Origin of the sequence: Ruegeria sp. 6PALISEP08 (assembly GCF_001238295.1) — a bacterium.
In the GTDB taxonomy this organism is placed as follows: domain Bacteria; phylum Pseudomonadota; class Alphaproteobacteria; order Rhodobacterales; family Rhodobacteraceae; genus Ruegeria.
The window spans coordinates 56,349-113,765 of sequence record NZ_LGXZ01000008.1; the positions used below are offsets into that span (position 1 = coordinate 56,349).

The following is a 57,417-nucleotide window of genomic DNA, read 5'->3' on the forward strand; positions in this document are numbered from 1 at the left end:
CACGCTACCATCGGGCAAAACAACAACGCAGGTGCCTCCCGTGAACAGTGAAACCAAACGCCCGCTTACCCTTCGCGATGTGTCCGAGGCTTCTGGAGTATCCGAAATGACGGTAAGCCGGGTTTTGCGGAATCGGGGGGATGTGTCAGACGCCACCCGCACCCGCGTTCTGGCCGCCGCCAAAGAGCTTGGCTATGTCCCCAACAAGATCGCCGGCGCGCTGGCGTCCAGCCGGGTCAATCTGGTCGCTGTGATCATCCCGTCGCTTTCAAACATGGTGTTCCCCGAGGTGATGACCGGCATCAATCAGGTGCTTGAAGATACTGAGCTGCAGCCTGTGGTTGGCGTCACCGATTACCTGCCTGAGAAAGAGGAAAAGGTGCTTTACGAGATGCTCTCGTGGCGGCCGTCAGGCGTGATCATTGCAGGGCTGGAACATACCGAAGCCGCGCGCGCCATGCTGGATTCGGCAGGCATTCCAGTGGTTGAGATCATGGACACCGACGGCAAACCTGTGGATGCGATGGTAGGTATCTCGCACCGCCGCGCCGGGCGCGAAATGGCGCAGGCGATCCTGAAGGCCGGGTATCAGCATATCGGCTTCATGGGCACCAAAATGCCGCTGGATCACCGCGCACGCAAAAGGTTCGAGGGTTTCACCGAAGTACTGGGCAAACACGGGATTGAGATCGAAGACCGCGAGTTCTATTCCGGTGGGTCGGCCTTGGCGAAGGGTCGCGAAATGACACAGGCCATGCTGGAGCGTTCTCCTGATCTGGATTTCCTGTATTATTCCAATGACATGATCGGTGCGGGTGGCTTGTTGTACCTTCTGGAGCAGGGTATCGACATTCCGGGTCAAATCGGCTTGGCCGGGTTCAACAATGTCGAACTGTTGCAGGGCCTGCCACGCAAACTTGCAACGATGGATGCCTGCCGTCTCGACATTGGTCGTCAGGCAGCCCAGATCATTGCCGAGCGCCTGAAAGATCCCGATTCTGAGATTGAAACGCGCGTGACGCTGACCCCCAAGATCAGCTTTGGCGACACCCTGAAACGGCGATGACGGCAACCCTAAAACGGCTCGACAACCAAACAGCGCGGGCCTTTTTCATGGACCGCCATGCGCTGGCGGAACAGCCTTCGGGTGAGGCCAAAGGCAGTGCGCTGCTGGATCTGATTCAGCGGTTGGGGTTTGTGCAACTCGACAGCATCAACACGGTCGCCCGTGCGCATGACCTGATCCTGTTTTCGCGCAAGCCCAGCTATCGCAGCGAAAACCTCAAAAGGCTCTATGAAAGGGAAAAAGAACTGTTCGAGCATTGGACGCATGATGCGGCCGTGATCCCGATGGAGTTCTACCCGCACTGGCATCTGCGCTTTCAGCGCGATGCGGATCTGCTGAAAGCGCGGTGGAAGAACTGGCGACGGGACGGGTTCGAGCAGCAGTTTGAAACGGTGTTACAGCACATCCGCGACAACGGCCCGGTGTCCTCCTCGGATGTGGGCAAGGATGAAAAGAAGGGCTCGGGCGGATGGTGGGATTGGCACCCCTCAAAAACCGCCCTGGAGTTTTTGTGGCGTTCCGGGGCTCTTACTGTTGTCGGCCGTGACGGATTCCAGAAACGCTACGATCTGACCGAGCGGGTCATTGAAACCCAGCTTTGTCCGGGAAACTTGCAGTGCGACGCAGAGGCGACCGCGGATTGGCTGTGCAACGCGGCCCTAGACCGGCTTGGATTTGCAACCTCGGGTGAGTTGGCTGCGTTCTGGGACACGGTCAGCGCCGGTGAAGCCAAAGACTGGTGCGCGACGGCATTGGATAGGGGCGACATCGAAGAGATTGAGATCACCTGTGCGGATGGACGCATCCGAAAGGTCTTTGCCCGCCCAGACTTGGTGGACAAGAAAGCCAACCTGTCCCAGCCGCCGGGGCGTATCCGCGTGCTCAGCCCGTTTGACCCCATGTTGCGCGACCGCAACCGGGCTGAGCGGTTGTTTGGCTTTCACTATCGCATTGAGGTCTTCGTGCCGGAGGCCAAGCGCAGCTATGGCTACTATGTGTTTCCGCTGCTCGAAGGTGATCGTTTGATTGGCCGGATCGACATGAAAGCGCATCGTGATCGCGACGTGTTACGAGTCAAAGCCCTGTGGCCCGAACACAGAGTGCGCTGGTCCGACGCCCGCACCCGACGCCTGAACGCCGAGTTGGACCGGGTGCGTCGACTGGCAGGCGTGACACATGTCGAGTTTGCCAAAGATTGGCTGAAAGATCCTAAATAGGGTCAATACTGCATCCGTGAGCGTCAGTTGAATTGGTGTGAGTCCGTCAATCTCACCGCTCAGAACATCCCCCGCCACAACCGGCCCAACACCCGCGGAGGTTCCGGTCAGGATCAGATCGCAGGGGCGTAAATGACAAAAGCCGGACAGATGACAGATGACTTCGTCAATCTTCCAGATCAACTCCTCAAGCGTCGCGTCCTGCCGTATCTCATCAGTGACGCGCAGACGGATATGCTTGCCCTCGTCCGGGGACCAATCTTCTGCCCGGGTGAGCGGAGCAAATACAGCACCGTTTTCGACATCCTTGCCCAGATTCCAGGGCCTCTGCTTGTTCCGCTCTCGGATCTGCAAGTCGCGCCGGGTCATATCAAGAGCACAGCCATACGCATAGACCGCGTCCCAAGCCTGCTCAGGGTTGGCGCGGAACACCGGTTTTCCAATCGCCAGTGCCAATTCCATTTCATGATGATAGTTCTCGGTCCCGGCAGGGTACGGAACCGTTGCCCCGGACAGAACCGCATTTGCGGCGGACTTGGTGAAATAGAACGATGCTTCGCGGTCTACCTCATTCCCCATCTCGGCCGCATGGGCCGCGTAGTTTCGGCCAACGCAAAAAATGCGACCAACGGGATACTCTGCCGGGATACCGACAACAGGAATAGTGATGGGGTCTGGAAGGGAAAACAGACTGTTTTACATAGTGCTCTCTGACTATTTTACTGGTTCATCTTACGACCGCTGGCCCGATCAGCAATACCGGAAAACACGCCAGATTTCGCCAAAGCTTTGGCGGCGTTTCAGCGCGAACCCGCCCAATTCCGATGTGCAGTGCAATGTCCGTTTCAAAGCAAATTCACTTCCGCCTTTATGGCTTCGTCAGAGGAAGAACAAACGCGACTTGGCTCAGGCATAAGTTGAGCTATGTCATTAGATACGTGATGTTGCAGCCGACAACACGGCCTCAGTGAAGCCAAATGCAGACACTTGGTCAATGAACCCGCCGAGGTGACTTCAGGGCCCCACTTGCAAACGATCCATCGGTCGGCACTTGGCAACATCTATTTCGGAGAGCAAAGGCATGAGCCCGCCCCCCGGGAAATATGCCTTGTTTAGAGTCTGTTTTGACTCGGCACACACTCCGAAGCGCAGGTCGGACCGTCAGGCTACACGTGACGCAACCGGCCTCGGGCCAGGCACATGATCCAGTACGAGTCTGGCCGCCCCGTCGGAGAATCCCCCTAAACTCTCCGGCGGGGTCCCTGAAGTGCGAATTCACTAAAACCGTGGATCAGGCTTCGAGATCTTTCAGGTCATTGAGAAGATCCAGCAAAAGCTCGTGCTTTTCCGGACCAAGCTGGGACCGAATGCGTTCTGCCTGGGCGATACTTGCAGACAGATTGGCTCGAATGATCTGGGTACCGCTTGCGGTGACCTCGACAATCTGACGACGACGATCTGCCGGGTGGCACCGCCGCGAGATCAAACCGCGTTGTTCCAGTTTCTGCAATATGCGCGTCAGGCTGGGCAGCAACAGGCAGGCACGATCAGAGATATGTGTCGGCTCTTGTGGACCTTCCTCGTTCAGTACCCGCAAAACGCGCCATTGTTGTTCGGTGACACCGGCGTCAGCCAGCATTGCACGAATGGGTCCCATAACCTTTTCCCGCGCCCGCAACAGCGCAATGGGCAAAGATCGCGACGTCAGAGGAAGATCGTCGGTCATAGGAAAATTATCACTGAAATTCAGGTTTTTCGCAAGCGAGCCTCTCTTCCGATCAAAGTTCCCGAACACTTTTACCCGCAGGCTTTGCCGCAACATCAATAAAACCAATTAGAAAGCTGCGCCTTCAGGCTGGACAATTCACCACCATCAAAGAAGATGCAGAGGAGGCCAGGCATGAGGTCTTTGCACACAATATCTTACGCAACAAAGGGAGATCAGATGGCTGCCCCGGAAAACCCCTTCAAGACGGCTCTAAAAACGGGAAAAACACAGATTGGGTGCTGGATGAGCTTTGCAGAACCCATAACGGCCGAAATCATGGGCACAGCCGGTTTCGATTGGCTGGTGATAGATGTGGAACATGCCCCCAATGACATCCGCTCAATCCGGGATCAGCTTGTGGCCTTGGCAGCCAGCCCGTCGCATCCGGTGGTTCGGCTTCCGGTTGGCGAGACCTGGCTGATCAAGATGGTATTGGATGCAGGCGCTCAGACCGTGCTGGTTCCGATTGTGGAAAGCGCGGAACAGGCGCGGGAACTGGTCCGCGCCTGTCGCTATCCTCCGACCGGCGCGCGCGGCGTGGGCGCGATGGCGTCAAGGGCCACGATGTATGGATCGGTCGAGGAGTACATCCAAACGGCGGATCAGGAAATCTGCCTGTTGCTGCAAGTTGAAACCCGCGCCGGATTGGCTGCCCTGGATGATATATTGCAGGTCGAGGGCGTGGATGGTGTGTTCATCGGCCCCGCCGATCTGTCGACCGACATGGGCTATCAGGGCAACAGCGCCGCCCCCGAGATGCGCGAGGTGATCGCTGACGCGCTGGCGCGGATCAAGGCATCCGATAAAGCGGCTGGCATCCTCGCTGTCAATGATGAAGCCCGACAGGCTTATCTGGACATGGGTGCGCAATTCCTGGCCGTTGGAATCGACGTTATGCTGTTGGCGCAATCGGCGCGATCACTGGTTGCGCGGTGGAAGGCGTCATGACCCGTCAGCTGCGCATGGCAGCCGCGGCCTGCGCGTAGCCTCCCGAAGCCCCGTCAACAAAATGCACATGGTCATCCCGTGTGGCAGAGGGCACGATGCAGGTCATCATTGCCTCGTCCTGGGCGTGCAAACCATACCTGATCTTGCCGCGTGCCCGCGCCTCTTCCAGCATGTGTTCGATCTTTTTCAACGTCGCCGGATCGCAATCCAGCGTCATCTTCAAACCGTCATCGAATTTGCGAAAATCCGCATTGCTGCTGACCATATGCTTGTAATGCTCTGGCTCGAACTGTCCCATGCGTTTGCCCGATTTGAACAGAATCGCGATCAGAAGGTTCTGAAACAGCAGGGCAATCTTTTGCAGTCCCATATGCCGCCCGTTGCGCGATACATGCGCATCAATGTCCAGCCCCGGAGGCGGCCACTTCATGGGTGGGCCGTTCTCGGGCACGGGGTGACCTGCACGCTCAAGCTTTTCTGACGCGGACAGTACGGATTGCGCAAGATCGGCAAAATCGCGTTCCGTGGCCGATGCGGTGGGTTGAACAACCAACGAGACGATCTGACCATGCCGCGCCGTGCTGTTGGACCACCGGCACGACAGGCCTGTCAGATCCGGCAGCGCCCCCGGTTCTGCAGGTTCGACCATACTTCGCCCTGCTTTCATCTCGGCTTCGGCCCAGGCCAGCCCGCCACCTGAAAACATCGCATAGTCCACGCCGGTCGACGGTGCATATCGGGCCACGCGCAGGTCCCGGCCAGCGGCTCGGATCTCGGCAACTGATACCAAGGCCGCACGCAGGGACATGGAAAACTCTTCCTCCGCCCAACGCCGTAGGGCGGCCAGAGTATCGCGCGCCGCTTCAACCTGGCTGGGCGGAACCGCAAAGCCCGCGCCATCCCCGCCGAAGACATAAGGAAACAGCTTGCCATTCATGGTGTTGATCATGGCTGAAATCACGGCGGCCCCAACCGTGTTGACTGTCTTGTATCTGCCTCGCGCGATTTCGCCGGTTGAATCGACAATGTCCGCAATGCCCAGAACCCAGTCATCCGGCATAGTCGAAAACTTCGTTGGATCCGCCAACAAAGTAAATTCCCGCAACAGGGGAAGATTTTCATAAAACGCGGACTGGAGGTCTTTCATGGTCCCCCTCAAGATCAATGCTCCAGTTATACTAGATGGAAAACGGTCCGGGTCCTGCGTTTGAAACATAGTACACATGCTTGTGCGTTGCATCACGACATGCCAAGCCTTTTCCTGAGGCGCGCAAAAAAGAGGCGGATCATGCAGGCTGGATTGGTGGTTTTATGCCTGGGCTATGTGCTCAGCCAGTTTTTCCGCGCGTTTCTGGCTGTTCTCAGTCTGGATTTGGAAAAGGATATCGGAGCAACACCCGAAGATCTGGCCTTTGCGTCTGGGCTTTGGTTTCTGGTGTTTGCGGCAATGCAAATCCCGGTGGGCTGGGCGCTGGACAAGGTTGGTCCCCGACTGACCACGGCGGTTCTGTTGCTGATTGGCGGCGCTGGCGGGGCTGCGGTTTTTGCCGTCGCATCCTCGCCGCTGCATATCAACATCGCAATGGGCCTGATCGGCGTCGGATGCTCTCCGGTCCTGATGGCCTCATATTTCATCTTTGCCCGAGAATATCCGCCGGCGCGGTTTGCCACGTTGGCGGCTGTGATGTTGGGTGTGGGTTCGGTGGGCAACCTCGTAGCATCCTACCCCACGGCGATCGCGGTCGAGTGGATGGGATGGCGCGCAACGATGGTTGGGCTGGCAGTGATTTCCGCTGCAATTGCTTTGGGCATTTTGCTGACCGTGCACGATCCGGAAAAGGTCGAAACGGAACACAAGGGGTCACTGTTGGACCTGTTGAAGGAGCCTGCACTATGGCTGATCCTGCCATTGATGATGGTTGCTTACGCGCCTTCCGCAGCGTTACGCGGACTTTGGGCAGGGCCCTATCTGAACGATGTCTTCGGTCTCAGCACAACTCAGATCGGCACCGCGACGCTGGTCATGGGAACAGCGATGATCGCTGGCACTTTTGTCTACGGGCCGCTGGACCGCGTGTTCGGCACCCGGAAATGGGTCATTTTCGCAGGCAACGCTCTAGGGGCCGTCGCGCTGACGCTGCTGTGCTTGTGGATTGACAACGCTATCTGGCTTTCGGTTCTTCTGCTGGCCATCATTGGATTTGTCGGGGCCAGCTTTCCCGTCATTATGGCGCATGGCCGAGCCTTTGTGCCGCCACATCTCGTTGGCCGCGGCGTGACCCTGTTGAACTTGTTCGGGATCGGCGGTGCGGGCGTCGCCCAGTTCGTCACCGGCCGCATTCATGCCGCCACCGCTCAGACAGGATCAACTGCACCCTACACGGCGATATTCGGGTTTTTTGCCATATCGCTTGCCATTGGTTGCGTGATCTATCTATTCAGCCGGGATAGTGTCGACTGAAGCAGCCATCAGGAGAGCCCGGTGAAAGATCCCGTCGTCATAGCCCCAAATCTGAAACGCAGGCTTTCGGGCGTGACCGCAACCATCGCAAGGCTGGTTCCGCTGCAGGCACAATCAATCGACATCGCAGCCACCGGTCCGGGTCTGCCTGCCGACATCCCGCATATCCCATTGGGCCGCCTGCCTTTTCTGTCGCGCCGTACAACGCGAGTCTGGCACGCGCGCCGCAACACCGAGATGCTTCTGGGCTTGATCCTGCGCCACATGTTCCGCCTGAAGCTCAAACTGCTGTTTACCAGTGCATCCCAACGCCCCCACACAGGCTACACCAAATGGCTGATCGGCAAGATGGACGCGATTGTGGCGACGTCCCAAAAAACCGCCGGGTATCTTGAGCGCGACGCGCAGGTTGTCTTGCATGGTATCAACCTTGAGGATTTTGTGCCCCCTCAGGACAAGGCAGCCGTGCGAGCCAGACTGGGTCTGCCAAATGGGCTGCTGTTGGGATGCTACGGGCGTATCCGGCATCAAAAGGGCACAGACGCGTTTGTCGACGCCATGATCGATTTATGTGGGCGGTTCGACACTGTGTCCGGTATCGTCATGGGTCGGGCCACCGAGAAACACGCCACATTCCTTGCCGAGCTGAAAGACAAGGTCGCAAAGGCGGGGCTGTCTGATCGCATCCTTTTCATGCCCGAGGTCACGGTCGATCAGATTGCCGAATGGTATCAGGTACTGGATCTGTTTATCGCACCGCAACGGTGGGAAGGGTTCGGGCTTACCCCGCTCGAGGCGATGGCCTGCGGCGTCCCGGTTGTGGCAACAGACGTTGGCGCGTTTTCCGAGATCGTGACCGACCCCTCGCTGGGGCGGGTGGTTGCCCCCGACGACATTCCTGCGCTGGCCGACGCGGCGGCGGACATGCTGGAAAATCGTGATTCCCTTTCGCAGGCCGGTCAGGCCGCCCGTACCCATGTCGAACAGAATTTCGATATTCAGGGTGAAGCAAAGACATTGGTTACACTCTACAAGCGTCTTCTGAGCACCTGAAGCGCCTCAATTCGACGTCAAACTATCAAATCAGCGCCGAAAGCCCTTTTTTCTTCGCCGCAACGCAGCTATGAACGCGCGTCCTTAACTTTGGAGACATGAAATGGGCTATCGCGTCGTTGTCGCCGGCGCCACGGGTAACGTGGGCCGCGAAATGCTGAACATCCTGGCGGAACGCCAGTTCCCGGTTGATGAAATTGCCGCGCTGGCAAGCCGTCGTTCGCTGGGGACCGAAGTAAGCTTTGGCGACAAGACACTGACGACCCAGGACATCGACACTTTTGACTTCACCGGCTGGGACATGGCGCTGTTCGCCATCGGCTCGGACGCGACCAAAACCTATGGCCCCAAGGCGGCTGCGGCTGGTTGCGTGGTGATCGATAACTCGTCACTCTATCGCTATGATCCCGAGATTCCGCTGATCGTTCCGGAATGTAACCCCGAGGCGATCCACGACTACAAGAACAAGAACATCATCGCCAACCCCAACTGCTCGACCGCGCAGATGGTTGTCGCGCTGAAGCCGCTGCATGACCGCGCCAAGATCAAGCGCGTGGTCGTATCGACCTATCAGTCGGTTTCTGGCGCGGGCAAAGACGGCATGGATGAGCTTTGGGATCAGACCAAGGCGATCTACAACCCGACGACCGATGTTGAGCCAAAGAAATTCCAGAAGCAGATCGCGTTCAATGTCATCCCGCAGATCGACGTCTTCATGGAAGACGGTTCGACCAAGGAAGAGTGGAAGATGGTTGTCGAGACCAAGAAGATCGTCGATCCGTCGATCAAGGTCACCGCGACCTGCGTCCGCGTTCCTGTTTTCGTCGGCCACTCAGAGGCCGTGAACATCGAGTTCGAAGAGTTTCTGGACGAAGACGAGGCCCGCGACATCCTGCGCGAGGCACCGGGCATCATGGTGATCGACAAGCGCGAAGACGGCGGTTACGTCTCGCCCATCGAATGCGCGGGCGATTTCGCCACGTTCATCAGCCGTATTCGTCAGGACTCGACCGTAGAAAACGGCCTGAATCTGTGGTGCGTCTCGGACAACCTGCGCAAAGGTGCCGCGCTGAACGCGGTGCAAATTGCGGAACTGCTGGGCCGTGAAGTTCTGAAAAAGGGCTGACGATCCAACCTTTGCACAGACTAAAAAGAAACCCGCTGTTTGGTCAGCGGGTTTTTTGATTTGTGTAGGAAAGCCAAGATTGAGATCCAAAACTGACTTTAACCCCGCCTACAAGTACTTGGGAAAGGTAAGAATCGGCCACTCAGCTGCCATTCGCTGCGATTGCAGCACCGATCACCAAGGATGGTATGAATGCGCGGAAAGCGGATATTCATGAAGTTAGTAGCAAAGGTCTGCAACGAGCCCAAAGCGGACATACCCAACCTCCGCAAAATGTGTTGCTTGATAAAGGGCAGACTGTCCGCCACTCTTTCCAGATTGGTAGTTTGGGGTTTTGTCATGACGGATAGTTTTGACGTTATTATCGTTGGCGCCGGAAGTGCTGGATGCGTCCTCGCCGCTCGTTTGACCGAAGATGTGAAGCGTTCCGTTTTGTTATTAGAGGCCGGCGGATCGAACGACGACCCCCGGGTTTCCACACCCGCAAAATTTGGCGCTCTCTCTAATACACGTTTCGATTGGGCATTTCGGACAGCTCCGCAGGGCGAACTTTCGGGACGCCAGATCGCCTATCCGCGCGGTCGATGTATCGGCGGCACTGGTTCGATAAACTACATGATATACCTGCGCGGGCATCCGGCAGACTACAACACGTGGTCCCAAATGGGCGCAACGGGCTGGGGATGGGACGGTGTGCTGCCCTATTTCAAGAAGGCTGAGAATTGGGAAGTCGATGGAGATCCGTCGATCCATGGGGACGGCGGCCCGCTGACTGTGACTAAGCCAGGCGAGCGGTCGCCCTTAACCGAGACATTTATAGAAGCCTGCCAGCAGGCCGGGATTCCATTTAATGGCGATCTGAATGGCATGGAACTGGACGGCTGTGGTTATTTCCCCGCGACCTTGCAAGAGAACAGGCGGGGCAGCACCGCGCAGACATACCTCTCCGCGGCGATGGGGCGTCCCAACTTGACCGTTGTGACCGGTGCGACGGTTATGTCGTTGCAATTTAAGGGCAGTTCTGTGACCGGTGTGAATTATCTTGCCAAGGGAGAACTGAACCATGCAACTGCACAGGAAACCGTCTTGGCGGCGGGGGCCGTAGGCTCACCTCAGATATTGCAACTTTCAGGAGTTGGCCCTGCAGACCGTTTGAACGATGTCGGAGTCCGGGTAAAGCATGACCTGCCCGGCGTGGGTGAAAATCTGCAGGATCACTTCCATTACCGCGCCCGTTGGGAAATCGATCAGCCTTTGACCTTCTATGGCCGAAGCGCAGAGCAAGCGGCAGAGGTTGAGCGCCTATACTCGGAGGAGTCGCGCGGTCCCCTGACAACGAACCACTTTGAGTCTGGTGCGTTTCTGAGATCCGGGCCCCATGTCGATATTCCCGACATAGAACTGCTTATGATCCCATATTTCATAAGCTTGGGAGCCCCGGAGTATCGCCCACCGGATCGCCACGGTTTCACAATCTCTGGTTTTCCGACCCGCCCTTGGAGTCGAGGGCGTGTGACTATAGCATCAAACGACCCATTGGATCGGCCCATTATCGATCCTGGATATCTAAGCGATCCGGCGGATGTCGATCTGATGCGCTCGATCATCAAGGAAGCGCGGAAGATTGTATCACAGGAAGCCTTTTCGAAGCTTAATCCGGTTGAGATATCTCCGGGGGCGGACGCCCAGAGCGACGAAGAACTTCTTGCGGACATTCGTGAGATTTCGTCGACGTCCTTTCATCCCGTTGGCAGTTGCAGGATGGGGCAAAGCGATGATTGCGTCGTAGCTCCTGACTTGAAAGTGCACGGGCTTGAAGGGTTGAGCGTTGCCGATGCGTCTGTGATGCCGCAAATGAACACCGGACACCCCAACGCGCCGGTGATTATGATTGCTGAAAAAGCTGCCGACATGATCGCTGGGCGCGTTTGAGTGAAATAATTGCTAAGCATCAGACAACCGATTTTTTGTGACAGGATCAGGCCCCGACCTAGAACCGCAGACCGAAGCCTATCGAAAAACCGGAAAATCCTTCGGCAACTACACCGTTTAACATTACACGTCCCGCTTGAACGGCTGGCAGACCGGTCAGGCGAGTATCAATCTCAAGTCCTACGCCAGCTGTGGCCAGCCAATCGGTGCCAAGAACGGTTACACTGTCGCCGTGATACAGCACAACACCGGCATCCAGAACGAGTTGTGTTGGGAGTTCGAAGAGATTGACGTTTTCCAGCGGATAGCGATGACGTGAGAACAGGGTTGTTTGGTTTGAACTCGCACTTGCGTTCCCAGCCTCAGGCTCGTTGATCGGGTTAAAATCCAAGAATGTTTGACGGATACGATATTCCCCCTGCCACGATCCAAATTGCGCCTCTCGGAAGATACCAAGCGAAGCACCAACCCCGAATGCGTTTAAGTCTCCGTCGATCAAATCGTTGGAGCTAGATGCCGAACGCAGCAATGGAAAGCTGCCAAGAAAAGCATCCGCAGTCACTTGGCCAAGTGAAAGATGTCCGACCGGACGAACTTTCCACTCGTTTACCAATGGAAATTCCCAACCGATGCCGACCGTTGCTGCCACGCTTGACCAAGTTACATCCAACTCAGTGTCGGGGGCGATCTCTGGAAAGAAGAGTACCGGGTTATATTTTTGATAGGCAACAAGACCCTCTACATACAGCCCGTTTTCAAGTGGCTTGTAACCTCCTCGCAGTTGCGTCGAGCGTAGACTCTTGGCACCTCCGGAAGCATCAAGAAAAGAAAACGAGGATAAAGTCTCGTTTGGGGTGGCGGCGATACTCAAGACAGACAAAGCCGCTCGCGCTGCGGCCTCAGAGGCATCAGGGTCCACGCTTTGAGCATTGGATGGACTAGTTGAACTTGCAGTTGAAAACACCGCGAATGCAAGAAATCGTCTCAATGTACAGGCTCATTTGTCGGATAAAATGGAAGACTTAGCGATGTCCCTTAAGCTTAGCATTGCCGGGATAAGAATGCCCCGCCTTTTGCCATATTTGTTTTGCTGTTAGGCAATTTGGTCTCGATTGTGAGGGTCTCGCCCCCAACTGCTTCCTTAACCGCCTAAGAGGGGACCTAAATTGGGGAATACCAGTCAGCAATGTGAATTGAACCCGTCGCCGCAATGTCCGCTCTGCATTGATAACCCGTATCCAACAAAAAGTGGCAGGTGGCAGCTTCGAGCCCAAAGCGGCCAAATGGTCAGCAAAACCCTGCCGTCGCAGCGGAACACGGAATTCGCCTGACAGTGGAAAAGACAGTGTCGACATTTTTGGCGTTAAAATATTTGGTGGTCTGAACGCGTAACCAAATATTTGTCGTCAAATATCAAGCATAAGCTCTAGACGTCGTATAGATCAGTCTTTCCAAATCGGATGGCCCTACTCAGGCGCTATGTTGTGATTGATCCTGAACAGATTTTTTGGATCATAGCTGCCCTTTATTTTCGAAAGCTTCCCGCTGTTTAGGCCGTACGCACCAGCCATATGTTCCGCTTCGTCTTCGGGCATAAAGTTTACATACGCGCTACCGGTCGCATGAGGCCGCATCTGATCATAAAGTCCCCGCGCCCACGCAATGCACTCACTATCCTTGTTCGGGTCTTCCCAACGTGTGTGAACATTCATTATGAAGTGTGCTGATCGTTGCGGATAAGCTGTTGAGTCGGGTTCAATACGCGCCATTGCGCCACCTACGTGCGCAATAAAAACTTCGCAAGCAGGGTCGGGAAGGCTGGAAACCGCCTCGAGAAGACCAGTGATTACTTCCGACGAAAGCGCGTCGAAATCATGGCTTTTCCAATAGTTCCGGGCGCCCGGTGTGAGCAAAGGGTCGAATGCTGCTTGCCAGTCTACAAACTTGTGAGGTGAGATAACGTCGGCTATTGGTTCTCCAAGCGCGCGCAAGCCCGACATGGCTTTTTCACCATCGTCTATAGGACCACTGTAGCAAGCCGCAAAAATCAGCACCTCTCTCCCATGCCACTCTTCTGGTAGGAACGGGAGAGGAGGAGCTTTTCGCATCACGCTCCAGACGGTCAGCTCATCGGGTGAATCATCTGCAATGGCTGCGAATTCTGCAAGCAGCTCTGGCGCCTTTTCGATCGGGTGAACGATCAGGCCGGACAGAACATCGGGCCCAAGATCATGCAACTGGAACTCGAATGAGGTCACGACGCCGAAATTGCCGCCTCCACCTCGGATGGCCCAGAAAAGCTCCGGATGGCTTGTGGGCGAGGCGCTGACAATCGTCCCATCTGCCGTCACGACTTCTGCCGACAGAAGATTGTCGATCGTCATTCCGAATTTCCGCGTCGTCCACCCAAAGCCGCCGCCAAGGGTCAGACCAGCGATACCAGTTGTCGAATTGATGCCGACTGGGACAGCAAGCCCATGAGCCTGGGTTTCGCGATCTACATCGCCAAGCAATGCACCCGGTGCAACCCGAGCAGTCTTGTTGACAGGGTCCACGTGTACCGATTGCATCTGGGACAGATCGAGCAATACTGCCTCGTCTGCAACGGCGTGCCCTGCAATTTGATGCCCACCTGATCGGACTGACATTATAAGGCTGGCGTCCCTAACAAAGTTTACAGCTTTCTGTACGTCGCTCGCCCCCATCGCGCGGATCACGAACCCAGGGTGACGTTCGAACATGCTGTTCCATGTAGTTCTTGCGCCTTCATATTCCGGAGTGCCCTGTAAGTAGACGCCGCCGCGAAGCGAAGAATTAAGCGCATCCAAAGCGTCTTGACCCACAGTTGCCGTGTTTCCGTCGAGTGTTTTTATGTCGTACATGCATAGGCCTCCCTGTTTTCAGGTCAGGCTTCTTGCGCGGCTGCCTCATGTAGTTGTGACTTCCGACGCGTTGCCCCGCAGAGGAATCGCCTCGGTTTAGGTTTTTGAACTGCGAATATTCAGGCGAATATTCTGGGATCTATCTGATCCACGGGTGTAATGACATCGGCTGGGATGTTAAGGCGCTCGGCCGCCGTTCTGAGACTTTCCTCGTCGGGGGCCTCATACAGGCAGTATGTTTTGCGCTTGTCTGCGCTGAGGAACGAGAAAATCCACTCGACCCCGACTTCGTCATTGATCTCTTTGATGTGAATTTTGTCGTCGTCGCTGACGTTCAGCTGCTCGGCAAAATTTCTCTCAATTATGTACCTTGGCATAATGCTCCCCCAAGCATCTAAATGACTTTAAACAGCTACTCCCTCGAGCTTTGACCTAAGGGAAACCATACTCAATCGCTGTGAAATTGCCAACGCTTCCCCTTCTAGTTGAAACGCTAGTTCCAAATCATTCGTGCGGCCCCGTTGCCTTAGCGCGGATGCATATGCTGCCTTGCTGTGCGCAATCCACGGTGGGCATTTCATGCGCGTGTCTATTTCGATGGCCTTATGGAACATCCTCTCAGCGGCGTCCCAGTTTTTCAGCACCGTTGCCAGATTGCCCAGACGTCTTGCAGCCGCCCCGGCGCAAACTGTTGTTGCCCCAGCGGTGATCGTCAGCTCTTCGTATGGGGTCAGCATGTCATAGAGGGTCTCAGCATGTCCCAGATGCTCGACTGCGACACAAATGTCAGCAAGATAAGACAAAGTAGTTGAAAACATTGCATCAAGGGGAAGATTGAAGCCATTCTCTGCCATTTCATTCAATATGCGTTCAGCTGGTTCCTTGTATCCCAACTCGGCGGCAATAAGGCCAAATCCCGGTTTCCAAGAAATGTCTTCCGGGCTATCCGTCATCAGCTTCTTGATCACCGGTGCAACTTCGTGCAGCCGGTTTTGCTCGCGGCGAATGGTAAACATCTGAACACCGAAGACGCCCTCAACATGTTCTCCATGTGTCTTTCGACCGATTTTCACCGCTTCGTTGGCATGCATCTCTGCCTGCTCAAAATCGCCATCCATAATTGCAACCATGGCGCGTGCGTGCTTCTGTACCCAGTAGAGTTGCAGATGGTTGTCCTTTTCCGAAATCTCCGTCAGCAGATCGAGTGAATGATCCATCAAGTCGCGGTCGGCCATTTCGGCCCCGACAAAAAGACTAAGTGTCCGGTCCCGACCCTGATCAATACTCCCTAGGTTTTCGGCCGCTCGATGCATCGCATCAAGATTTTCACGCCAATGACGTGTCTCTCTGCCTTTGCGCGCGACGAATGGCGCCCCAAAATGCATCATCATCACCGAGAATTGGGATTTATAGTCCCCCAGTTTCGCGGCCAATTCCATTGATTGCTGACCATAGCGTGCGCCTTCAGAAATCTGGCCGACAAACATATGTGCCCGTGCAAGTTGGCTCATCAATCTGCACTGCCGTACTTCGTCATCGTCGGGAAGGTCGTTCAGAGCTCTAACACAAAGCTCAATGGCCTCGCCGTGTCTCTTACTCGACATCATACACGAGTCCGCAAAATGGTTCGCAGCATCAGCGGCGAGCGCCACATCGTGTATTCCACGGGCGGCGTCCGAGGCCTCTTTCAAAGCCGCTATCCCTTCTGGCAACTGACCCAGGCTGTCATGGCTGCGACCAATCAGGATTTTGGCTTTGATCGTTTCGACACCGTTGTCAGATCTAAGATTTTCGGCCGCTTTGAGTGTTTCCCTAGCGTTGACCATCGCCTCTTGGCTGGCGGATCTCGCCAATGCCATTTCAGTTGCCGTCTGCCATTTGTCGAACGCAGCACGCCATTCTTCGGCCTCTGAAAGATGGCGGGCAACCAACTCGGGCCGACGTTCAATCTCTGCTGACCGCAACTGGATCAATGCACGTGCCACGTTTGCGTGTTGTTGTCTGCGGGTTGAGCCCAGCATGGATTGATAGGCGGTATCCCGAATAAGGGCATGACGGAAAACGAAATACCCTCGATTGTGCCCGCTTTCAAAGATCAAACCTGTTCGAGACAGCTCTTCTATACGAGATTGAATTTCCGCACTCGCAAGACCTATTGCAGAAGCCAGCAAGCTAGGCTCGAACTCCCGTCCAATGACGGCTCCTGTTAACGCGACTTGTTTAGCCTCTGGTGAGACCGCGTCAAGACGTGCCATCAGTGTGCCTTTCAAAGACGCGGGTATGTGGACTTGCCCGTGTTCACCCGCCTCAACAATCGCCCGGGCCAGTTCCTCGACGAATAAAGGCACGCCGTCCGTCTTCTCAATGATTGTGGCAATCAGAGCATCGTCGGGTGCTTTTCCGGTAACATTGCGAACTAGGTTCGAGACATGGGTCGTATCAAAACGACGCAGTTGGAGCGTATGTACGTGCGCTTCCCCGTCATCATGGGCAAGTTCCCAGCCAGGCCTGTGGGTAATCAAAATCATTAAAGGCAGATCTCCGCAAATTGCTTTGAAGCGATCCAAAAGAGCTTGGGTGGAAGGATCAATCCAATGCGCGTCCTCAACACAAAGGATAACAGGACGCGTGCTTGCGCGCACCTGAACCGTGTGGATTAACGTCTGAATCGTGAGGTCACGTTGCTCCTGCGGAGACATATCGAGAACGCTTCGGGCAAGAGCACTGTGAGGCGCAACCAGTGCGGCAAAGACGGGCAGAACCTTTTCCCATTCCAAGCCCTCTCGGCTTTCCAACATTTTTTTAACAAGGTCGAGAATTTGGTCGTCATCAAAATCTGTCCCCACACCAGCATCCTGAGAAATCCTCTGGGCGACAGGGTGGAACGGGCTACTGGTAAGGTAAGGAGAGCAGTTCAGCCTGATAATATCAGCTTCGCTAGTCGCTACAGCATTAGCGAGAAACTCTTCCGCCAATCGCGATTTACCGATCCCAGCTTCACCGGCAAGCAGAACAACCTCTCCCTGACTGTTCTGCGCACGCAGCCATAATTGTAAAAGGATACCTTTTTCGTAGTCGCGACCAATCATGACGCTGCCACTTTCGTCCCTGTATGAAGCTCGAAACCGGCTTTCCGCGCTGTGTTCTGATACGACAGTCAAAAGGGTCCGTGGTTCTTTGAAACCTTTCAGTTCGGTTTGTCCAAGAGACGTAAACTCAAATAGCCGATGCAAAGTTTCTTCGGTCTCCTCAGCAGATAAAACAACTGAGTTAGGTTCTGCGTGTTCCTGAAGCCGCGCTGCCAAATTGACAATTGGCCCCGTCATGGCTCCTTCTTCGTAGGTGTTTTCACCGATCGTATCGCCAACTACCACTTCCCCACTCGCGATACCTAACCTGGCTGACAAGGGCTCACCGTCAGGTGTTTTTAGCTCTCTGACCCGTCGAACGGCCTCAAGACCAGCCTTTACAGCGCGAACTGCATGATCTTCATAGGCTGTCGGCCAGCCAAAAAACACCAGGAGACCGTCGCCCAAATACTTCGAGACGTAGCCGCCATACCCTCTAACTGCACCTGCAACCGCATCCTGGAAGCTCTGCAGCAGTTCGCGCATGTCTTCGGGGTCAAACCGGTTAGTCAACTCAGTCGAGGCGACGAGATCAGCAAACAAAACTGTTAAGTGACGCCTCTCTGCGATCGCCAATGAAGCAGGCTTCCTTGCAGATAAGGCCACGCCTTGCGATCCATCCGAAATGGGAACCCGACCGACTTCGTATACATCCGAGTCTACGGCTTGTGGCGATTGAGACGAGTGCTCTTGGCCAGTCAATTCTTGAACCGCTGCCAGGATGATTTTTCGGTGGCCCAGACTAACCCCAAGCTCTTTAAGGTCATCGTTTGACAGTAATGGTAGTACACGTGCGTCGATATCATGCTGTGCAAAAGCGTCTGAGTATTGACCCAGTTCAAGATCGTTCAGCCAATTGTCGATTTTAACCGCCATAACAGGATCATGCTTAGATACGGGACGCTAATCAAGAAAGCGCTGTAAAAACGGGCTGATTTTTGGCGGCCAAATGTCTGCATTGCCTTTGAAGGAAATGACACCTACCTATGCAACTTTTTTCGGAATGCAGAGGTTATTTGCAGGCAGATCTCTCTCAGCGTGCATTTGCTGCGCTGCCGCGAAAGGCAGCTTTGTCCGCGTCACAGCCATCCACGAACCAGACAGGAAATGTCCGGTTTGCGCGGATCGCGACCTGCTGCATGAGCGAAAGGCTGAAGTGTGATCAATGGCGGCTCAGGGGCTCCAAGCGAACTACGGAAATCTTTACAAATCTGCCTCCAAGCACCCTTTCCTCTCAAACAGCACCTTCTGGCTCATCAGCCATACCCGTCAGGTCTCCAATAGAAATCTGCTCAAGGGCGAGCACCCGAACGCGGTACATTCCCCCGACCTGTTGACAAAGACGGGCGGGCTTGTCACCTAAATGCATAACCTTGATCGCTGCAGATGTGGCTGAGCAGACCACAAGCAGTGTCCCGCACAAGGTGGCTGAGGCAGGGCATGCAGGTTTCGACCAGACACAAAATTGCCAGAACCCTGACCATCGGATGCGCATGCATACTGATGGCGTTTGTGGTGATCGGATTTACCGGACAAATCTTTGCCGTGGGGGACTCGATTGCCCTTTTGCGTCCTCAAGCGGGCGTTTTGCTTCCGCCCTGTGCCGCGTTGTTGCTGTACCTGCGCGCCAGATATTTGGCTTTGACGACATGTGCCGTTGCCGCGATGGCCCTTGGTTCCATTGCCGCCAGCTATGCTGCGCCCTCTGCTGAATGCAACGGAACCTGCCTGACGCTGTACCAAAAGAACCTGATGAGCAAAGCCTGGCCGCGCTATCCTCTGGCTGACGATATTATCGCGTCCAACGCCCAGATTGTGACTTTGCAGGAAGTGTCCAGTCACAATCAAAAATACATGAACAACCTGTTCGAACACTACCCGTCAAAGATCGTGTGCAGCTTTCGTCCTGAGCAAAGCGTTGCCATTCTGACGACACTGCCTATCGTGGAGAACTCGGAATTCTGCCTTAAAGGCAGTGGATTGGTCGGTGTGCAGGTCGAAGCTCCTGACGAGACTGCGGTCTGGATCGTCTCGATTCACCTGAATTGGCCATTTCCCTATGATCAGGCGCAGCAAAGTCAGATTATCGCGGATCGCATCGCGGATCTGGACGGCCCGGTTCTGATCGCGGGGGATTTCAACATGGTGCCATGGGGGGCAAGCGTCCAGCGGATCGCCGCGGCTGCGGACAATCAAAGTTTCGGAACCGCGCTGAACACGCATAACTTTGGCAGTTGGAGGGTCCCGTTGCCGATCGACAACCTGCTTTTTCCCAAGGGCACAATCGGAACAGTCGAACTGCGCCCCTTCATGGGCTCGGACCATATGGGAAAGCTCGCCCGGTTTCGTATCGAATAGCGTTTCCACGGCACTCCTCAGCGCGCAGCTGTTCCGCCTGCCTATGTACTATTTTCGATCAGCGCTTTCAGATTGGTCAACCCGCGTTGATAGTCACCGCCGACCCATTTATCCATCATGAGCCCCATCCATCGGGATATGGGGTTAAGCCCCAAATCGGACTCGAACCCCCAGGTCACTAAGGTCGAGTTTCCACCAGGCTCCAGTAAAAATGACACCGTGGCAGTCCCCATCGGACCGAAATCCAATTCCGTTTGGACGCGCTGGTTTTCCACGCTCTCGACGATCACCTGCGAACCGGTGCCAACCTGCGGGTGTTCGGAACTCCAGTTCAGAGCGTTGCCGACGCCTGCTTCGGGTCCCGAATAGGTCAGTTGGGTGTCGGGATCTCGGTGCAGCCAAGGGGACCATTGCTCGGTCTCTTGCATGGAGTTTACGTACGGAAAGATCGCTTCGGCTGGCGCATCGATGGTGATGCTGCGGGACACTTCGGCCTTGCCAGGCAACAGATATGACACCGCGACCACTGCGACAGCAATCAGGCCCAATCCTGCAAGAATTCGTAGAACAACTTTCATCGCAATCTCCAAAACTCGAAACGTGTGCACGCATCATACAGGATTTCGGCTCTGAATCAGAACCGGAAACCGTGTTGTTTCATCGATGTCAGATGGCAAGAAATTTCTTCTGATGAGGGTCAAAACATTCCAGCCCGCCCGCGCCTATATCGGTCCACAACCCATGCAGGCTCAGTGCGCCGTCCTCAACCGCCGAGGCGATAAACGGGAAAGTCATCAGGTTTTCCAGTGATGCCACAACCGCCTGGCGCTCGAACTGGCGCGCCTGATCGACACGATCTTCGATATCCGCAACCAGATCGTATTTGGGTTTGAGGATGTCCATCCAGCGACCGACAAAGCTTTCTTTGGCTTCCAGTTGAGGCGCTTCGCCCTTGCACATGTCGATGCAACCCTGAACGCCGCCGCATTGCGAATGGCCCAACACGATCAGATGCGCGACCTTCAGAGCTGTAACGGCATACTCAATTGCGGCACTGGTGCCATGATGATCACCGTCGGGCGCGTAAGGAGGCACCAAGTTGGCAATATTGCGGTGAATAAAGAAATCACCCTGATCAGCCCCAAACATAGAGGTCACGTGCACCCGGCTATCGCAGCAGGAAATCACCATCGCGCGGGGGCGTTGCCCTTCTTCTGCCAACCGTTTGTACCAAACCTGATTCTCGGAATATGTTGTGGCTTTCCACCCGTGATACCGCTTGACCAGATAGGTTGGCAAAGGCTTGGCATAGTCCATTGTAATGTCCCAGTTCTTCTCGGTTCAGGACGCTGTAAACCGAATTCAATAAAAATTCGAGCCATTATCCAGTTTCCCTGCAAGGTTTTGCAAAGGATTTTGCCGCCAGTATCAGACCCACGCCGTGGGGGCGTCAATACTTAGGGTGAATGTGGTGGAAAAGATAATCACGCTAGAACACAAAGAATCCGTCCTGCTGGACCCGGATCAACTCAGCGGGCTGTACAGTCAACTGGGGGACAAGAACGCTCTGGACGTGCTGTGTCGCACGGTTGAAGAGCTGGCCGTGCGTCTTTCAAACTGTGAACGCTATTGGCGGCACCGCGAATGGTCTGACCTGCGCAAATGTGCCAAATCGCTGGTCGCAATTTCTGAACAGGTCGGGATGACAGCGCTTGCGAGGGTGGCAGGGGATGTGGCCCAATCCGTCGATGCCGGTGATGCAGTGGCGGCCGGTGCAACCTTGGGGCGGCTGATCCGAGTGGGTGAGCGTTCCCTGACCGCCGTATGGGATCAACAGGATCTTTCCGTCTGACAGGGGTTGCAGGCGGATCAGGCGTGGCTAGTCTGTGCTTGGAAACCACTTGTTGAGACGCCTATGACCCTGTCCTTCGCCCCGTCCTCTGACACCTCTCTGCCGCTGCATGTGATTGCTCAGCCAGATCTGGAGGGGTGGTTGCAAGAGCAACCGCAGCACGTGCAATCCTGGGTCGCTGCGAACGGGTTTTCGGCGGCGCTAGGTCAGTCTCAGCTGTTGCCAGACAAAAATGGCGCGGCAGAGATGGCGCTGGCAGGTTACGGGACCGAAGCAAAGCGCGCGCGCAAACGGTTTCCGCTGGCCGCTGCCGCTCTGTCTCTGCCGGAAGGAACCTATCATATCGCGTCCGGCCTGCCTTCGGACCTTTTAGAGGTTGAATGCCTCGGCTGGCTGCTGGCCGGCTATGCTTTTGATCGCTACGCCATACAATCCGGCGGCTCAGCAGCACTGGTCGCTCCTGATGGGGTGGATGCAGCCCGTATTGAAGCTATGGCCCAGGCCGAGGCCCTGACCCGCGATCTGGTCAACACACCGGCGTCGGATATGGGACCCGCGCAGATGCAGCAGGCTGTTGAGTCAATGGCCGACGAATTTGGGGCCACGTGTAGCACTGTCCTGGGTGACACGCTGTTGGACCAGAACTTCCCGATGATCCACACGGTCGGGCGGGCCGCGGACCAGGCCCCGCGATTGATCGAGCTGAACTGGGGCAACAGCGGCCCCAAACTGACGCTCGTAGGCAAAGGCGTTTGTTTCGACACAGGCGGGCTGAACCTGAAGCCGGGTGCCTCGATGGGTCTGATGAAAAAAGACATGGGCGGGGCCGCCAATGTGCTTGGATTAGCGCACATGATTATGGCGTTGGACTTGCCAGTACAGCTACGTGTCCTGATCCCTGCTGTTGAAAACGCGGTTGCAGGCAATGCTTTTCGGCCCGGGGATATCCTGACCTCGCGCAAGGGCTTGACGGTTGAGATCAACAACACAGACGCCGAAGGACGCCTTGTGCTGGCGGATGCTCTGGCACTGGCGGATGAGGGTGAGCCCGATCTGGTGATCTCGATGGCAACACTCACCGGGGCGGCACGCGTTGCTGTGGGTCCCGATCTAGCCCCGTTCTACACTGATGATGAATCCTGCGCGACGGCCCTGTCGCAATCCGCCAAGGCATCGGCCGATCCAGTCTGGCGTTTGCCGTTTCACGCGCCGTATGAGGCAATGATCGAGCCCGGCATCGCCGATCTGGACAATGCACCTTCGGGCGGGTTTGCAGGTTCGATCACCGCCGCCCTGTTTCTGCGCAGGTTTGTGGGATCGTGCCGCTATGTCCATTTCGATATCTATGCCTGGCAGCCGAGCACGGAACCCGGGCACAGCAAAGGCGGTCTAGGCCAAGGGCCGCGCGCGATACTGAACGCTCTGCCCGAGATGTTAGGCCTGTGAATCACCTCCGCATATCTAAGCCTGTGGTCGATCTGTTGCGTGACCCTGACGGCCCCCGTAACAGGCAGGTCCTGTTCGGAGATACGGTTCAGGTCACTTGTGAAAAAGATGGTTGGAGCCGGGTTATCGCCGACAAAGACGGGTACACCGGCTGGGTGCAAACGGATCAGTTGGCCAACTGCACACCCGCCACGCATTGGATCAAAGCACCGGCGACTCATGCCTATGAAACCGCGGATTTCAAAAGCCACGATCTGGTGTCCCTCAGCTTTGGCAGCAAAATTCACGCGTTGTCAGAAACAGACCGGTATCTGGAAACCGAGTTGGGCTTTGTTCCGAAGGTACACGCCGCACCAATCTCTGAGACGCCGCAGGATCCGCTGGCAGTGGCCGAATTGTTCCTTGGGACGCCCTATTTGTGGGGTGGAAACAGCCGGTTTGGTATCGATTGCTCCGGGCTTGTCCAAGCCGCGCTTCTGGCCTGTGGCACGCCTTGTCCCGGTGACAGCGGTGATCAGGAACGCGCACTGGGTTCAACCCTGGGCGAAGGATCAGCGGCGCATCGAGGTGATTTGGTGTTCTGGAAAGGTCATGTGGCCTGGGTGTCCGGGGACAACATGATTTTGCATGCCAACGCCAGCCATATGGCGGTTGTGTTTGAACCTATGGATCAGGCCATTGAGCGCATTCAAGCACAGGGCGACGGCCCAGTAACGGCCCATAAAAGGCTCTAAAAGGGCTCTAATCGGGCTTTACCGCCCGGATCAGCTTACGTTCCAATACCCGAAGAACCGCGCGCAGATCGTGGCCGCGTTTCAGAATACGGCCATCCATGCCGACAACGGAATACATCCCTTGCCGGAACCTCAGTCGCGGGTGCTTTTCGACGCGATAGATCGGGTGTTCAGCAGTGTGCCTGAAGATTGAGAACACTGCCATGTCGCGCAGGTTCGAGATACCGTAATCCCGCCATTCTCCGGCGGCGACCATCCGGCCATAAACGGACAGTATCTGGGACATCTCATGCCGGTCAAAGGCGACGGGCATCTGCGCTGCACTTGCCGAGAACCGGCTGGGAGGCTGCATATTCATACCTCCAGCCTTGCCGGAAATCGCTTTTGAATCAAGCCTGATGCGTCATGACCCGACAATTCAGGCAGAAGTGTTACCGCCGGCCAACCTGACGGCAAATCAGGATCACGGGCAACAAACCGACAGCCAGAATGACCAACGAGGGCACGGCAGCACCCTCCAAACGCTCGTCCGAGGCCAGCCTGTAGGCTTGCACTGCCAATGTGTCGAAATTGAACGGGCGCATGATCAGCGTGGCAGGCAATTCCTTCATCACGTCCACGAATACAATCAATAGCGCCGTCAACAGGGAAGGCGTTAGAATCGGCAAATGTACACGCCGCAGAGTCCCCAGCGGCGATTGACCCAGTGAACGCGCAGCGGCATCCATATTGGCGTGCACCGTGCTTTGCCCACCTTCATACGCGCTGAGCGCGGCTGCTAGGAACCGCACCATATAGGCTGCAACCAGCAACCAGATTGAACCGGTGACCAGCAACCCTGTGGACACATCGAAAGTCTTGCGCATCCAGGCATCAAGCGCGTTGTCGAAACCAGCGAAAGGGACGATCAGACCCACCGCAATCACGCCCCCGGGCACGGCATATCCCAACCGTGCCAGATATGCCGTCACAGAGGATGACCGCCCGGGCCTAAGCCGCTGGAAGAACCCAACGCTGATCGCCGCAAAGACGGTGATGACCGCCGCTGTCCCGGCCAAAGTCAGCGAGTTCTGGATGAACCCGATATAGCGTCGCGACAGCAGGTTTTGTTCCGATTCCAACCCCATCTCGACCAGAATGATCACCGGCAGCAAGAACCCGAACAGAACAGGTATCGCACAGAGCAAAAAGGCCCCAAAGGCGTGCAAGCCTGTAAGATCGACCGCCGGTTGCGCCACATGTTGTTTTCCGGCCTGATAGTATTTCGCCTTGCCGCGTTGCGTGCGCTCGGCCACGGCCATCACCAGTGCAAAAACCAGCAGGCAAAGCGCAAGCTGCGCTGCCGCCGCACGGTCTGCCATGGAAAACCAGCTGGTGTAGATGCCGGTCGCAAAGGTCTGAACACCGAAATACGAAACGGTGCCGAAATCCGCTATGGTCTCCATCACCGCCAGCAGAACGCCGCCCGCAATCGCTGGCCGCGCCATCGGCAACGAGACGCGCCGGAATGCCAACCATGGATTGTTCCCCAGCGCCCGGGCTGCCAAAAACGCCGTTGCGCTTTGCTGCAAGAACGCAGCTCGCGCCAACAGATAAACATACGGGTACAGCACAAGGATCAGCATCACCGCTGCACCCTCGGTCGAGCGGATTTCCGGGAACCAGTAGTCGCGCGGCCCCCACCCCGTTACGTCCCGTAATGTGCTTTGAACGATCCCTGGATGGTCCAGAATGAAAGTGTAGGCATAGGCCAGAACATAGGCTGGAAAAGCCAGTGGCAGAACCAGTGCAATTTCCAGAAACCGAACTCCGGGGAAGCGAGTCATCGTCACCAGCCAGGCGGCTCCGGTGCCGATGCTAAACGTACCTGCCGCGACCAGTACAACAAGGATCAGTGTCGTCGCGGTATAGCTTGGCAGAACCGTTTCAATAAGGTGCGAAATCGTGTCCGTCCCGCCCGTCACCGCAGCCAGAACCACGGCAACCATCGGCAACAGGCAAGCCGCTGCCACAAGATACGCGATCCCCGCCAACAGCCGGGTTCCACGTACGCCACGATTGCGCGATCCGTTTTGTGAATATTCGATTTCGGCCATCATCCCGGCTTGTGATTGGCAAAGGCGAAGGGTTCGCCTTTAATCGACCAAAAAGCTCGGAAACACCAGTGCGACATTCAATAAATCTGCGGCATTTGATGCCGTAGATACGTTTTCCACGGCTATTCGTAAACCCGCTGGTCCTCGATGACCAAACCGTCTTTGGGAAGTGAGCCAGGGGCCACGATCTCGATCGCGCCTTTCAGCTTCAATACTTCGGCAACCGACTTGGCGTAGGCAGGGTTATCCCCATCCGCGCTTTCGATTTGCACGGTCATCGTGTCCATTTCGCCCTGACGCATCGCGATAACGCGGGCTTTGACAATCTCATCATGTTTGTCGACCAGTGCCGCCACCTGTTCCGGGCGCACGAACATGCCTTTGATCTTGGTGGTCTGGTCCGCGCGGCCCATCCAGCCCTTGATCCTTGTATTGGTGCGGCCGCAAGGCGAAACACCTGGCATGACCGCAGATAAATCGCCCGTTGCAAAGCGGATCAGTGGGTAATCGGGGTTCAGTGACGTCACAACAACCTCGCCGACCTCACCCAGAGCGACCGGGTTGCCAGTTCCGGGGGTTACAATTTCGACGATCACATGTTCGTCGATGATCATCCCATCCATCGCCGGGCTTTCGTAAGCGATGTTGCCCAGATCGGCTGTCGCATAGCATTGCAGGCACGAAATCCCGCGATCCGCATATTCCTGGCGCAGCGACGGGAACAGCGCCCCACCGCCAACGGCGGCCTTTGAGAAGCTCAGCGCAACGCCCATCTCATCGGCTTTGTCCAGAATGACCTTCAGATAGTCGGGCGTTCCTGCGTAGGCCGTACACCCGACATCACGCGCCGCTGTCACCTGCAACTCGGTCTGGCCGGTTCCAGCGGGTAGAACGGCTGCACCAACTGCGCGGGCACCATTTTCAAAAATCATGCCTGCAGGGGTCAGGTGGTAGCCAAAGCAGTTTTGCACAATGTCACCGGCGCCTACACCCGCCGCATTGAGGAACCGGCCCATGCGCCACCAGTCATGATCCGTGCTGCCCGGCTCGTAGATCGGTCCGGGGGATTGGAACACATGATGAAAATGTCGCGCAGGCTTCACCGTAAACCCGCCAAACGGTGGCCGTTCGGCCTGAGCTCGCGTCAGGTCCGATTTGCGAAATACGGGCAGCAGCGGCAGATCTTCTGCATTAAACACGTGATTAGTGTCTGTTTCAGATAGGTGCGCCGCGAATCCTGGTGCGGATGCTGCCCGCTTGATTTGCTCCACAAGCGCTGTGGCCTGATCGGAGGCACGCTGGTCTGCCGAGCGCGTTTCGAGTGCGTCGAAATAGGTCATCGCCATATCCTCCATTCGCTCACAGCCACCGCTTGCGGCGGCGATAAGACCGAACGTCGCGGAAACTTTTGCGGCCTTCATCGGACATGCCGAGGTAGAATTCTTTCACATCCGGGTTTTCGCGCAGCTCGGCAGCTGGGCCATCCATAACCACGCGCCCGGATTCCAGAATGTACCCGTAATGAGCAAACCGCAGGGCAACGTTTGTATTCTGTTCAGCCAGCAGGAAGGACACGCCCTCTTTCTCATTCAGGTCTTTCACGATCCCGAAGATCTCTTCGACCAACTGCGGCGCAAGACCCATCGAGGGCTCGTCCAGCAGGATCGTCTCGGGCCGAGACATCAATGCCCGACCCATGGCAACCATCTGTTGTTCGCCGCCTGAGGTATAACCTGCCTGCGACCGGCGGCGTTCCTTGAGGCGGGGGAAATAGTTGTAGACCAGCTCCAGGTCCCGCTGGATCGCTGCGGACCCATCCTTGCGGGTATAGGCTCCTGTCAGCAGGTTTTCTTCCACGGTCAGGTGTTCGAAACAGTGGCGGCCTTCCATCACCTGAATGACACCTTTTTCGACCAGAACAGCAGGGTCGCTTTCATGCACGCTTTCACCGCGATACTTGATCGACCCTTTCGTGACCTCGCCGCGTTCTGAATGCAGCAGGTTCGACACAGCCTTGAGCGTGGTCGTCTTGCCCGCGCCATTGCCGCCCAACAAAGCCGTGATACCGCCCTTGGGCACAGTCAGGCTGACGCCCTTCAGCACGAGGATCACGTGGTTGTAGATCACCTCGATATTGTTGACCTCAAGCAGGGTTTCCGCCTGCACATCAGTGGTTTGTGCCGCATCCAGCATCAGCGCGTGTCCTCATGCCTGCCCTTCAAGGGCGGTTCGTGGGGAGCGGCAGGCATCCCGCCGCTCCGGTGTTTTGACGTTCCGACCAAAACCGGAACAAAGCTGCGGTTTACTCGCAGCGCGGTTCGATGTTGTTTTCGGCGGCATATGCTGCCGAATCTTCCGCGATCAACTGACCGATCACTTCTGCATCGGTTGGCATGAAGTCCTGAAGTTTGTTCCAGGTGCCGGTCGAAGCATCCCACTGAACAACACCCACCAGACCCGGGCCGCCGTGGTTTTCACAGCTAACGCTGAACTCAGGCCCAAAGCCTGCCATGCCCAGCGATTCCATCTTGGCGTTGGTGATTTCCAGCGCTTCCATACCGTCGCGCATCATCGCCGGTGTGATCGCGGTCACGCCATGCATCTCTTGCGCGGTCTTGATCGCCTCCGAGGCCAACATCGCCGCATAGAGCCCACGGTTGTACTGAACCGAACCCAACTGATCACCGGCACCAGCAGCCTTACCCGAGTCAACGACATGCTTCTTCAGGTCGTCATAAACCGGATAGTCAGCGCCCAAACCGGTAAAGGTCAGCGCCTTGTAACCGGTTGCTTTTTCGCCAGCTGGTTCAACGTCGAACTCGGCACCCGACCACCAGACACCGATGAAGTTTTCCATCGGGAAGCGGATGTTTGCGGCCTCTTGCACGGCGACCTGGTTCATCACGCCCCAACCCCACATGACCACGTAATCGGGCTTTTCGCGACGGATCTGCAGCCATTGCGATTTCTGCTCCTGACCAGGGTGATCCACCGGCAGCAGCGTCAGATCATAACCGTGCTTTTCAGCCAGCATTTCCAGCGTGCGGATCGGTTCCTTGCCATAGGCCGAGTTGTGGTAGACCAGAGCGATTTTCTTGCCGCTCAGATCACCGCCGTTTTCGTTCAGCAGATAGTTGATCGCGCCCGAGGCCCCGTTCCAGTAGTTGGCCGGATAGTTGAACACGTTGCTGAATATCTTGCCGTTTGCAGCCGAGGTCCGACCGTAACCCATGGTGTGCAAAGGTATGCCGTCAGCGGTCACTTTGGGGATCAGCTGATACGTAATCCCGGTCGACAGCGGCTGATACACCAGCGCACCTTCGCCTTTTGTGGATTCATAGCATTCCACACCTTTCTCGGTATTGTATCCGGTTTCGCATTCCACAACCCGGATCGGCTCGCCACCGATGCCGCCGTCCCGTTCGTTCAACAGCGTGAAATAGTCGTTGTACCCGTCCGAAAACGGGATACCGCCCGCCGCATAAGGCCCGGTGCGGTAGCTGAGATCCGGAATCACGAGCTCTGCCATCGCCGGCCCTGCGACCATCAGGGCGCTCAGCGCCAAGGTTGCCAGTTTCTTGTTCATCGGGTGTTTCCTCCCTTGATTGATCCGATGGTGTTTTCGGGTTTCGCACCCGTCTTTATGATTGGGCCACCCTTAGTGCGGGAATGGCCAGAGTCTGAGTTTCTCTTTCGCGACGCGCCAAAGCTGCGCCAGGCCATGTGGTTCGAGGATCAGGAACATGATGATCAATGCGCCCACGATCACCAGCTGCAGATGGGCCACGATATCCGTAGGCCAGCCGAGCACATCGACGCCGACAACCTTCAGGACCACCGGCAGCAGCACAAGGAACGCAGCCCCGGCAAACGAACCGAAAATAGACCCTAATCCGCCGATAATCACCATGAACAGCACCAGGAACGATTTCTGAATGCCGAACACCTCGCCCACTTCGACCGCGCCAAGATAGACTGCGAAGAACAGCGCTCCGGCGATACCCACAAAGAATGAACTGACGGCAAAGGCGGTCAGTTTCGCCTTCAGCGGGTTCACCCCGATGATCTCGGCCGCGATGTCCATATCGCGGATCGCCATCCACTTGCGGCCCATGGTGCCGCGCGTCAGGTTGCGCGCCAGAATGGCACAGAGTGTCAGGAAGATCAGGCAAAACAGATAGGTGGCCCAGGCCGGCGCGTTTGGGCCGGTAATGATGATGCCGAACACGTCCCGCTCGGGCGCGTTGATCTGGCCCGATGCCGAATAGTTGTAGAACCACGGCACCCGGTTGAAGAGCCACACAAGAAAGAACTGAGCCGCCAGCGTCGCCACCGCCAGATAGAACCCTTTGATCCTAAGGCTTGGCAGACCGAACAGAACACCCACAAAAGCCGTGATGCCTCCGGCAAGGATAACATGGATGAACATACTGACGTCGGGAAAGGCGGTCATCAGCTTGTAGCAGGCATAGGCCCCCACAGCCATGAAGCCACCCGTACCGAGGCTGACTTGCCCGCAATAGCCCACAAGAACGTTCAGCCCGATCGCTGCGATCGCATAAATCAGGAAAGGCAGCAGCAGGGCATTGGCCCAGTAGTCGTTGATGATGAAGGGAATGATACCAAACGCCACGGCCAGCACGACATAATACCGATACCGGTCAAACTTGATCGGGAAAGTCTGGCTGTCAGCGGTGTAGGAGGTTTTGAAATCTCCGGCCTCACGATAGAACATGTCTTACTTTCCCCATTCTTCCTGCGCCCTGTTGCGGGCTGCGGCGTCAAGTTGGTTGGAGCCTTTGGCATAGCCGCTCGCCTCTGAGGCGCGCGCCAGTTTCAGGTAGGCCAGAACCCCCATGATCAGCCCGGCAAAGGCCAAGATTGCCGCGATGGTCAACTGGCCGTCGGTCAAATCGCCTGATGTGAGGGCGATGTACCCAAAAGCCCAGAACCCAGCCCATGCGATCACGTTGATGATGGCGATCAGCTTGGTCATGCACTACACCCTCTCGATGATCTTTTCGCCGAACAGACCCTGCGGTCGGAACACCAGGAAGATCAGTGCAAGAACGTAAGCAAACCAGTTCTCAGTCGCGCCGCCGACCATTGGGCCGATCGCGAACTCGAACAGCTTCTCACCCACGCCGATGATCAGGCCGCCGACGATGGCTCCGGGGATCGAGGTGAACCCACCCAGCATCAGCACCGGCAACGCTTTGAGCGCAATCAGCGACAAGGAAAACTGCACGCCGGACTTGGTGCCCCACATAATACCCGCGACCAGGGCGACAAAGCCTGCAACCGACCAGACCATGATCCAGATGAAGTTCAACGAAATTCCCACCGACAACGCCGCCTGATGGTCATCCGCCACGGCGCGCATCGCCCGTCCCTGCTTGGTATATTGGCTGAATGCCACCAAGGCCGCGACCAGCAGCGCCGCAATCACCGTCGCGACGATATCCAGATTGTCGATGAAGAAGCCGTAGTCGAAGATGTTGAAGGTGGTCTCGTCAATCCACAGGTTGATCCCCTGCGGCAATCCCACATCAAGCGTCTTGATTTCAGATCCCCACATCAGGTCCGCAACCCCTTCGAGGAAGTACGCCAAACCAATGGTCGCCATGAATAGGATGATCGGTTCCTGGCCGACCAGATGGCGCATCACAAACCGTTGCACCGCCCAGGCCAGCAGCACCATCACACCCATCGTCAGAATGACCGCCAGCAGTGCGGGCACGTTCCAGCCAAAATAGTGGAAATGCGTGCCAAATGTGGAATTGATCAGATGGGCAAACGGAACTTGCCCGTTCATGATCCCGACCAGTGTCATCGCTGCAAACAGGGCCATAACCCCTTGCGCATAATTGAAAATCCCCGACGCCTTGTAGATCAGCACAAAGCCCAGCGCGACTAGCGCATACAGCACGCCGGCCATCAGACCGTTGAGGATGACCTCCATCGCAAATACGAGTTGTTCAGGCATCTGTGCCTCCCCAAATATCTGACCGGATATCAATCATGGCTGACCCCCAGATAGGCGTCGATGACTTCCTGATTGTTGCGCACCTCGTCGGGGGTGCCGTCACCGATCTTCTTGCCGTAATCCATCACGACCACCCGGTCGCTCAGATCCATCACCACACCCATGTCATGTTCGATCAGGGCGATGGTGGTGCCGAATTCGTCATTCACATCGAGGATAAAACGGCTCATGTCCTCTTTTTCTTCGACATTCATGCCCGCCATCGGTTCATCCAGCAGCAACAGCTTGGGTTCTGCCGCCAAGGCGCGGGCCAGTTCGACGCGTTTTTTCAGGCCATATGGCAAGCGCGATACCGGCGTTTTGCGGATGTGTTGAATCTCAAGAAAGTCGATAACTTTCTCGACGGCCTCGCGGTTCTCTGTTTCTTCCGCCTCGGCCTTGCCTTTCCACAGCGCCTGCTGAAGCATGTTCGTCTTCATGAAACTCAACCGCCCGGTCATGACGTTGTCCAGCACGCTCATGCCTTCGAACAGAGCAATATTCTGGAACGTCCGCGCAATGCCCTGCTGCGCCACCTCAAAGGGCCGCATCTGAGGGCGCTTTGAACCGTGAAACCAGACCTCGCCCTCTTGCGGAACATAGAACCCCGAGATCACGTTCAGCATCGAGGATTTGCCCGCCCCGTTCGGCCCGATGATGGCGCGGATTTCACCCTCGCGAATGTCGAACGAGATATCCTTGATCGCCACCACCCCGCCAAAGCGCAGAGTGATATTCTTCATCTCCATCACAACGCCGCCGATCTTGCGGCCGTCTTCGGTGACATATCCTTCGGAATTATCCAGCATCAGTTACTCCCTGACACAAAAAACAAGACGGCGGCGGGGCGATAACCGCAGGTCGCGGCGCTCATTCCGCCGCCACTTTGTGCTGTACAACCGCTACAACCGGCACGTCGACAATCTCGAGCGTCGCCGAAATCGACCCTTTGCGACCATCCTCATAGGTCACTTCGGTTGTCGTCGACACGCGCTCGGACCCGTCATAAAGCGCCGTGATGATGTCGTGGAACTTGTCCTCGACAAAGCCCCGACGCACCTTGCGGGTCCGGGTCATCTCACCATCATCGGCATCCAGTTCCTTGTGCAGAACCACAAAACGATGCACCTGACAGCCCGACAGCATCTCGTCGGCCGCGACCGACTTGTTGACCTCTTCTACATGGTCACGAATCGTCTCTAACACTTGAGGATTTGCCGTCAGTTCCTGATAGGACGCATAGGCCACGTTGTTGCGCTCCGCCCAGTTTCCCACCGCCGTCAGGTCGATATTGATGAAGGCCACGCAGTGATCTTTGCCGTTGCCGAACAGAACGACCTCCAGAATATCCGGATAGAACTTCAGCTTGTTCTCGACATATTTGGGCGCGAACATCGACCCGTCGGCCATTTTGCCCACATCCTTGGCGCGATCGATGATCCGCAGATGGCCCGAACTTTCTTCGATGAACCCGGCATCGCCCGTCGCAACCCAACCCTCAGAATCCTTGGTCGAGGCCGTCGAGGCCGGGTTATTGTAATATTCAACAAACACGCCCGGCGAGCGATAGTGGATCTCGCCCTTGTCATCGATCTTCAGCTCAACATCCGGCGCGGGGACGCCAACCGTATCGGCACGCACCTCACCATCGGGCTGTACTGTGATGAATACAGTTGCTTCAGTCTGACCATAAAGCTGCTTCAGGTTGATGCCCAATGAACGATAGAAATCAAAGATTTCCGGCCCAATTGCCTCACCCGCCGTATAACCCACGCGGAACCGGCCATAGCCGAGCGTATCCTTGAGCGGTCCGTAAACCAACAGATTGCCCAGCGCGTATTTCAACTTATCGCCAAGACCCACCGGCTTACCGTCCAGCAACAGACCTCCGACTTTCTTGGCGTGCGCCATGAAGTGATGGAACATGCGCTGCTTCAGCTTGCTCGCATCCTCCATCCGGATCATCACATTGGTCAGCTGGGTCTCAAACACGCGCGGCGGAGCGAAGAAATAGGTCGGCCCGATCTCGCGCAGGTCCGTCATCATCGTGTCGGCGCTTTCGGGGCAGTTCACGCAGAACCCGCACCAATAGGCCTGACCAATTGAGAATATGAAATCACCCACCCAGGCCATCGGCAAGTAAGAGAGGATATCTTCGTTTCGGGTCAGATGATCGAACTCGGCAGAATTCTTTGCGCTTTCGATGACGTTGCGGTTGGACAGCACGACACCCTTCGGCTTACCCGTGGTGCCCGAGGTATAGAGCATCACACAGGTGTCGTCATAAGTGATCGCAGAGATACGCTTGTCCAGTTCCGCATCGAACCGCGCATGACCGGCGCTACCTTCGGCCATTATGTCTTCAAGCGCGTTCATTTGGCTGTGGTCGTACTTCCGCATCCCGCGCTTGTCGGTATACAGGATGTGTTCGATCTGATGTACTTTTTCCTGAATTTCGATGACCTTGTCGACCTGCTCCTGATCACCGCAGACGACATATTTCGCGCCGCAATGTTCCATCACATAAGTCATCTCTTCGGCGACCGCGTCCTGATACAATGGCACCGGTACCGCACCCACCATCTGCGCCGCCACCATCGACCAGTAATGCGCCGGGCGGTTGCGGCCTATGACGGCGATATGGTCGCCCTTTGCAATGCCCAGCTCCAAAAATCCAAGCGCGATGGCGCGGATTTCCCTGGCGGCTTCTGCCCAGGTCCAGCATTGCCAGATCCCGAATTCTTTTTCCCGATATGCCGGGGCATCCCCGAACTGGGTCACATTGCGGTGTAGCAGCGCCGGAAGAGATTGCATCCCTTCAGCGCCCGACTGCGTCTGAGCCAATCTTTTTCTCCTCCCCATCCGGTCCTCCTCAAGACCGGAAACGGCAAACCAGAGGTCGCCCTAGATGCCAGCATCCCGATTAGGGACACTGGCACGATCAGCATCAAGTTTTGCCTGATGTTTTCTCAATTCTTACGAATTGTAACAGGCATTGAAAGGTGAGATTTCTACAAGATGCGCATGCCGTGCAATTGGACGAGACTGCCAAGATCCGGGTTGAACTTGACGCAAGCTTCTGGATTCTTCGCGCAAAAAACGATTTAGGACGAAAGGCGCTGACACGAGATAGCACGTAGGCCACGACCTAATGTATAGGCCGCCCCGGAACACTGCGCCGAAAACCCGATAGCGCGACAACCACTGCTTTTTTGCCGGGGAAAGCTGGACAATGTCTGCTATCCGATCAATGAGAGGTGGCCCTCTAATTACTCCAGGACAAAAGCGTGGGACTACGGCGATACTTCAGACGGCATTTTTGCCCTAATACGCGAACTCAGGTATACCACGCCGGTGCCGGACATCCGCTGTACAACTACATCTGCGAGTTCCCGGCCATGGAATTGATTCGCGATTTCGCCGAACCTGATCCAGAAGCAAGAGACGGGTTGATAACCAACTTCCGTGGCGTCAGGATCGAACCTCGCGTGATGCCCAGCATTCTGGAACCGTTGGCAGGCTCGGTAGAGGCGATCCCCGATCCGGGAAATTGGCATGCCGACATCGCGGAATGGGCGGCGGCACTTCTGTCTGTGAAAGAGGCGTCTGGCACTTATCGAATAATCGAGCTCGGCTGTGGTTGGGCATGCTGGTTGAACAACATGGGCTTCGTCGCGAAAAAAAGAGGCTTGAACGTTGATTTGATCGGTATTGAAGGTGACGGTTCTCATCTGGCGAATGCCGAGCGAACGTTTCAGCTGAACGGTTTCAATCCGGACGAATTCCGTCTCGTCAACGGAGTTGCCGCCAGCAAGGAAGGCATCGCGCTATTCCCCAAATTTGAAAAGGCACATGAAAACTGGGGCGCAGAGCCGATTTTTTATCCGAACGAAGAGATCCTGGCCAAAGCCCGAGCCAAAGGCAACTATACCGAGCTGGATTGTTATACGCTCGAGAACCTCTCGAATGGCGAAGCTGTCGATTTGCTGCATATCGACATTCAGGGTTCGGAGTTGGACTTTGTGCGGAACAATTTCGATAGCATAGAAAAGCTTGTAAAACGCGTGTTTATCGGAACGCACTCTCGCTATCTTGAAGGCGCTTTGCAGGAGTTTTTCCTGTCGAAAGGATGGAAGATCGAGATGGACCGCCCAGTTATTCATACGTTGATCCAAGGGCGTCCACAGATCGAAACGGATGGCGTATTGCTGTTCAAAAACCCGAACCACAACAAGCTGTTGTTGCGCTGAAAGAAATGCGGTTTGAGTCTGGTGGCTTTCACGATCGGCTTTTTTGGCGGCGTGAAAGTGCCTGGACATTCTTTGATCCACCCTTCTTGCCCACGCATTTGCAGCGTTTCAGGGTCAACCATTGACCGTCCGCATTTTATCCCCTCGACACTTGGTACAACGACAGCGGACGATGTGACAAAACCAAGCCGTGAATGCCGCGGCCTCAGTTGAGGGAAAGAGGCACGATCAACGTCAAGTTTTGCCCGATGTTTTCTCAAATCTCGCAAATTGTATCAGGGTTGGTGAGAGACCTTTCTGTTTGGGCGTCGCGCCTTAAAGCAAACTTCATCCGCATCGGTGCAACCAGGGGTTTTAGCGTCACTCCCACCAGCCGCGGTGCACATGCCGAGGCCAAGAGTAAACCATTTTGAAATCCACCCAATTGGGCGTACCCTGTTAGGTGAAGTTCGACTTATTGCCCGAAAAGTTTGGTAGATTTTTGAAAGGCGGAACGAATGTCAATCCAAGAAATCGGAAGAGAATTCTTAGAGGCCTGCGATACAGGTAAGGGCTGGGACGGGTGCAAGGACTTCTGTCACGAGGGGGCTACATTTTCGGCGCAAGCCGACGCGCTGGCTGACGTTACTACCTTGGAAGGCTACGCTGACTGGATGAAGGGACTGTTAACACCTATTCCGGATGGGCATTACGAACTCAAATCCTTTTCGACAGATGATGAGCGCGGAATTGTAAACGCGTTCGCCGTTTTCCATGGAACCCATTCAGTTGATGGGCCCGTGCCGGCCACTTGGAAAAAGCTGGCTGCCGATTACGTTTACGCGATCGAGTTCGACGGCGACAAGATCAGTCATATGACCAAGATCTGGAACGACACTCACTCTTTGAAGCAACTAGGCTGGGCCTAAAGCTCAAATACTGAGAAATGGTCGGCTATGGCCGCTTCGATATTTGCAACCGTCGCCCAATCAGATCACTGATCAGGTCACTGAAGTGCCCGCCTTGTCACACGCCTACAACCAATCCCTTAGGATCGGAATCAACGGCACGTCCGCCGCAGGCATCGGGTAGTTGCGCAGATCATTCGCGCGCACCCATTTCAGCGCCTGTCCCTCCTTCGACTGCGGAATTCCTTCCCACTTGCGACAGGCGAATAACGGCATCAGCAAGTGGAAGTCCTCATAGCTGTGGCTGGCGAAGGTCAACGGTGCGAGGCACGAGGCCCAGGTGTCGATGCCCAGTTCCTCGTGCAATTCGCGGATCAGGGCAGCTTCGGGCGTTTCGCCGGGTTCGATCTTTCCGCCGGGGAATTCCCAGAGACCCGCCATGGATTTGCCCTCGGGACGTTGGGCCAGCAGAACCCGCCCCTCGATGTCGATCAGGGCAACAGCAGACACTAATACTGTCTTCATGAACGGTAATCCGCGTTAATCTCAATGTAGCCATGAGTCAGGTCGCAGGTCCAAACTGTGGAACGCCCGTCGCCCAGACCCAGATCAACCGAGATCACCAGATCCTGACCCTTCATGTAATCGGCCGCAGCTTCCTCGCGGTAATCGGGGCTGACCCACCCTTTCTCGGCCACCAGAATGTCACCAAAGGAAATGCTCAGCAGATCACGGTCCGCCGCCGCACCGGATTTGCCAATGGCCATGACCACGCGGCCCCAGTTGGGGTCTTCACCCGCGATAGCGGTTTTGACCAGCGGAGAGTTGGCAATCGCCAGTCCGTGGGCCTTCGCGTCGGCATCCGTGGCGGCTCCGGTCACGCGGATTTCCACGAATTTCGTTGCCCCTTCCCCGTCGCGCACCACTTGCTGGGCAAGATCCAGCATCACCGTTTCCAAAGCCTCGGCAAACGCAGCGTTGCCAGAGGCGTCCACGCCCGACGCGCCAGTTGCGCACAGCAGCAGACTGTCCGAGGTCGAGGTGTCACTGTCCACAGTGATGCAGTTAAAGGTACGGTCGGTTTGAGCGCCCAGCATCGATTGCAGCGCCGATTGCTCGACCTGTGCGTCGGTGAAGATATAGACCAGCATGGTCGCCATGTCCGGGGCGATCATGCCGGATCCCTTCGCAATCCCTGCAATAGAGACTGTTTTTCCATCAATCTCAACCTGTGCGCTGGCCCCTTTCGGGAACGTGTCGGTGGTCATGATAGCACGTGCGGCGTCTTCTATGGCGTGGCGGCTGAGGCCGGATTTCAAGACCTCAAGCTGCGAGACGATGCGGTCATGCGGCAGCGGTTCACCGATCACGCCGGTGGATGAGGTAAAGACCCGTTCGACCGGAACGCCGGTTGCCTTCGAGACGGCCTGCGTCACCTCGGCCACCGATGATTGACCATAATGCCCGGTAAAAGCATTGGCGTTGCCCGAGTTCACTAGGATCGCCGCAGGCCCATCACTGGACCCGCCGATTTTCTCCTGGCAGTCCAGCACCGGCGCGGCCCGTGTGGCTGAACGGGTAAAGACCCCGGCGACAGACGTGCCCGGATCAAGAACGGCTAGCATGACATCGGTGCGGCCCTGATAGCGCACGCCCGCTTCGACGGTGGCAAAACGCACACCGTCAATCGCAGGCAGTTCAGGGAAGGACGCAGGCGCCAGCGGCGAAACCTTTGTGATCGTGGCCACGGGTCTTTACTCCTGAATCAGGTCCAGTTGGCGCATGACCTCGGGGCCTGCGCCGTCCAGCGTGGGGCGTTCGATCTGCGCCTGCTGCGTCAGTTCGTCGATCCGCGCCTGAATGGCGTCCTGCTGGATGGTTTGGGCCAGCTCATTTCGCACGGCATCCAGCTCGGGCGCTTCGGTCTTACGCTTGTCGTTCAGTTTGACCAGATGCCAACCAAACTGGGTCTGGACCGGATTCGACACCTGCCCTTTTTCCAACGCGATCACTGCGCCTTCAAATTCGGGCACCATCTGGCCTTTTCCGAACCATCCCAATGCACCGCCATTGGGGCCGGACGGGCCAGTCGAGTTCTCACGTGCGAGCTCGGCAAAATCGGCACCGTCATCAAGCTGTGCCTTGAGCGCTTTGGCTTTTTCTTCTGTCTCAACCAGAATATGGCTGGCGTCGAATTCGTCTTCGCCCGCAAATTCATTGAACTGCGCGTCATAGGCAGTCTGAATGGCCTCGTCCGTGACGACGGTTTCGGTCAGGGCTGCGACCGTCTGAACCGCCTGAAGCGACCGTTTTTCGTTGTCGAGTGTCAACGCGTTCTGTTTGTTCAGACCATCTTGTTGCTGTCCCAGCAATTGCTGCTGGATCAGTTGTTCCAACACGAAATCGAAAAGTACGTCATCTTCGGCCTGCTGGTATTGCGCCGGCAGAACGGCAACGGTCGCAATCACGTGACCGAGTGTGATTTCATCACCATTCACGCGCGCCACAACCGTGGACGCATCGGGCTGGGTTTCGGCGGCCAGCGGCAGTGCCATCATGGCAGTCAGAGCCAGCGATGGCAGAAAAGTGAGGCCTTTGGGCATTGAATCATCCTATTTCCTTGCCGCGACAGGGCGCGGCGTTGACACTCTGGAACCTGCCGCTTACATCGCTTTGAAGCCTTGGACAGGGCCGCCTTTCACCCCCCGTATCTATGGGTTGCGCGCAAGGTGGGCAAGCCTGTCGCAACCACGATAAGAACAGATCCGCTGGAGTGAACATGCTGGGACTCGGAACGCTCGCCAAAAAGGTGTTCGGAACACCGAACGACCGCAAGATCAAGGCGACCCGCCCGCTGGTCGAAAAGATCAATGCGCTGGAACCCGAGTTCGAGAAACTGTCGGATCAGGGTCTGATCGACAAGACCGAAGAACTGCGCAAACGGGCGCTGGATGGCGAAAGCCTGGATGATCTGCTGCCGGAAGCCTTCGCCAACGTACGTGAGGGCGCCAAACGTGCATTGGGTCTGCGCGCCTTTGATGTGCAGTTGATGGGCGGGGCTTTCCTGCATCAGGGCAATATCTCGGAAATGAAAACCGGTGAGGGCAAGACGCTGGTCGCGACCCTCCCTGCTTATCTGAACGCTCTGACCGGCAAGGGCGTGCATATCGTCACGGTGAACGAATACCTGGCCAAGCGCGACTCGGAATGGATGGGCAAGGTGTTTGCCTCCGTGGGCATGACCACCGGCGTGATCTGGTCAGGTCAGCCCGATAACGAGAAGATGGCCGCCTATAAATGCGACATCACCTATGCCACCAACAATGAACTGGGCTTCGATTATCTGCGCGACAACATGAAAGCAGATCTGGAGCAGGTTTATCAGAAACACCACAACTTTGCGATTGTAGACGAGGTCGACTCGATTCTGGTCGACGAAGCACGGACACCGCTGATTATCTCGGGTCCTGCCCAGGACCGTTCGGATCTTTATACGGCCATTGATGCGCTGATTCCTTCGTTGAATGAAGATCACTTTGCTCTGGATGAAAAGGCGCGTAACGTGACCTTCACCGATGAAGGCAACGAGTTTCTGGAACAACTGTTGCTGGAAGGTGGGCTGATCCCAGAGGGGCATTCGTTGTACGACCCGGAAAGCACCACGGTCGTGCACCACGTGAACCAGGGTCTGCGCGCGCACAAACTGTTCCAGCGCGACAAAGACTACATCGTGCGCGACGGAAATGTGGTGCTGATCGATGAATTCACTGGCCGCATGATGCCGGGCCGCCGCCTGTCAGAAGGTCTGCATCAGGCGATTGAAGCCAAGGAAAACGTTCAAATCCAACCGGAAAACGTGACGCTGGCCAGCGTGACCTTCCAAAATTATTTCCGCCTGTATGACAAACTTGGCGGCATGACCGGCACCGCGCTGACCGAAGCCGAAGAATTTCAGGAAATTTATGGTCTGGGCGTGGTCGAGGTTCCAACCAACAAGCCGATTGCCCGTATCGACAAGGATGATCAGGTCTATCGCACCGCCCTTGAAAAATACGGCGCGATGATCTCCGAAACCCAAAAGGCGCAAGAAACAGGCCAACCGGTTTTGCTGGGCACCACTTCGATCGAGAAATCGGAACTGCTGAGCCAGATGCTGACCAAGGAGAAGATCGAGCACAACGTTCTGAACGCCCGCCAGCACGAGCAGGAAGCCCAGATCGTTGCCGATGCAGGCCGTCTGGGTGCTGTGACGATTGCCACCAACATGGCCGGTCGCGGCACCGATATTCAGCTGGGCGGCAATGTCGAAATGAAGGTGCTGAAGGCGCTGGAAGAAAACCCCGACGCCGACCCGTCCGAACTGCGCGCGGCGGAAGAGGCGCGCCATGCCGAGGAAAAGGAAAAGGTTCTGGCTGCTGGTGGTCTGTATGTGATGGCCTCGGAACGCCACGAAAGCCGCCGCATCGACAACCAGCTGCGGGGCCGTTCGGGCCGTCAGGGTGACCCCGGCCGCACTGTGTTCTACCTGAGCCTGGAAGACGACCTGATGCGCATCTTTGGCTCGGAGCGCCTGGACAAGGTGCTGACGACGCTGGGCATGAAAGAGGGCGAGGCAATTGTACACCCCTGGGTGAACAAGTCGCTGGAACGGGCGCAATCCAAGGTCGAAGGCCGCAACTTCGACATGCGCAAGAACGTTTTGAAATTCGACGACGTGATGAACGACCAGCGTAAGGTGGTGTTCAGCCAGCGGCGTGAGATCATGTCGGCCGATGACCTGTCCGAAATCGTATCGGATATGCGCGAACAGGTGATCGACGACCTGATCGACGAATATATGCCGCCGAAATCCTATGCTGATCAATGGGATACAGACGGACTGCATGAGGCGATCAAGGACAAGCTGACCATCGACGCCCCGGTTCAAGACTGGGCCGCGGAGGAAGGCGTGGATGACGAGCAGGTCCGCGAACGTCTGGTCAAGGCCGCCGACGAGATGATGGCGCAAAAGGCCGTGGCCTTTGGCCCCGAGAATATGCGCAACATCGAAAAGCAGGTTCTGCTTCAAACCATCGACAGCAAATGGCGCGAGCATCTTCTGACGCTGGAACATCTCCGCTCTGTCGTGGGTTTCCGCGGATATGCCCAGCGCGATCCGCTGAACGAATACAAGAACGAAAGCTTTCAGCTGTTCGAAGGGATGTTGGATTCCTTGCGCGAAACCGTGACGCAGCAATTGTCTCGTGTGCGACCTCTGACCGAGGAAGAACAGAAAGAGATGATGGCGCAGATGGCAGCACAACAGGCGCAGACGCAACAGGCAGTCGATCAGGCCACCGAACAGGCCGAAGCAAAGGCCGAAGCTGCGGCATCAGGCGACGCACTTCCTGGGTTTGACGAAAACGATCCGTCAACCTGGGGCAACCCATCGCGCAACGACCCTTGCCCCTGCGGAACAGGTAAGAAGTTCAAGCACTGCCATGGCAGATTGACCTGACGTAAACATCTTCTGATCACAATGAGTCCGCCTCGCGGCCACAAATTGGCCGCGATTCGAGGCGAAGGTACAAGCTGCTCCTTCAACTGGGGAGGGTGTCTTGTTTGTAGTTCGCAACTACGTGACCATGTGTGGCACGGTCGCCTGTGCGTTGGGCATAGGCTACTTGATGCAAAACGGCCCAACTGCGCAGCACAACCGTGCGCAGGCGGGTGTAGATGTGGCTTCGGCCGCGCAGCAGTCCTCGGTTCTGTCGGGGCTGGAAGACATCGTTTTGACCTCGGCCACACCCTCAGACACACCCTCAGACGCTGTTCCTGGCAATACCGCTCCGGTTTCTCGCGTGGCTCCTTCAGCTCCCGGGACGTCGGATTGCAATATCAGCGCCCGCGCTATTGCCGTTCCCGGCGCAATGGCTCGTCTGTCGCTCAAAGCGCCGTGCAAAACCGAAGAACGTGTTGAAATCCATCACAGTGGCTTGACTGTCAGCAAGATGACCGACGCGTCCGGCGCGTTGCAAATGACGATCCCGGCCTTGTCGGAATATGCGATTTTCCTAATTTCGTTCGAAGATGAAACCGGCTCGGTCGCCACCACTCACGTGACTGACATTGCCGAATACAATCGTGTGGCTCTGCAATGGCAAGGCGAGACCGAGTTGCAAATCCACGCATTAGAGTTTGGCGCCAGCTATGGCGGCAATGGCCATGTATGGGATGACGCATCGGCCAACGGCGCTGGAGATGTCCTCCGCCTGGGTCAGACCGGTCACGAAAAGGCACAGAATATCGAAGTGTATTCTTTCCCTGCCGGCGCAACGGATCAGTCCGGCACGATCGACCTGACGGTCGAGGCCGAAGTGACAGAAGCAAATTGTGGGCACACGCTGAACGTGCAAGCACTGGAGCTGCTGTCAGACCGCCGCTTGCGGTCTCGCGACATGTCGCTGACCCTGCCCGATTGTTCACAGGCCGGTGAGTTTCTGGTGTTGAATAATTTGCTCTCAGACCTGACAATTGCGACAAAGTAATCCGCAGGCAGGTTCGACTCTCTTATGACAATTTTCCGTGTAGCGGCAGCTGCGCTGATTTCATTCGCAACTGGCGCTGTGGCGCAGGATATCACCCTGACGTCGCATGACGGCAAGGTCGAAGTGACCGGCAATCTATTGGGTTTTGACGGCGAGTTTTACCGCGTTGAAACTCAGTTTGGCGCTTTGACGGTGGATGGGTCTGGCGTCACCTGCGACGGTCCCGCCTGTCCAAACCTGACGGATTTTGTGGCCGAGCTTTGGTTTTCCGGCTCATCGGTCATGGCCGAAACAGTTTTGCCCGCTTTGATCATCGGGTTCGCGCAGCAGGAAAACCTGACGGCAACCCCCGCCCGCGTGGATTCGGACAGTTTCGTCTATGAGCTCAGACAGGCCAACCGTTCCGCACCTCTGGCACGGTTCTATTTTAACGTCGGCACAACAGCGCGTGGGTTCAGTGACTTTATCGCGGATCAGACAGATATCGTGATGGCCCAGCGTGAAGTGCGCGAGGCAGAACGAGAAGAGGCCGAGGCCGCAGGTCTGGGCGATCTGAAACGGTCACGACGGTCGCGGGTTATCGCGTTGGACGCCATGGTCCCGGTGGTGGCCCCGGACAGCATGATACAGCAGATTTCGATGGCGGATTTGATACGCGTTCTGTCCGGTGATGTGACCAACTGGGTGGATTTAGGGGGGCCGGACGCTCCGATCGCCTTGCATGTCCCGGAAACGGGCTCTGGGCTTGCACAGGCGGTCGAGGATCAGGTTCTGAGAACTGCGGGTGCCGAATTATCCAAGGCGGCAATTCCTCATAGCCGAACGCGCGATCTGATTGACGCTGTGGCAAAAGACCCCTTTTCCATCGGGATTGCCAGCAAGGCTGTGGCCGATGTTACCCGCACCCTGCCGTTGACCGGAGGCTGCGGGCATCCGCTTGCCGCAACCCGACAATCGATCAAGACCGAGGATTATCCTCTGACCCTGCCGATGTTCCTTTATCTGCCGGACCGGCGTCTGCCACGGATTGCACGGCAGTTTCTGGCGTATTCCCAAAGCCCTGGGGCGCAGATGGCGATACGGGGCGCAGGTTATATCGACCAATCGCCCGAAACTCTGCCAGTTGGCGTACAGGGCGACAGGCTTGCCAATGCCATCGTCACAGGGGGGGCCGAGGTTGGGCTGGAAGAGTTGCAGCGCATGATCGACACGCTGCGCCCATTGTCGCGTCTGTCCTTGTCTGTTCGGTTCGAGCCCGGATCCTCACGCCCCGATGCGCAATCTCGCTCGAACATTCAGCACCTGGCTCAGATGCTTGAAACCGGATCATTGAAGGCGCGCAAGCTGGTGTTTGCCGGTTTCAGTGACGGTGACGGCGGGGCCGCTGCAAATGCACGCATCGCCTTGCGGCGCGCGCAAACCGTGCGAAATGCCGTGCTGGCGGCTGTGGAGTCGTCATTGCCCGAAGGTATCGAGGTTTCCGCCGAAGGCTTTGGTGAAGCGATGCCGATGGCCTGTGATGACACCGAATGGGGTCGCAAGGTCAACCGTCGGGTCGAAATCTGGGTTCAGTAGAGGTTACAAATACCCTTCCGACCGAAAGCTCAGCTCGGTCGATTTGCCGATGATCAGGTGATCGTGCAGGGTCAGCCCCAAGGCCGAACAAGCATCCTGAATGCGGTTGGTCATATCGATGTCCGATTGCGAGGGCGTCGGATCGCCAGACGGGTGGTTATGGACCAATATCAAGGCCGAAGCATTCAGCTCCAGCGCCCGTTTCGCCACCTCGCGCGGATAGACCGGCACGTGATCAACGGTGCCTTTGGCTTGCTCCTCATCGGCGATCAGAACGTTTTTACGGTCCAGATAAAACACCCGAAACTGCTCGGTTTCGCGATGGGCCATGGTGGTGTGACAATAATCCAACAGCGCATCCCAACCCGAGATCACATGCCGCCGCATCACCCGAGCGCGCGCCATCCGATGGGCGCAAGCTTCAAGAATCTTCAGGTCCGTGATCACCGAATCGCCCACGCCTTTGGTCTGCCGCAGCCGTTCTTCCGGTGCGGTCAACACGCGGTTGAAATCCCCAAAGGCATCCAGCAAAGCACGTGCCAGCGGCTTTACGTCTTGCCGGGGGATGGAGCGAAACAGCACCAATTCCAGCAACTCATAATCCGGCATGGCCGCCGACCCGCCCGCCATGAAGCGTTCGCGCAGCCGCTTGCGATGGTCTTTAATGTAGGAGGGTAACCGACCAGAGGGCAGCGGCTGCGCTGGCGCTTCGTCCGTGTCAAACAGCATGGGGGCTTCGGCAAAGGCGTCCTGTGTCATGGGTTCATCCTGACGCAGAATCGGTTTCTGATTGGTTAACGCGCCTCCCCCGCCATGTGCGCGGTGGCGCGGCGGACGATCATGTGCAGAAGGATCGAGAACACACCCAGCGTCAGCATCGCCGCAAACATCAGGTCGGTCTTGGCGCGGCCATTGGCCAGCAGCATCAAATAGCCCAACCCTTGCGACGAGCCGACCCATTCACCAATCACCGCCCCGATCGGCGCATACACTGCCGCCAAACGCATACCCGAAGCCAACGATGGTAGGGCCGCCGGAATACGAATGTGCCACAGCACCGACCGTTTGCTGGCCTGCATCGTGCGTGCCAGATCCAGATAGCCCGGCGGTGTTCGCATCAACCCGTCAAAAAAGGACGACGTGATTGGGAAATAGATGATCAGCACCGCCATCGCGACCTTGGACCACAGGCCATAGCCCAGCCACAGGGTCAGCAACGGTGCCAGCGCAAAGACCGGCAGCGCCTGTGTGAACACCAGCATCGGTTGCACCAAAACTCGCGCGGCGCGCGAATTCGCCAATTGCAGTGCTGTGATGACGCCCAGCACCGTTCCGAAGGCCAAGCCTATGACAACTTCAACTGCGGTGATCCACGCATGCTCGGCGATCAACCACCTGTTTTGCCACCAGGTTTCGGCCACTAAGGCGGGTCCAGGCAGGATGAACTTTGGCAACCCGGTCAGGGTCACAATCCCCTGCCAGATGACCAGTGCAAACAGGGTGGCTGCCAGTGCGGACAGGTACTTCATGCTGCACCCTCCCGCAGAAGTCGTAGCAAAGCACCCTGAGTTTCCAGTGTCGCCAAATCATCCACGCTGCGCGGGGCCGGGGCATGCGGCGGTTCACAATGGGTCAGGCCATGTTCTGTCATGACAACAATGGATTGCCCCAAGCGCGCGGCTTCACCGGGGTCATGCGTGACCAAAAGAACGGTCCGTCCGGCCAACGCCTCGGCGGCCAGATCCTGCATATCCGCGCGAGTACGGGCGTCGAGCGCCGAAAACGGCTCATCCAACAGCACGATGGGCCGATCTTCCATCAGCGTTCGGGCCAGCGCGACGCGCTGTCTTTGCCCCCCCGACAACTCGGACGGTTTCTTGGTCATATGATCCTGCAGGCGCATCCGTTTGATCAGGCGGTCGCGCCGATCCAGGTCGGGCTTTTCGCCCCGCAGCCGCGCACCAAGTGAAATGTTCTGCGCCACCGTCGCCCAGGGCAGCAGAAGGTCATCCTGCGCCATATATGCCACCCGGTCCGAGACCAACAGACCGTCGCTGGCCATGATCTTGCCCGAGAAAGTGCCCCCGGTCTCAAGCCCCGCGATCAGCCTCAAAACGGTGGTTTTTCCCACGCCCGATCCGCCCAGCAAACAGGTCCAAGCCCCCGCCCCAAGGGACAGGGTCAGCGGCGCAAACAAAGTCGCGCCGTCGATTGTGGCTGATCCGCTGATTGTCAGATCGGGTGCAAGGGTCATGGGGTCAGGCCCATTTGCCAGAAGTTGACTTCCAACTCAGTTGCTGTGCGGAAGGTCTTACAGAGGCGATCCCAACGAGGAGAAGCCTCGAAATCCGCCCCAATGCGCCGAGTTAGAGCCGAATCCAGCAACTCTCCAACCGCTTTACAAGCGCCTTGATAATCCTCACCAGCATAAGTGTTGATCCAGTCTCGATAAGTTTCGGAGCTCGCTTCAGACGTAAGTCGCGCACCGATCTCACCATAACCCATGACGCAAGGCACCAGCGCTGCCAGAAGGTCCAGCAAATCACCACTGTATCCTGCTTCAAGGACAAAGCGGGTATAGGCGAGGTTCTCGTGTCTTTCCGGGGTCGCAAACAGCTCGGCCTGCGAAATACCTTCGGCTTCGCAAACACCGATATGCAGCTTCATCTCTTCGCTGATCAGGCCATTCACAGTACGTGACGCAGCCAACATCTCTTCGTGCGTTTCAGATTTCACCACTGCCAGTGCCCAAGCACGAGAGAAATGGATCAGGAAAACGTAATCCTGACGCAGATAGTGAAGAAACGCCTCGCGCGGAAGCGTACCGTCTTTCATCCCCTCGACAAAAGCGTGGCGGGTATAATCCCGCCACGGCTCTTGCGCTGCGTCACGCATCAACGCGAAGGCTTTGCCATAATCGTTCATTGCGCGGTCACATCGATGGTGATGTCGCTGACCGGAAGGATGCTGTCGATCATGCCGCTTTCGTTCAGGAACGCTTCGAACCGGGCATACCGACCGGCATCAAAACCTGCCGGGCGCAGCGCAAAACGTGGCAGCGTGTCGACCCAGGCACGGGCGTTCAGCTCATCCCGCAGCTCAGGTGAGGTGGCCGAGAAGATCTCCCAGCTTTTTTCTGGATTATTGACGATGTATTGGGTCGCCTTTTCGGTCGCGGCAAGAAAACGGGCGATCTTGTCTGCATCCATCGTTTCGGGGTTGGCGACGTAGATCAGCTCGTCATAAGACGGCACGCCTTCTTCCTCGATATAGAAGCAAGTGCCGGGACGACCTTCGATATCCATCTGGTTCAGTTCAAAATTGCGATAAGCCCCGATCACCGCGTCTACCTGACCAGTCATTAGCGACGGCGAGAGCGAGAAGTTGACGTTGATCAGCTCAACATCGTCCAGAGCAACGTCATATTTGCCAAGAACGGTGCCAAGGATGGCTTCTTCGACACCGGCAACCGAGAAGCCGATTTTCTTGCCCTTGAGGTCTGCGGGCGACTTGATCGGACCATCTTCCAACACCAGAAGGCAGTTCAGCGGTGTCGCGACCAGTGTGCCAACGCGTTTCAGGGGAAGGCCTTCGTGGATTTGCAGGTGCAGCTGCGGCTGATACGACACGGCCAGTTCCGCCTGACCGGCAGCCACCAGACGGGGCGGGGCGGACGGATCCGCGGGTGGGACAATCTCGACTTCAAGCCCCTGCTCGGCAAAATAGCCGTTTTCTTGCGCCACGATGATGGGTCCGTGGTCAGGGTTGATAAACCAATCCAGCAGGACGGTCATCTTGTCTTCGGCCCAAGCTGGCGCTGCAGCTAGAAGGGCAATGGCTGTCATCAGCTTTTTCATGTCTCGCGTTTCCTTTTCACTCACGAGGTTGAGGCCGCGACGAGGACGATCTCGCCTGGCCAATCCGATTGTATCTGTTCGGCTGCGCGCCACGACCGCAGGCCCGTAGCGCAGCACAGCGCTAGCCTTTTCCCTTTGTTAGGGTCTATTCTTAGCAAATTTTCCGGCGACATACGGATGGCATCTGGATGTGCTGGAACTGGTGCTTCTTCGATATCGCGCAGTTCCACGATCTGGTCGGTATCCGTCAGTTGATTGGCAGACAGGAACCGAAAGCATGTATTCGGCTCGGGTGCATCGTCAAAGCGGAACCCGGTGCTGCGCAGGGTACGCGCATCGTATTGCACCATCTGCCCCAAGGGTGATGGCTCCAATCCAAGAATCAGGTTGAACACCATTTGCGCCTGCATCGATCCGATCACGCCAACCACAGGACCCAGAACGCCCGCTGTGGCGCAGCTCGCTCCGCTGTCCGGCGCATCCGGGAACACAGCGCGCAGGGACGGAGCCCTGCCGCAGAAACCACCGACATAGCCCGAAAGCCCCAAAACCGAGGCGCTGATCAACGGTTTGCCTTGCGCCAGGCACGTGTCCGACAGGATATAGCTGGCCGCGTAGCTATCCGCGCAATCCAGAACGACGTCAGCTTGCGCGACCAGTGAAGCCGCGTTTTCGCTGGTGAGTTTCTGATGCAGCGCAGCAATCTCCACCTCGGCATTCAACGCGCGACATCGGTCAGCGGCGCGCACTGCCTTCGGGTGCCCGCAATCTGCCTCGGAAAACAGTGTTTGGCGGTGCAGATTCGACATATCGACCGTGTCACCATCGACAATCGTGATCCGCCCCACTCCGGCCCCTGTCAAATGCGGCAGGACCGGTGCGGCCAACCCGCCCGCGCCCACCACCAAAACTCGGGCGGCAGACAGGCGGCCTTGCCCTTCGGCTCCGACTTCGGGAAGAAGCGTCTGACGGGCGTATCGACTCATCTTGTGGCCTCGATCCATGCACGCACCCGCCCTTCGGGGTCAGCGTTCAGGGTAATGTCCGTGACGGCCGAGACAATATCGGCCCCGGCCTCCAACACACCTGCTGCACGTTCGACACTCATGCCACCGATGCCAACCAGAGGAATGTCACCAACCCGTGCCTTCCATTCGGTCACGCGGGGCAGGCCCTGCTGATGCCATTTCATCTTTTTCAGGATGGTTGGATAGACCGGTCCCAGCGCCACGTAATCGGGATCCATGGCCAGCACACGCTCAAGCTCATCATCATCATGGGTGGAAACCCCCAGCTTTAGACCCGCTTTTCGGATGGCTTTCAGGTCGGCATCGTCCAGATCCTCCTGCCCCAGGTGAATCCAATCGCAACCCAAATCGATGGCGTCCTGCCAGTAATCGTTGATCACCAAAACCGCCCCATAGGCGCGGCTGAGATCACGCGAGGCCGCTATCTGGTCACGCACCTTTTGATCCGGTTGATCCTTGACGCGCAACTGAACCAGTTTGACCCCCAGAGGCAACATCCGGCGCAGCCAGTCCGAGTGATCAAAGATTGGATAAAAACGATCCAGCGTCATGACAGGAATGCCTTTCCAACAACAGGGGTCGAGGGTTCGGCCATATCGCGCGCCTCGATCGGGTCCGCCTGATGGGCCAACTGCCCGGCCAGCGTCGCCTGCGCCATGGCTTTGGCCATTAGAACGGGATCTCCGGCGCGGGCCACAGCCGTGTTCAGCAGCACGGCGTCATAGCCCAGCTCCATCGCGTGGGCCGCATGGCTGGGCAGGCCGATACCGGCATCCACCACCAGCGGAACATCCGGAAACTCGGCCCGCATTGCACGCAGGGCGTATTCGTTATTCAGACCACGCCCGGACCCAATGGGCGCGCCCCAAGGCATCAACACCTCGCATCCCGCTTCCAGCAAGCGTTCGCCCACGATCAGATCGTCGGTGGTGTAGGGGAACACCTGAAACCCGTCGTCGGTCAGGATACGGGCGGCTTCGACCAACTGGAACACATCTGGTTGCAAGCTGTCCGTGTGTCCGATCAGTTCCAATTTGATCCACGGCGTTTCGAAAACTTCGCGGGCCATATGGGCGGTGGTCACAGCCTCTTTTATCGTGTGACAGCCAGCCGTATTTGGCAGGATCAAGACGCCCAGTTCCCGGACCATCTGCCAAAAGGTCTGCCCGGCACCGGATTCGCGGCGCAAGGATACGGTTGCGACCCCAGCGCCACTTTCGCGAAAGGCCCGTTCCAGAATGGCGGGACTAGGATATTGGGCCGTGCCCAGCATCAAAGGGTTTGACAGTTCCGTGTCGTAAAAGGTTTTCATCCTCACCCCCCCTGCATCGGCGCAACGACTTCGACCCGGTCGCCGTTGGTCAGTTTGTGCGCAATGCGCAGGCTGGACGGCACGAAGTCTTCGTTCACTGCGGTGGCGACACGGCCCGTGAACCCGCATTCGTCCAGCAGCTCGGCCAAATTTTGGGCGCGCACGTCGCGCGTCTCGCCGTTAAGCACGATCTTCATCGACCATCTCCGTATGTGTGTTGTCCAGCGCCAGATCCGCCACGCCCTGCGCCAACGCTGGGGCCAGAAGGTAGCCGTGCCGATAGAGTCCATTGGCATAGATTGTCCGGCCCAAGCGACGGATGCGGGGCAAATTGTCGGGAAAGGCAGGGCGCAGATCGACGCCGATTTCCAATACTTCAGCCTCACCAAAGGCCGGGTTCAGGGCATAGGCCGCGCTGAGCAGTTCCAGCATGGAACGGGCCGTGATGCGACTGCTGTCTTCGCTTTCGATCATGGTTGCGCCTAGCATGTAGACACCATCGCCCCGCGGCACGACGTAAAGCGGCATCCGGGGGTGCAATAGACGCACAGGACGCGTCAGTGTCACGTCGGGGCAGCGCACAACCAACATTTCACCCTTCACGCCCCGCAAATCATGAAGGTATTCGCGCGCGTGCAGACCGCGACAGTCGATTGTATTCTCAAGCTGCGCAGGGGCCAGTTTTTGGTGGAACTCCACCCCTTGCTCTTTCAACCCCCGGTACAGGTCCTGCAATGCCTGACGGGGATCAAGATGGGCTTCCCGATCAAAGAACAGACCCTTCCCAAATCCATGAAGATCAGGCTCTAATTCGGTAATTTTTACCCGATCTACATCTGTAAACGCTTCAGTCCGGCGCGCAAACCTGCGCAAGTCTGAAAGGTCTCGGGCATTGGCAACAACCAGAGTACCGCGCCGCTGCACCTGTGTGCGGCTGGCCCACCAACCGATGGCCTGCTGACCCAGTCTCAGCACCGGCTCTTCAGCGTTTTCGTATTCGCACCAGGGGGCCAGCATTCCCCCGGCCCACCATGAACAACCGTGCGGACCGGGCAGGCCGCCGGGATCAAACACCTGCACCTTCGCGCCGCGCGATATCAGTTCGCTGGCGACGGCCAGACCGGCAACCCCGGCTCCTATGACGGACCAAAGTGTCACTTGGACCAGACCTGATGGAAATGATGAACCGGACCATGCCCGGAACCCACGTTTAACTCATCCGCCCGCGTAATGGCGCCTTGCAGATATTCATGCGCTTGCGCAGACGCATTCTTCAAAGGCATACCCTTGGCCAAACCCGCCGTGATCGAAGATGACAAAGTACAACCCGTGCCATGCGTGTTTTTGGTATTCCGGCGCGGGGCCCGGAACTCTGCCACAATACCCGTCGGATCGATCAGCAGATCATGACACACCTCGCCTGCGCCGTGGCCGCCTTTCATCAACACCGCGCGCGCACCCAAAGCGCAAAGGGCCTGCCCCTGCGCGGCCATCTCATCCGGGGTTTCAGCCTCTTGTGCATCCAACAGGCGGGCGGCTTCGGGCAGGTTTGGCGTCAAAACCGCCGCCATAGGCAACAACACATCGCGCAATGTCTGGATTGCTTCTTGCGCCAGCAAGGCGTCACCGGACTTGGCGATCATTACCGGGTCTAAAACAACGGGTCCCTGAAAATCGGCCAACCCGTTGGCAACTGTTTGAATGATCTTTGGTGTCGCCAGCATACCGATCTTGACGGCTTTGACATCCAAATCGCTGAGCACCGCGTAAATTTGCGCCTCGATCACATCCAAAGGAATGCCGTGCACCGCTGTGACGGCCTGCGTGTTCTGTGCTGTGACGGCCGTGATCACACTTGCGCCAAAGACACCAAGCGCTGACATGGCCTTCAGATCGGCCTGTATCCCGGCGCCGCCGCCGCTGTCAGATCCCGCTATGGTCAAGGCAATTGCAGCCATGTCGTCGCTCCATCTTCTTAGGGCAACGATGCAGGAAAACTGTCTGTAATCATAAGACCGTTCCCTACGCCGGAATTGCCCGGATCAGGTTCGATGGGTTAGCGCAGCCGCGCCTCTCAGCCCTTCAGACAGGGCACCCCAACGGTTGAAGCGGACAATCTCAGCCACTGACGCCGAACGCAAGAGCCAATTGGACATTATTGGTCAGCAAACTGGCTATATCGCTGGACAGGATTTATGGTCTGAATACCCGAACCGCAGGCGCGAAAACGAAAGAAGCGCGGCACCCCGACCGGGAAACCGCGCCTCATGATCTGTATTGATGAAATCAGACGCGTGTTGACGTCTGGTGCAAGTCGATCAGCTTTTACCTTTCCAAGGTACCAGAACACGTTCAGCCCAGCGCATCAGCATGTCGATACCGAACCCGATGACACCGATCAGGATGATGCCCATGATCACGATGTCGGTGTTCTGGAATTTCGAGGCAACCATGATCATCATGCCGGCCCCTTTTTCAGCGGCGACCAGTTCAGCAGCCACAACCGTACCCCAGCACACGCCCATGGCAACCCGCGCACCGGTGAAGATTTCTGGCAACGAATTGGGGATGATCACATGGCGCATCACCTGCCACTTTGACGCCCCAAGGGAATACGCCGCGTGTACCTTAGAGATGTTCACGCCGGACACACCAGAACGGGCTGCGATCGCCATGATCCAGAGCGCCGCCAGGAACAGCAGGATGATCTTGCCACCCTCACCGATCCCCGCCCAGATAATCACCAGCGGGATCAGAGCCAGCGGCGGAACCGGGCGCATGAATTCGACGATCGGGTCGAACCACCCACGGAACCAGTTGGACAGACCCATGGCATAGCCCAAGGGAATGCCCACAAGCGATCCCAACAGGAAGCCCACGATCACGCGGAACAGCGAATAGCCCAGATGCTCCCAAAGGGTGAAGTTCCGGAAGCCTTCGCTGGCAATTTCGCCCAACCGTTCGAAAACGTTTTCCGGTGCTGGCAGCCAGATCGGCTCCATCTGCCAGCCTTTGTCCGGGTCAATGTTGAGCGTGCCACGCTGCGACATGACCACACGGCCGAAATCGGTGTTCACAACACCACCCGGCTGAATCGGCTGGCCATTCACGGCAACAATCTTGGCCCCTTCGTCGCGACCGATCTCATCATTTCGGTCAAGACGGGCCAATTTGCTGCGATAGGCCTGCACCACGACCACATCGTCTTTGGCAAAGCCATCGCCGGGCGCGACTTCGGGTTCGTCCACCGGCGCATCCGCAGGGTGCACGATCACCGTCACTGTGGCGTCATCGGTCTGCCCATCTGCCGTTTCAACCGTGTAAGTAAACGAGTCCTCTCCGACGTAAGGCCCGGGCGCGTGCAAGAAGGACGGCAACAAGACCGACCCGGTGAATGCACCCCAAAGCACGATGATGGCGACGATCGAGATAATTGACGCCTTACGATCTGAGACGACGGCGCTTTCATCGCCAAAAGTAACCGTTTTAAGAGACGTGAAATCATGGCGGTCTGTGCCGGCAGTCACAAGTTTGACCACAAAGAAGGCACCGATAAAAATCGCGATATAGATCAGAATGGGGATCATTGCGCTGCCTCCGTCCGACCCATGATTTCTTCTTCCATGTCCCAGATCATGCCCAGGATCTCTTCGCGGTTGATGGCAAATTCAGGGTGTTTCTTAACTTCACGCAGGTCCTGGTCGACACCCATATCCGCAAAGGGCAGACGATATTCCTTGTGAATGCGCCCCGGTCTGGGGGCCATCACCAGCAAACGCTCGCCCAGCAGCAGCGCTTCTTCCACCGAGTGGGTGATCAGGATGATGGTCTTGCCAGTCTCTTTCCACAGTTTCAAAACCAAAGACTGCATTTTTTCACGGGTCAGCGCATCCAGCGCGCCCAGCGGTTCGTCCATCAGGATGACATCCGGGTCATTGGCCAGACACCGCGCCAGCGCCACGCGCTGCTGCATCCCGCCAGACAATTCATAGATCGCCTTTTCCTTGAAGTCCTGAAGGCCCACGACCTCGAGCAGATGGTCGACCTCGGCAGCGTATTGCGCTTCCTTCTGGCCCTTCATTCGAGGACCAAAGCTTACGTTGTCCCGCACGCTCATCCATTCGAACAAGGCGCCCTTCTGAAACACCATGCCGCGTTCGGCATCAGGGCCGGTGACCGTGTGGCCGTTCAACACGATCTGCCCTTCGGTTGGGGCCAGAAAACCCGCGACGATGTTCAGCAATGTGGTCTTGCCGCAACCCGAGGGGCCCAGCACGCTCAGCAACTCGCCTTCGTTCAGATGCAACGTGACGTCTTTCAACGCCTGCACCGCCGTTCCGTTGGGCAAGTCAAAACGCATGGAGATTTTTTCGATGGATAAACCTGTCATATCCCTCTCTCTATAGATGAGGGCGCCGCCACACGCAGGCAGCACGCCCGATTGCCGGGGAAAGATTGGCGGGCGCATGGAATTGCGCCACGCCGGACCTTGTTACTTGCCGTCGGCAATCGTCATCGGCTCGGTGTTGACCGAGTTGTCATAGCTGTCCAGCGCACCGTCGATGCTGCCGGCCTCGACAAACACATCGGCCACGCCTTTCATGAAGGTCTGCACGTTGCCGCCCAGCCATTTCGACGACAGCTGATCATCCATGCTGGGGAAGCCCATCGTCCCGATCGCGGCACGCGCACCTTCAAGGTCCATACCGGATTCTTTGGCAACGACCTCAAGCATTGCGTCACCACCGGCACCCGAGTTCCAGCGCTCATTTGCATCTGCTGTCACTTGCAAGAACTGTGCGACCAGTTCCGGGTTTTCCGAGATAAAGCTTTCTGGAGCCGAGGTTACGTCGAACACCAGAATACCCAGCTCTTCTTTTTCTGCGCCGGTCAGCAACACGTTGCCGTGTTCTTTCATCCGGGACAGACCGCCGCCATATCCACAGGCGAAATCAACCGCGCCCTGGCTTAATGCAGCAGCGCCTTCAGGCGGGGCCATGTCGACAACTTCAAGGCCGGCCAGGTCGATACCGAAATGATCCATCTGGCGCAGGAACCCATAATGCGCGGCGGTGCCCAGCGGCACAGCGACCTTTTTGCCTGCCAGTTCGCTGGCATTTTCCTTGTCGATCTCCAGCGCTTCCGACACAACACAGTTGTCGTTCTCAGAATACGTCACAGCGACATCGACCACTTGAATCGCCTGACCTGCTGATGCAGCAACAACAAATGGCGGGATACCTTGGCTGACCGCGATCTGCACGTCGCCCGAGGCCATGGCCGCGCTCATCGCCGTGCCGGTTTCAAAGCTTACCCAGTTTACTTTGAGGCCAAGCGCCTCGTCATAGGTTCCGTTGGCTTTGGCTTCCAACATGGGAAGGGGCCATTCCAGGAAGTATGCGACAGTTAATTCTTCCAGATCCTGCGCAAGCACCGCATGGCTTGTCAGCGCAAGCACACTGGTCGCTGCGAGAGTGGCGAATGTTTTCTTCATAGTATCCTCCGGTTGGGTCATTTTTTGTTTTCAGCGTAAGCCGCCGTATTACTGTAGAGGGAGCGTTGGGTGCATCTTGCGGTACAGTGCCGCCCGTTTTTTGTTGTTGCACGCCGCCGATCTTGAAGCCCTATACTCTATCGTTCTGCAGAACAGCTTTTCAGAATTAAAACATTAGAGAGTGCATATTCTCTCCGTCAACTGTTTATTGCTCAACCCTGCAAGAACGGTCACACAAAGACTTGAAACGAGTATAATCTCGTCGTAGTTCTGCAATGTAATAGCTTTAGGAGCAGACATGGCGAGATCAACAGACAGCTCGATCGTCGCAAAGTGCGCTAAGATCATGGATGTCCTGACCCATGCCAAAAGGCCAATGGTGTTTTCGGACATTG

52 protein-coding genes, 1 pseudogene and 1 riboswitch (1 of these 54 cut by a window edge) are annotated in these 57,417 nt (G+C 56.8%); of the genes and pseudogenes, 17 read left to right on the forward strand and 36 right to left on the reverse strand.

Annotated elements, in window-relative coordinates; genetic code table 11:
* Positions 1-40: 40 nt before the first annotated feature.
* Entirely contained in the window at positions 41-1,066 is a 1,026-nt protein-coding gene (locus ALB80_RS13235) for a LacI family DNA-binding transcriptional regulator (RefSeq protein WP_050604554.1), read from the forward strand.
* Positions 1,063-2,283 (forward strand): winged helix-turn-helix domain-containing protein, encoded by a 1,221-nt coding sequence (locus ALB80_RS13240; RefSeq protein WP_050604555.1) that lies wholly within the window; start codon positions 1,063-1,065, stop codon positions 2,281-2,283. The genes ALB80_RS13235 and ALB80_RS13240 overlap by 4 nt, the downstream gene beginning before the upstream one ends.
* Before the next feature lie 15 nt (positions 2,284-2,298).
* On the opposite strand, the pseudogene ALB80_RS21885 reads toward ALB80_RS13240, so the two are convergent.
* Both ALB80_RS21885 and hpaR read right to left on the reverse strand, forming a co-directional pair.
* Positions 2,299-2,973: pseudogene (locus ALB80_RS21885) on the reverse strand (fumarylacetoacetate hydrolase family protein); the annotation flags it as partial.
* A 601-nt stretch (positions 2,974-3,574) separates the two neighbouring features.
* The gene (hpaR, locus tag ALB80_RS13250; protein ID WP_050604692.1) at positions 3,575-4,009 is read right to left on the reverse strand and encodes a homoprotocatechuate degradation operon regulator HpaR; all 435 of its coding nucleotides are present in this window, start codon (positions 4,007-4,009) and stop codon (positions 3,575-3,577) included.
* A 219-nt stretch (positions 4,010-4,228) separates the two neighbouring features.
* On the opposite strand from hpaR, the gene ALB80_RS13255 reads away from it, so the two are divergent.
* Positions 4,229-4,999, forward strand: coding sequence for an HpcH/HpaI aldolase/citrate lyase family protein (locus ALB80_RS13255; RefSeq protein ID WP_050604557.1), 771 nt, complete (start codon positions 4,229-4,231; stop codon positions 4,997-4,999).
* Between the two features lie 4 nt (positions 5,000-5,003).
* On the opposite strand, the gene ALB80_RS13260 is transcribed toward ALB80_RS13255, so the two are convergent.
* The gene (locus tag ALB80_RS13260) at positions 5,004-6,146 is read right to left on the reverse strand and encodes a DUF3095 domain-containing protein (RefSeq protein ID WP_050604558.1); all 1,143 of its coding nucleotides are present in this window, start codon (positions 6,144-6,146) and stop codon (positions 5,004-5,006) included.
* Positions 6,147-6,287: 141 nt separating this feature from the next.
* Between ALB80_RS13260 and ALB80_RS13265 the strand changes: the two genes are divergently transcribed.
* From ALB80_RS13265 to ALB80_RS13280, 4 genes are all read left to right on the forward strand, one after another.
* Positions 6,288-7,460, forward strand: a complete 1,173-nt coding sequence (locus tag ALB80_RS13265; RefSeq protein WP_050604559.1) for an MFS transporter — start codon at positions 6,288-6,290, stop codon at positions 7,458-7,460.
* 21 nt (positions 7,461-7,481) lie between these two features.
* Positions 7,482-8,513, forward strand: a complete 1,032-nt coding sequence (locus tag ALB80_RS13270) for a glycosyltransferase family 4 protein (RefSeq protein ID WP_050604560.1) — start codon at positions 7,482-7,484, stop codon at positions 8,511-8,513.
* Between the two features lie 103 nt (positions 8,514-8,616).
* Positions 8,617-9,639 (forward strand): aspartate-semialdehyde dehydrogenase, encoded by a 1,023-nt coding sequence (locus ALB80_RS13275; RefSeq protein WP_050604561.1) that lies wholly within the window; start codon positions 8,617-8,619, stop codon positions 9,637-9,639.
* 339 nt (positions 9,640-9,978) lie between these two features.
* Positions 9,979-11,571: a GMC family oxidoreductase gene (locus ALB80_RS13280; protein WP_050604562.1), complete on the forward strand. Its 1,593-nt coding sequence runs from the start codon at positions 9,979-9,981 to the stop codon at positions 11,569-11,571.
* Positions 11,572-11,629: 58 nt separating this feature from the next.
* Here the strand turns inward: ALB80_RS13280 and ALB80_RS13285 are convergent, their stop codons facing one another.
* The 4 genes from ALB80_RS13285 to ALB80_RS13300 form a co-directional block, all read right to left on the reverse strand.
* Positions 11,630-12,559 (reverse strand): hypothetical protein, encoded by a 930-nt coding sequence (locus ALB80_RS13285; protein WP_157054213.1) that lies wholly within the window; start codon positions 12,557-12,559, stop codon positions 11,630-11,632.
* Positions 12,560-13,037: 478 nt separating this feature from the next.
* Positions 13,038-14,453 (reverse strand): FAD-binding oxidoreductase, encoded by a 1,416-nt coding sequence (locus ALB80_RS13290; RefSeq protein ID WP_050604564.1) that lies wholly within the window; start codon positions 14,451-14,453, stop codon positions 13,038-13,040.
* Between the two features lie 119 nt (positions 14,454-14,572).
* Positions 14,573-14,830: a DUF4242 domain-containing protein gene (locus ALB80_RS13295; protein WP_050604565.1), complete on the reverse strand. Its 258-nt coding sequence runs from the start codon at positions 14,828-14,830 to the stop codon at positions 14,573-14,575.
* Positions 14,831-14,857: 27 nt separating this feature from the next.
* The gene (locus ALB80_RS13300) at positions 14,858-18,457 is read right to left on the reverse strand and encodes an adenylate/guanylate cyclase domain-containing protein (protein WP_050604566.1); all 3,600 of its coding nucleotides are present in this window, start codon (positions 18,455-18,457) and stop codon (positions 14,858-14,860) included.
* A gap of 564 nt (positions 18,458-19,021) precedes the next feature.
* Between ALB80_RS13300 and ALB80_RS13310 the strand changes: the two genes are divergently transcribed.
* Positions 19,022-19,939, forward strand: a complete 918-nt coding sequence (locus tag ALB80_RS13310) for an endonuclease/exonuclease/phosphatase family protein (RefSeq protein WP_050604568.1) — start codon at positions 19,022-19,024, stop codon at positions 19,937-19,939.
* A gap of 41 nt (positions 19,940-19,980) precedes the next feature.
* Here ALB80_RS13310 and ALB80_RS13315 read toward each other — a convergent pair whose 3' ends face one another.
* Positions 19,981-20,517 (reverse strand): SRPBCC family protein, encoded by a 537-nt coding sequence (locus ALB80_RS13315; protein WP_050604569.1) that lies wholly within the window; start codon positions 20,515-20,517, stop codon positions 19,981-19,983.
* 88 nt (positions 20,518-20,605) lie between these two features.
* Entirely contained in the window at positions 20,606-21,256 is a 651-nt protein-coding gene (locus ALB80_RS13320; protein ID WP_050604570.1) for a carbonic anhydrase, read from the reverse strand.
* Between the two features lie 145 nt (positions 21,257-21,401).
* On the opposite strand from ALB80_RS13320, the gene ALB80_RS13325 reads away from it, so the two are divergent.
* The 3 genes from ALB80_RS13325 (at position 21,402) to ALB80_RS13335 (ending at position 23,971) form a co-directional block, all read left to right on the forward strand.
* The gene (locus tag ALB80_RS13325; protein ID WP_050604571.1) at positions 21,402-21,791 is read left to right on the forward strand and encodes a hypothetical protein; all 390 of its coding nucleotides are present in this window, start codon (positions 21,402-21,404) and stop codon (positions 21,789-21,791) included.
* A gap of 63 nt (positions 21,792-21,854) precedes the next feature.
* On the forward strand, positions 21,855-23,237 hold the full coding sequence (locus ALB80_RS13330) for a M17 family metallopeptidase (RefSeq protein ID WP_050604572.1): 1,383 nt from the start codon (positions 21,855-21,857) through the stop codon (positions 23,235-23,237).
* A complete protein-coding gene (locus ALB80_RS13335) occupies positions 23,234-23,971 on the forward strand; it encodes an NlpC/P60 family protein (RefSeq protein WP_050604573.1) in 738 nt (245 codons plus the stop codon). The genes ALB80_RS13330 and ALB80_RS13335 overlap by 4 nt, the downstream gene beginning before the upstream one ends.
* A gap of 7 nt (positions 23,972-23,978) precedes the next feature.
* Here ALB80_RS13335 and ALB80_RS13340 read toward each other — a convergent pair whose 3' ends face one another.
* From ALB80_RS13340 to ALB80_RS13385, 10 genes are all read right to left on the reverse strand, one after another.
* Complete coding sequence (locus ALB80_RS13340; RefSeq protein WP_050604574.1) at positions 23,979-24,329, reverse strand: DUF2794 domain-containing protein; 351 nt, start codon at positions 24,327-24,329, stop codon at positions 23,979-23,981.
* A gap of 73 nt (positions 24,330-24,402) precedes the next feature.
* Positions 24,403-26,067 (reverse strand): iron ABC transporter permease, encoded by a 1,665-nt coding sequence (locus ALB80_RS13345; protein ID WP_157054214.1) that lies wholly within the window; start codon positions 26,065-26,067, stop codon positions 24,403-24,405.
* A gap of 122 nt (positions 26,068-26,189) precedes the next feature.
* Entirely contained in the window at positions 26,190-27,407 is a 1,218-nt protein-coding gene (locus tag ALB80_RS13350) for a phenylacetate--CoA ligase family protein (RefSeq protein ID WP_050604693.1), read from the reverse strand.
* A gap of 19 nt (positions 27,408-27,426) precedes the next feature.
* Positions 27,427-28,260: an ABC transporter ATP-binding protein gene (locus ALB80_RS13355; RefSeq protein ID WP_050604576.1), complete on the reverse strand. Its 834-nt coding sequence runs from the start codon at positions 28,258-28,260 to the stop codon at positions 27,427-27,429.
* 109 nt (positions 28,261-28,369) lie between these two features.
* A complete protein-coding gene (locus ALB80_RS13360; protein ID WP_050604577.1) occupies positions 28,370-29,653 on the reverse strand; it encodes an ABC transporter substrate-binding protein in 1,284 nt (427 codons plus the stop codon).
* Between the two features lie 72 nt (positions 29,654-29,725).
* The gene (locus ALB80_RS13365) at positions 29,726-30,802 is read right to left on the reverse strand and encodes a branched-chain amino acid ABC transporter permease (RefSeq protein WP_050604578.1); all 1,077 of its coding nucleotides are present in this window, start codon (positions 30,800-30,802) and stop codon (positions 29,726-29,728) included.
* 3 nt (positions 30,803-30,805) lie between these two features.
* Positions 30,806-31,063, reverse strand: a complete 258-nt coding sequence (locus ALB80_RS13370) for a hypothetical protein (RefSeq protein ID WP_050604579.1) — start codon at positions 31,061-31,063, stop codon at positions 30,806-30,808.
* Positions 31,064-31,066: 3 nt separating this feature from the next.
* Positions 31,067-32,053, reverse strand: coding sequence for a branched-chain amino acid ABC transporter permease (locus ALB80_RS13375; protein WP_050604580.1), 987 nt, complete (start codon positions 32,051-32,053; stop codon positions 31,067-31,069).
* 29 nt (positions 32,054-32,082) lie between these two features.
* Positions 32,083-32,901 carry an ABC transporter ATP-binding protein gene (locus tag ALB80_RS13380; protein ID WP_050604581.1) on the reverse strand — a complete coding sequence of 273 codons (819 nt, stop codon included), beginning with the start codon at positions 32,899-32,901 and terminating at the stop codon, positions 32,083-32,085.
* A gap of 61 nt (positions 32,902-32,962) precedes the next feature.
* Positions 32,963-34,906 carry an AMP-binding protein gene (locus ALB80_RS13385; protein ID WP_172677893.1) on the reverse strand — a complete coding sequence of 648 codons (1,944 nt, stop codon included), beginning with the start codon at positions 34,904-34,906 and terminating at the stop codon, positions 32,963-32,965.
* A gap of 584 nt (positions 34,907-35,490) precedes the next feature.
* Here ALB80_RS13385 and ALB80_RS13390 point away from each other — a divergent pair.
* Positions 35,491-36,342 carry an FkbM family methyltransferase gene (locus ALB80_RS13390; RefSeq protein ID WP_050604583.1) on the forward strand — a complete coding sequence of 284 codons (852 nt, stop codon included), beginning with the start codon at positions 35,491-35,493 and terminating at the stop codon, positions 36,340-36,342.
* A 497-nt stretch (positions 36,343-36,839) separates the two neighbouring features.
* Positions 36,840-37,250, forward strand: a complete 411-nt coding sequence (locus ALB80_RS13395) for a nuclear transport factor 2 family protein (protein ID WP_050604584.1) — start codon at positions 36,840-36,842, stop codon at positions 37,248-37,250.
* A 105-nt stretch (positions 37,251-37,355) separates the two neighbouring features.
* Here ALB80_RS13395 and mutT read toward each other — a convergent pair whose 3' ends face one another.
* The 3 genes from mutT to ALB80_RS13410 are packed head-to-tail and all read right to left on the reverse strand — an operon-like array spanning position 37,356 to position 39,832.
* Positions 37,356-37,754 carry an 8-oxo-dGTP diphosphatase MutT gene (gene mutT, locus ALB80_RS13400; RefSeq protein WP_050604585.1) on the reverse strand — a complete coding sequence of 133 codons (399 nt, stop codon included), beginning with the start codon at positions 37,752-37,754 and terminating at the stop codon, positions 37,356-37,358.
* Positions 37,751-38,977 (reverse strand): bifunctional glutamate N-acetyltransferase/amino-acid acetyltransferase ArgJ, encoded by a 1,227-nt coding sequence (argJ, locus tag ALB80_RS13405; RefSeq protein WP_050604586.1) that lies wholly within the window; start codon positions 38,975-38,977, stop codon positions 37,751-37,753. The genes mutT and argJ overlap by 4 nt, the downstream gene beginning before the upstream one ends.
* Positions 38,978-38,983: 6 nt before the next feature.
* Positions 38,984-39,832, reverse strand: a complete 849-nt coding sequence (locus ALB80_RS13410) for a peptidylprolyl isomerase (protein WP_050604587.1) — start codon at positions 39,830-39,832, stop codon at positions 38,984-38,986.
* A gap of 176 nt (positions 39,833-40,008) precedes the next feature.
* Between ALB80_RS13410 and secA the strand changes: the two genes are divergently transcribed.
* The 3 genes from secA to ALB80_RS13425 all read left to right on the forward strand — a co-directional run bounded on the left by secA (position 40,009) and on the right by ALB80_RS13425 (position 45,331).
* Positions 40,009-42,726, forward strand: a complete 2,718-nt coding sequence (secA, locus tag ALB80_RS13415) for a preprotein translocase subunit SecA (protein WP_050604694.1) — start codon at positions 40,009-40,011, stop codon at positions 42,724-42,726.
* Between the two features lie 100 nt (positions 42,727-42,826).
* Positions 42,827-43,756, forward strand: coding sequence for a hypothetical protein (locus ALB80_RS13420; protein WP_050604588.1), 930 nt, complete (start codon positions 42,827-42,829; stop codon positions 43,754-43,756).
* A gap of 24 nt (positions 43,757-43,780) precedes the next feature.
* Positions 43,781-45,331: a phosphate ABC transporter substrate-binding/OmpA family protein gene (locus tag ALB80_RS13425; protein WP_050604589.1), complete on the forward strand. Its 1,551-nt coding sequence runs from the start codon at positions 43,781-43,783 to the stop codon at positions 45,329-45,331.
* Positions 45,332-45,334: 3 nt separating this feature from the next.
* On the opposite strand, the gene radC is transcribed toward ALB80_RS13425, so the two are convergent.
* From radC to ALB80_RS13495, 14 genes are all read right to left on the reverse strand, one after another.
* Positions 45,335-46,090 (reverse strand): DNA repair protein RadC, encoded by a 756-nt coding sequence (gene radC, locus ALB80_RS13430; protein WP_050604590.1) that lies wholly within the window; start codon positions 46,088-46,090, stop codon positions 45,335-45,337.
* A 35-nt stretch (positions 46,091-46,125) separates the two neighbouring features.
* Positions 46,126-46,860 (reverse strand): ABC transporter permease, encoded by a 735-nt coding sequence (locus ALB80_RS13435; RefSeq protein ID WP_050604591.1) that lies wholly within the window; start codon positions 46,858-46,860, stop codon positions 46,126-46,128.
* Positions 46,857-47,585 carry an ABC transporter ATP-binding protein gene (locus ALB80_RS13440; protein WP_050604592.1) on the reverse strand — a complete coding sequence of 243 codons (729 nt, stop codon included), beginning with the start codon at positions 47,583-47,585 and terminating at the stop codon, positions 46,857-46,859. The genes ALB80_RS13435 and ALB80_RS13440 overlap by 4 nt, the downstream gene beginning before the upstream one ends.
* The gene (tenA, locus tag ALB80_RS13445; RefSeq protein WP_083445308.1) at positions 47,582-48,256 is read right to left on the reverse strand and encodes a thiaminase II; all 675 of its coding nucleotides are present in this window, start codon (positions 48,254-48,256) and stop codon (positions 47,582-47,584) included. Before tenA ends, ALB80_RS13440 begins: the two co-directional genes overlap by 4 nt.
* Positions 48,253-49,188 (reverse strand): ABC transporter substrate-binding protein, encoded by a 936-nt coding sequence (locus tag ALB80_RS13450; RefSeq protein WP_050604593.1) that lies wholly within the window; start codon positions 49,186-49,188, stop codon positions 48,253-48,255. Before ALB80_RS13450 ends, tenA begins: the two co-directional genes overlap by 4 nt.
* A 20-nt stretch (positions 49,189-49,208) precedes the next feature.
* Positions 49,209-50,174, reverse strand: a complete 966-nt coding sequence (locus tag ALB80_RS13455) for a HesA/MoeB/ThiF family protein (RefSeq protein WP_050604594.1) — start codon at positions 50,172-50,174, stop codon at positions 49,209-49,211.
* The gene (locus ALB80_RS13460) at positions 50,171-50,767 is read right to left on the reverse strand and encodes a thiamine phosphate synthase (protein ID WP_050604595.1); all 597 of its coding nucleotides are present in this window, start codon (positions 50,765-50,767) and stop codon (positions 50,171-50,173) included. The genes ALB80_RS13455 and ALB80_RS13460 overlap by 4 nt, the downstream gene beginning before the upstream one ends.
* Positions 50,764-51,528 (reverse strand): thiazole synthase, encoded by a 765-nt coding sequence (locus ALB80_RS13465; protein WP_050604596.1) that lies wholly within the window; start codon positions 51,526-51,528, stop codon positions 50,764-50,766. Before ALB80_RS13465 ends, ALB80_RS13460 begins: the two co-directional genes overlap by 4 nt.
* Before the next feature lie 2 nt (positions 51,529-51,530).
* Positions 51,531-51,725, reverse strand: a complete 195-nt coding sequence (thiS, locus tag ALB80_RS13470) for a sulfur carrier protein ThiS (protein WP_050604597.1) — start codon at positions 51,723-51,725, stop codon at positions 51,531-51,533.
* Entirely contained in the window at positions 51,709-52,686 is a 978-nt protein-coding gene (locus ALB80_RS13475; RefSeq protein ID WP_172677892.1) for an FAD-dependent oxidoreductase, read from the reverse strand. The genes thiS and ALB80_RS13475 overlap by 17 nt, the downstream gene beginning before the upstream one ends.
* Entirely contained in the window at positions 52,683-53,486 is an 804-nt protein-coding gene (thiD, locus tag ALB80_RS13480; protein WP_050604599.1) for a bifunctional hydroxymethylpyrimidine kinase/phosphomethylpyrimidine kinase, read from the reverse strand. Before thiD ends, ALB80_RS13475 begins: the two co-directional genes overlap by 4 nt.
* A 44-nt stretch (positions 53,487-53,530) precedes the next feature.
* A riboswitch (TPP riboswitch) is annotated at positions 53,531-53,637 on the reverse strand.
* 209 nt (positions 53,638-53,846) lie between these two features.
* Complete coding sequence (locus ALB80_RS13485) at positions 53,847-55,115, reverse strand: ABC transporter permease subunit (protein ID WP_050604600.1); 1,269 nt, start codon at positions 55,113-55,115, stop codon at positions 53,847-53,849.
* Entirely contained in the window at positions 55,112-55,918 is an 807-nt protein-coding gene (locus tag ALB80_RS13490; protein WP_050604601.1) for a taurine ABC transporter ATP-binding protein, read from the reverse strand. The genes ALB80_RS13485 and ALB80_RS13490 overlap by 4 nt, the downstream gene beginning before the upstream one ends.
* Before the next feature lie 102 nt (positions 55,919-56,020).
* A complete protein-coding gene (locus ALB80_RS13495; protein ID WP_050604696.1) occupies positions 56,021-57,022 on the reverse strand; it encodes an ABC transporter substrate-binding protein in 1,002 nt (333 codons plus the stop codon).
* A gap of 298 nt (positions 57,023-57,320) precedes the next feature.
* On the opposite strand from ALB80_RS13495, the gene ALB80_RS13500 reads away from it, so the two are divergent.
* Positions 57,321-57,417: the 5' portion of an IclR family transcriptional regulator gene (locus ALB80_RS13500; protein ID WP_050604602.1), read on the forward strand. Its footprint extends 692 nt past the window's final position; only the first 97 of its 789 coding nucleotides appear in the window; it begins with the start codon at positions 57,321-57,323; its stop codon lies off the right edge, out of view.

What these genes read in the sequence shown, in the direction of transcription:
- ALB80_RS13495 (WP_050604696.1), bottom strand. Translation starts at nt 57,022, where the DNA reads ATGAAGAAAACATTCGCCACTCTCGCAGCGACCAGTGTGCTTGCGCTG.
- ALB80_RS13425 (WP_050604589.1), top strand. Translation starts at nt 43,781, where the DNA reads ATGACAATTTTCCGTGTAGCGGCAGCTGCGCTGATTTCATTCGCAACT.
- ALB80_RS13490 (WP_050604601.1), bottom strand. Translation starts at nt 55,918, where the DNA reads ATGACAGGTTTATCCATCGAAAAAATCTCCATGCGTTTTGACTTGCCC.
- ALB80_RS13345 (WP_157054214.1), bottom strand. Translation starts at nt 26,067, where the DNA reads ATGGCCGAAATCGAATATTCACAAAACGGATCGCGCAATCGTGGCGTA.
- ALB80_RS13315 (WP_050604569.1), bottom strand. Translation starts at nt 20,517, where the DNA reads ATGAAAGTTGTTCTACGAATTCTTGCAGGATTGGGCCTGATTGCTGTC.
- secA (WP_050604694.1), top strand. Translation starts at nt 40,009, where the DNA reads ATGCTGGGACTCGGAACGCTCGCCAAAAAGGTGTTCGGAACACCGAAC.
- ALB80_RS13465 (WP_050604596.1), bottom strand. Translation starts at nt 51,528, where the DNA reads ATGAAAACCTTTTACGACACGGAACTGTCAAACCCTTTGATGCTGGGC.
- thiD (WP_050604599.1), bottom strand. Translation starts at nt 53,486, where the DNA reads ATGGCTGCAATTGCCTTGACCATAGCGGGATCTGACAGCGGCGGCGGC.
- ALB80_RS13455 (WP_050604594.1), bottom strand. Translation starts at nt 50,174, where the DNA reads ATGAGTCGATACGCCCGTCAGACGCTTCTTCCCGAAGTCGGAGCCGAA.
- ALB80_RS13265 (WP_050604559.1), top strand. Translation starts at nt 6,288, where the DNA reads ATGCAGGCTGGATTGGTGGTTTTATGCCTGGGCTATGTGCTCAGCCAG.
- ALB80_RS13280 (WP_050604562.1), top strand. Translation starts at nt 9,979, where the DNA reads ATGACGGATAGTTTTGACGTTATTATCGTTGGCGCCGGAAGTGCTGGA.
- ALB80_RS13295 (WP_050604565.1), bottom strand. Translation starts at nt 14,830, where the DNA reads ATGCCAAGGTACATAATTGAGAGAAATTTTGCCGAGCAGCTGAACGTC.
- ALB80_RS13290 (WP_050604564.1), bottom strand. Translation starts at nt 14,453, where the DNA reads ATGTACGACATAAAAACACTCGACGGAAACACGGCAACTGTGGGTCAA.
- ALB80_RS13340 (WP_050604574.1), bottom strand. Translation starts at nt 24,329, where the DNA reads ATGAATATGCAGCCTCCCAGCCGGTTCTCGGCAAGTGCAGCGCAGATG.
- ALB80_RS13350 (WP_050604693.1), bottom strand. Translation starts at nt 27,407, where the DNA reads ATGACCTATTTCGACGCACTCGAAACGCGCTCGGCAGACCAGCGTGCC.
- hpaR (WP_050604692.1), bottom strand. Translation starts at nt 4,009, where the DNA reads ATGACCGACGATCTTCCTCTGACGTCGCGATCTTTGCCCATTGCGCTG.
- ALB80_RS13450 (WP_050604593.1), bottom strand. Translation starts at nt 49,188, where the DNA reads ATGAAAAAGCTGATGACAGCCATTGCCCTTCTAGCTGCAGCGCCAGCT.
- ALB80_RS13440 (WP_050604592.1), bottom strand. Translation starts at nt 47,585, where the DNA reads ATGACCCTTGCACCCGATCTGACAATCAGCGGATCAGCCACAATCGAC.
- ALB80_RS13360 (WP_050604577.1), bottom strand. Translation starts at nt 29,653, where the DNA reads ATGAACAAGAAACTGGCAACCTTGGCGCTGAGCGCCCTGATGGTCGCA.
- tenA (WP_083445308.1), bottom strand. Translation starts at nt 48,256, where the DNA reads ATGAACGATTATGGCAAAGCCTTCGCGTTGATGCGTGACGCAGCGCAA.
- ALB80_RS13370 (WP_050604579.1), bottom strand. Translation starts at nt 31,063, where the DNA reads ATGACCAAGCTGATCGCCATCATCAACGTGATCGCATGGGCTGGGTTC.
- ALB80_RS13330 (WP_050604572.1), top strand. Translation starts at nt 21,855, where the DNA reads ATGACCCTGTCCTTCGCCCCGTCCTCTGACACCTCTCTGCCGCTGCAT.
- ALB80_RS13385 (WP_172677893.1), bottom strand. Translation starts at nt 34,906, where the DNA reads ATGCAATCTCTTCCGGCGCTGCTACACCGCAATGTGACCCAGTTCGGG.
- ALB80_RS13395 (WP_050604584.1), top strand. Translation starts at nt 36,840, where the DNA reads ATGTCAATCCAAGAAATCGGAAGAGAATTCTTAGAGGCCTGCGATACA.
- ALB80_RS13240 (WP_050604555.1), top strand. Translation starts at nt 1,063, where the DNA reads ATGACGGCAACCCTAAAACGGCTCGACAACCAAACAGCGCGGGCCTTT.
- ALB80_RS13320 (WP_050604570.1), bottom strand. Translation starts at nt 21,256, where the DNA reads ATGGACTATGCCAAGCCTTTGCCAACCTATCTGGTCAAGCGGTATCAC.
- ALB80_RS13380 (WP_050604581.1), bottom strand. Translation starts at nt 32,901, where the DNA reads ATGCTGGATAATTCCGAAGGATATGTCACCGAAGACGGCCGCAAGATC.
- thiS (WP_050604597.1), bottom strand. Translation starts at nt 51,725, where the DNA reads ATGAAGATCGTGCTTAACGGCGAGACGCGCGACGTGCGCGCCCAAAAT.
- ALB80_RS13485 (WP_050604600.1), bottom strand. Translation starts at nt 55,115, where the DNA reads ATGATCCCCATTCTGATCTATATCGCGATTTTTATCGGTGCCTTCTTT.
- mutT (WP_050604585.1), bottom strand. Translation starts at nt 37,754, where the DNA reads ATGAAGACAGTATTAGTGTCTGCTGTTGCCCTGATCGACATCGAGGGG.
- ALB80_RS13365 (WP_050604578.1), bottom strand. Translation starts at nt 30,802, where the DNA reads ATGTTCTATCGTGAGGCCGGAGATTTCAAAACCTCCTACACCGCTGAC.
- ALB80_RS13310 (WP_050604568.1), top strand. Translation starts at nt 19,022, where the DNA reads ATGCAGGTTTCGACCAGACACAAAATTGCCAGAACCCTGACCATCGGA.
- ALB80_RS13255 (WP_050604557.1), top strand. Translation starts at nt 4,229, where the DNA reads ATGGCTGCCCCGGAAAACCCCTTCAAGACGGCTCTAAAAACGGGAAAA.
- ALB80_RS13460 (WP_050604595.1), bottom strand. Translation starts at nt 50,767, where the DNA reads ATGACGCTGGATCGTTTTTATCCAATCTTTGATCACTCGGACTGGCTG.
- ALB80_RS13260 (WP_050604558.1), bottom strand. Translation starts at nt 6,146, where the DNA reads ATGAAAGACCTCCAGTCCGCGTTTTATGAAAATCTTCCCCTGTTGCGG.
- ALB80_RS13375 (WP_050604580.1), bottom strand. Translation starts at nt 32,053, where the DNA reads ATGCCTGAACAACTCGTATTTGCGATGGAGGTCATCCTCAACGGTCTG.
- ALB80_RS13410 (WP_050604587.1), bottom strand. Translation starts at nt 39,832, where the DNA reads ATGCCCAAAGGCCTCACTTTTCTGCCATCGCTGGCTCTGACTGCCATG.
- ALB80_RS13275 (WP_050604561.1), top strand. Translation starts at nt 8,617, where the DNA reads ATGGGCTATCGCGTCGTTGTCGCCGGCGCCACGGGTAACGTGGGCCGC.
- ALB80_RS13435 (WP_050604591.1), bottom strand. Translation starts at nt 46,860, where the DNA reads ATGAAGTACCTGTCCGCACTGGCAGCCACCCTGTTTGCACTGGTCATC.
- ALB80_RS13390 (WP_050604583.1), top strand. Translation starts at nt 35,491, where the DNA reads ATGGAATTGATTCGCGATTTCGCCGAACCTGATCCAGAAGCAAGAGAC.
- ALB80_RS13300 (WP_050604566.1), bottom strand. Translation starts at nt 18,457, where the DNA reads ATGGCGGTTAAAATCGACAATTGGCTGAACGATCTTGAACTGGGTCAA.
- ALB80_RS13355 (WP_050604576.1), bottom strand. Translation starts at nt 28,260, where the DNA reads ATGCTGGATGCGGCACAAACCACTGATGTGCAGGCGGAAACCCTGCTT.
- radC (WP_050604590.1), bottom strand. Translation starts at nt 46,090, where the DNA reads ATGACACAGGACGCCTTTGCCGAAGCCCCCATGCTGTTTGACACGGAC.